Raw genomic sequence first — 57,671 nt, 5'->3', positions numbered from 1 at the left:
CGGAGGACCAGAGCTTCCAGACCCACCTCGGCATCAACCCCCTGGGCATCGCCCGGGCGGCGCTCAACAACCTGACCGGTGGCGACCGGCAGGGTGCGTCGACGCTGACGCAGCAGTACGTCGAGAACTACTACGTGGGTGTGGAGTACGCGACGTACTCGTCCAAGCTCAAGGAAGCGATCATCGCCCTCAAGGTGACCCAGCAGCAGTCCAAGAACCAGGTGCTGGAGGGGTACGTCAACACCATCTACCTGGGTCGTGGTGCGTACGGTGTCGAGGCCGCGTCCAAGGCGTACTTCGGGCACTCGGCCAAGGAGATGACCATCTCCGAGTCCGCGTTCCTCGCGGGCATTATCCCGAACCCGACCTACTGGGACCCGCGGCAGGGCGAGGGCGCCGAGGCGCAGGCGAAGGCGCGCTGGGAGCGCACGCTGAACCTGATGGTGGAGCAGGGCTACATCAGCCAGGCGGACCAGAAGGCTGCCGAGTACCCCAAGCTCATCAAGTACACCCAGGGTTCCGGCGACAACCGCACCGCCTACCTGCTGGAGCAGGTGGCCAACGAGCTCGACCGGCAGGGCATCACGGCCGACCAGCTCACCAAGATGGGCTACGAGATCCACACCTCGATCGACCGCAAGATGCAGGCCGCCGCCGCCGAGACCATGAAGCTGCCCGAGGACGCGAGCAAGTTCGCGCGCGCGTCGCTGACGTCGATCGACCCGGCGACGGGCGAGATCAAGGCGATGTACGGCGGCCCGGACTACTCGGTCTACCCGACCAACGCCGCGACGTTCGAGGCGCAGGGCGCGTCGACGTTCAAGCCGTTCACCCTGATCGGCGCGCTGAAGGAGGGCTTCCAGCTCAACAAGCGGTACAGCGCGGTCGACGGGACGGTGATCGAGGGCTGGAAGCAGACGCCGGACGGTCCCGACGTGCCGCTGTACAACTTCAACAACGACTCGTGGAACAGCCTCGACCTGGTCGACGCCACCGCGAACTCGGTGAACGTGGTCTACGGCCAGCTCAACAAGGACATCGGCCCGGAGACGACGGCGCAGGTCGGCTACGACCTCGGCATCCCGCAGGCCGACGACGACCCGGACACCCGTGACTGCTGCGCCATCGGCGGCAACCTGGCCAACGTGCTCGGCACTGCCTACGTGACCAACGTGGACCTGGCGCACGCCTACTCCACCATCGCCGCCCAGGGCTACCGCACCACTCCGCACATGGTGGTCGAGGTGAAGAACGGCGACGAGCTGATCTACGAGGGGTCGAGCGCCGGCGAGGACATGTTCGAACCCGATGTCATGGCCGCGGCGACGTACGCGATGAGCAAGGTCGTCGAGGAGGGGTCCGGCATGCCCGCGCTGGAGCTCGAACGGCCGGCCGCGGGAAAGACCGGCTCCTCGAACGACAACATGTCGGCGTGGTTCGCCGGCTTCGTGCCGCAGCTCACCACCGTCGTCGGCCTCTACGAGTACAACACCGACGCGAACCGGTACGAGCAGATCAAGCCGTTCGGCGGCTACGAGCAGATCACCGGTGGAACCTGGCCGGTCAAGGCGTGGACCGCCTACATGCTCAAGGCCACCGAGGGCATGGACGTCGTGGGCCTTCCCGAGTACACGCCGCCGGCGCCGGAGCCGTCCGCGACGCCGTCACCGACCACGAGCCCCTCCGAGGAGCCCGAGGAGACGGTCGTGGTGCCCGACAACCTGGTCGGCCAGCAGTTCGTGGCCGCGGCGGCGGCGCTCGGCGGTCTGCAGCTCGTGCCCGTGCAGGTGCCCGTGGACAGCGCGGAACCCGTGGGCACCGTGCTCGACGTCGAGCACGCGGGTGAGGAGGTCGACCGGAACTCGGAGATCGAGGTCCAGGTCTCCAACGGGTCCCAGGCCGAGGTGGAGACCACCACGGTGCCGTGGGGCCTGACCAACCGGGAGCAGGGCGACGCCGAGCAGCAGCTTCAGGACGCGGAGCTCACCCCGGTGACCCAGGAGGCACCGTCGGACACCGTGCCCGAGGGCTCGGTGATCTCGGTGGACCCGGGCGAGGGCTCGGAGGTGCCGAAGGGCAGCGAGGTGACCCTCGTGATCTCCACCGGACCTGGTGACGACCCGACCGACGACCCGTCCGGGGACGGTGGAGGCATCTTCGGGTAGACGGGTGGACGGGCTCTGCCGGCGTCGGGTGAAGTACCGGGTGAAAAAGCCCGAAAGGCGCTGGCAGAGCCCGTTGAGACCTGCGTCTCGGACACGGGGCGTACACAGAGAAACCGCGTTTGTGCTACTTGCCGCGAACATCGATCCTCTATCGTTTCGACGGTTCAGTGCCCTCACTGGACCTTGTCCGGTGCTCTCGCTGGACCGATTCGAGGAACGAGGAAGACGTGGCGAACTGGAGTCCCACTCCGATCTGGCCGCAGACGCCCCGACGTAGGCGTGGCATCTGGAACTACCCCCGGCCGCACCGCACGGGGCTGCGCGCATGGATCCCGTCCTGGCGTGTTGTCGTCGGCACCGGGCTGACCATGGTCTCGCTCGTGGTCGGCGTGTTCACCGCCGGCTGGATCGGCTGGCCGGTACCTGACGCGCGCAAGTCGATCGGCTCGGAGACCACCACCGTGTACTACGAGGACGGCAAGGTCCTCGGTAGGTTCGCGGCGGTCGACCGGACGATCCGGACGCTCGACGAGCTGCCCCCGTATGTCGGCCAGGCCGTGATCGCGTCCGAGGACCAGGGCTTCGAGGACCACATGGGCGTCGACCCCTTGGGCATCGTCCGTGCGTTCATCAGCAACGTGACCGGCGGCGGCCGGCAGGGCGCGTCGACGCTGACGCAGCAGTACGTCGAGAACACGTACTTCGAGCCCGGGCAGTCGTCCTACGCGGACAAGTTCCGCGAGATCATCCTCGCCCTCAAGGTGGACAACGAGAAGACGAAGGACGAGATCCTCGAGGGCTACGTCAACAGCATCTACCTGGGCCGTGGCGCCTACGGGTTCGAGGCCGCGGCGAAGGCCTACTTCAACAAGCCCGCGGCCGAGCTCACCGTCTCGGAGACCGCGATGCTTGTGGGCATCATCCCGTCTCCGTCGTACTGGGACCCTCGCTTCGGCGAGGAGTCGAAGGCCGTCGCGGAGCAGAAGTGGTCCCGCGTGCTGCGCAACATGGCCGACATGGGCTACATCACCCAGGAGGAGCGGAAGTCCGCCACCTTCCCCGAGCCCATCGAGTACAAGCCGGTCTCGCGGGCCGGCCAGGTCGGCTACCTGCTGGAGGAGGTCCGCAAGGAGCTCGCCGACCAGGGCATCGCCGAGGAGGACCTCATGAACAACGGTTATGAGATCCGCACGACGATCAACTCGAAGTTCCAGAAGGCGGCGGTCGAGGCGGCGAAGACGATTCCGTACGAGGGGGAGGGCGCAGCGTCCAAGCGGCTCGGCGTCTCGATCGTGTCGATCGATCCCAAGGACGGCGCCATCCGCGCCCTCTACGGCGGCAAGAACTACGAGGAGAACCAGTACAACTCCGCCACGATCGGCAAGGCACAGCCCGGATCGACGGCCAAGCCGTTCACCCTCATCGGCGCGCTCGAGGAGGGTCACGAGCTCAACGAGTACTACAACGGCAACAGCCCGATGCAGATCCCGGGCTGGACCAAGGAGGCGGGTGGCCCCGAGGTGGAGCTCACCAACTTCGGCCCCGAGGGGTCGGGCGGTGAGTCGTACGGCGACATCGACCTGATCGACGCCACGGCGAACTCCGTGAACACGGTGTACGCGCAGCTCAACGTCAAGATCGGGGCGAAGAAGTCGCAGGACGTCGCGATCCGGGCGGGCATCCCCGAGGGGGACACCAACGCCACGCTGTCCAACGTGCTCGGTACGGAACCCGTGCGTGCGGTCGACCTGGCGGGCGCGTACGCCACGTTCGCCGCGCAGGGCACGCGGCACGAGACGCACATGGTCACGTCGGTGAAGAACGGCGACCAGGACATCTACGAGTTCAGCGGCGAGTCGACGCAAGCCATCAAACCCGAGGTGATGGCCAAGGCCACGTACGCGATGGAGCAGGTCGTCAACGAGGGTTCCGGTACGCCCGCGAAGGAGCTCGTGGGCCCCGACGGCACGCAGCGTCCGGTCGCGGGCAAGACGGGGTCGACCAACGAGAACAAGTCGGCGTGGTTCGCCGGCTACATCCCGCAGCTCGCGACGGTCGTCGGGCTCTACCAGACCACGGAGGACGGCGGGCAGGACACCATCACGCCCTTCGGCGAGTGGGCCGGCGGCAGCATCACCGGTGGTACGTGGCCCGTCACGGCCTGGACCCAGTACATGCAGGCCGTGACCGAGGGTATGGAGGTCGAGAAGTTCCCGGAGTACACGCCGCCGGCCCCGCCGCCCTCGCCCACCCCGACGCCGTCCCCGACGCCCACGGTGTCCGACGACCCGAACGAGAAGGTGATGGTCCCGACCAACCTCGTCGGCCAGCAGTTCCCGGCTGCCGCCGCGGTGCTCTCCGGCGCGGGCCTGAACCCGGAGCTCATCGAGGTCCCGAGCGACCAGCCCCCGGGCACCGTCCTCTCCGTGGAGAAGGAGGGCCAGGAGGTCAAGCGGGGCTCGAACATCCGGGTCGAGGTCTCGACCGGACCCGACGAGAACACCGCCACCGTGCCGGGCGGCCTGGTCGGCGGTGACGAGAACAACGCGCGCGGGCAGCTCCGGGCCGCAGGGCTCGACCCGCAGATCGAGTACCAGGCGTCCGAGGACGTGGCCCAGGGCACCGTCATCTCCGTGAACCCCAACGAGGGCGCGCAGGTGCCCGTGGGGACGCGGGTGCAGGTGATCGTCTCGTCGGGTCCGGGCGACATCGGGCTCCCGACCGACGAGCCGACCGGCCCTGGGGGCGGTAACGGCAACGGGAACGGGAACGGCAGCCCGTAACCGTCGTCCTGACGCACACGGCCGAGGGGCCGCCTCCTGCCTGCGGGAGGCGGCCCCTCGGCCGTTCGGCTGCCCGGCGCTGCCCTGTTCGGTGCTGCGGTCGTCGGTGCTGTGGACGGTGTGAGGGGGGTCTCGCGCGCTCGATTCCGCCGTCGTCCACAGGGCGGGTAGGCTTGGCCCTTGCTGTGAACCCTCCTGTCACGGAACGACCGTGACCGCTGAGACCAGAGGAGGTGGGTATACACATGCGTCAGTACGAACTGATGGTGATCCTGGACCCGGAGGTCGAGGAGCGCACCGTTGCCCCGTCGCTCGACAAGTACCTGTCGGTCATCACGACCGAGGGTGGCTCCGTCGACAAGGTGGACATCTGGGGCCGCCGCCGCCTGGCGTTCGACATCTCGAAGAAGTCCGAGGGCATCTACGCCGTCGTCGACTTCACCGCGACGTCGGACACCGCCAAGGAGCTGGACCGCCAGCTCGGCCTCAACGAGGTCGTGCTCCGGACCAAGATCCTGCGCACCGGCGACAAGTAAGTCGTCGGAACTGAACCTCCTACGCCCGCGCGAGTGTCAGTGGTTCGTGGTTGCATTCACCGCGAGCACGGACAACGCGTACGGAACGTCGACTGAATCGAGGAATTGGCATGGCTGGTGAAACTGTCATCACAGTGATCGGGAACCTGACCGGGGACCCTGAGCTGCGCTTCACCCCTTCAGGTGCGGCGGTCGCCAACTTCACGGTGGCGTCGACCCCGCGGACCTTCGACCGCCAGAGCAACGAGTGGAAGGACGGGGAGACCCTGTTCATGCGCTGCTCGATCTGGCGCGAGGCCGCGGAGAGCGTGGCGGAGTCGCTGACCAAGGGCACGCGCGTCATCGCGCAGGGTCGCCTGGTCCAGCGCTCCTACGAGACCCGTGAGGGCGAGAAGCGCACCGTCGTCGAGCTGCAGGTGGACGAGATCGGTCCGTCCCTGCGCTACGCCACGGCCAAGGTCACCCGGGCCCAGCGGTCCGGTGGCGGCGGCTTCGGTGGCGGCGGCGGTGGTGGCTACAACGGAGGCGGCGGCCAGCAGGGCGGCGGCTCCGGTGGAGGATTCAGCTCTTCCGGTGGCGGTCAGAGCAATGACGACCCGTGGGCCACGGCAGGCCCGGCGTCGTCGGGCGGCTCGTTCTCGGACGACCCGCCGTTCTAACCGCTACCCCCAGTTCACCTTTTTTGCTCGCGCGGCCTGCCAGGCCCCGTGAGCAGCACCTGACGAAGGAGCAACACCATGGCGAAGCCTGTGGTGCGCAAGCCCAAGAAGAAGATCAACCCGCTGAAGTCCGCGAAGATCGCCAACATCGACTACAAGGACACGGCGCTGCTGCGCAAGTTCATCTCCGACCGCGGAAAGATCCGCGCCCGTCGCGTCACCGGCGTCTCCGTGCAGGAGCAGCGCCAGATCGCGAAGGCCGTGAAGAACGCCCGCGAGATGGCCCTGCTGCCGTACACGTCGACGGCTCGCTGAGGAAGGGATCGAGAACAATGGCAAAGCTGATCCTGACTCACGAGGTGACCGGCCTGGGCGAGCCCGGCGACGTGGTCGAGGTGAAGGACGGGTACGCCCGTAACTTCCTCATCCCGCGTTCGCTGGCGACCCCGTGGACCAAGGGCGCCGAGTCCGACATCAACGCGATCCGCAAGGCTCGCAAGACCCGCGAGATCGCCTCGCTGGACGACGCGAAGGCCCTGGCCTCCTCGCTGTCCGCGAAGCCGGTCGTCGTCACGGCGAACGCCGGCCCCGGTGGCCGTCTGTTCGGCGCGGTGACCACGGCGGACATCGCCGGTGCGGTCTCCGCTGCCGGTGGCCCGTCGGTCGACAAGCGCAAGATCGAGATCGGTCAGTCCATCAAGACGACCGGTGACTACACCGTGTCGATCCGCCTGCACCCCGAGGTGTCGGCCAAGATCGGCGTCCAGGTCGTTGCCGGCTGAGCTTCGGCCCAGCTGATCGCCTGATCGCGAGAAGGCCCCGGTTCCCCCTGTGGGAGCCGGGGCCTTCTGCTGTGCGGACGGGGCCGCGCTGCGCGCGGCCGCCCGATGTGCGCTTCTACCCCGTCATTACGCCCGGAACGCGGCTGTTTTCGGGCGCAATGACGGGGTAGATGTCACCCCACCGGCGGGGGCGACGGCGGGGTCGGGTTCGGCAGTGCCACCGTCTCGTTCGAGAGCAGCACGTCCAGGGTCAGGGCTGCCGTCCAGGAGAACTGGCGCGTGCCCCGTCCGGCGGCTGTGTCAGGGTCGGTGTACTCGGGGAAACCTTCCGGCGGGGCGACGGCGAAGTGCTCCCGCAGCCGGGCGGCCAGGTCGTCGCGGCCCAGGGGCACGACGGCGCGCAGCAGCAGCCACGACATGTTGAACCATGCCGGCCCCCGCCAGTACAGGGCAGGGTCGAACGCCGGGTCGTCACGCGAGGTGCTCGGCAGGTACCGGCCGCCGCCGAGGAATCCTGGGCCGGCGAGCGTCGCGAGCAGTCGTTCGGCGCGGCCTGCCGCCAGAAGCGAGCCCACGCCGGCGGCCGTTCCCGCCGTCCTGCCCGACGTCGCTGCGCCGGTCCCGGCCCGCGCCTGACCATCGGCGAGGAGCAACGGGACCAGGCCGTTCACCGTCGCCCGGCGCACGGGTTCCCCCGTCGCGTCGTCGAGCGCTACGTAGAGCCCCAGCTCCTCGTCCCACAGGTGCTCGTCCAGCGCGGCGACCACACGGGCCGCGGCCGCCTCGTGCGCCCGGGCCGCCTGTGCACAGGCCGCCTCGTGCGCGCCCGCCCGCGCGTCGCCCCCGCCGTCGGGCGACAGCAGCCCGCCCCCGCCGTCGGGCAATGCCTCCGTCATCCTCGCCAGGGCGAGCTCCGAGACCGCCAGCAGCGTGCTGAACAGGGGACACACCATCGCGAACCCGATCGGCACGTCGTCGGCGCAGCCGGCGTCGCGATAAGCCTCGGCGAGCCGGTAGTAGCGCCGGTAGTCGCGGCTGCCGGGGCGTTCGCCGGTGCCGGCGTGCTGCAGGTCCGGCCGCCGGATGGGCGTGCGCGCCTCCGGTGGCACCCGGGCGAGGGCGGTGTCCCACAGGGGCGAGTTGTCCGTGCCGGTCTCCCACGGATGCTTGGTCACGGGTAGGCCGACGCCGCCCGCTCGGGGCCCGTGCAGGTACCCGTGCCAGCGGACGAGGCGGGGGTACACCCGCGCGAGAAAGCCCTCCCGGGCGGACCCGACCGGGTCGGCGCAGTGCACCAGCCACGCGGCCCAGGCGTGCACCGGCGGCTGCACGAGCCCGGAGGTCGGCGCACCCCAGAACCCGGCGCCGGGGGCGTAGTCGTCGTCACGTTCGACGTCGTAGACGATCTGCGGCACCCGGCCGTCGGGCCACTGGGCGTCGAGGAGGGTGACCAGCTCCGCCCGGGCGCGCGCCGGTGCGCTGTGCCGGGTGCCGATCGCGACGAACGCCGAGTCCCAGCTCCACTGGTGGGGGTACAGGCCCGTGGCCGGGACGGTGTGCCGCCCGGTCCAGTTGGTGTCGAGGACGCGAGCCGCGGCGTCGGCCGCATCTTCCACAAAGTCCTTGTGCATCTTTCGACAGTAGGTTAGACATAAGTGCCAGATCTACTCACTCGATGACGAGGAGAAGTCATGCTCCGGCACCACCGCGCGGCCACTGCCCGCCTGACGATCGCGGCCACGACGGTCGCGGCGGCGGTCCTCACGCTCACCGCCTGCGGCAGCGGCGGCCCCGAGTCCGACGGGATGATCACCGTCTGGACCGTCGAGACGCAGCCCGAGCGCCTCGCGATCCAGCAGGCCGCGATGGACGCCTGGGCCGAGGAGTCCGGCCTGGAGACGGACCTGGTGCCGGTCGAGGAGGACCAGGTCTCCCAGCTCCTGTCCGCCGCGGCGCTCTCCGGCGAGGACATGCCGGACGTGGTCAACGCGATCAGCCCCGGGCTGGTCCGGTCCTTCGACCGGGACGGCTACCTCGACCGGGACGCCGCCGCCGAGGTGGTCGACGCGCTCGGCGCCGACACGTTCACGCCGCAGGCCCTGGAGCTGACCAGCGACGGCGACGAGCTGCTCGCCGTCCCCTCGGACGCCTGGCCGATGATGGTCTACTACCGCACCGACCTGTTCGAGGAGGCGGCCCTGGAGCCGCCCACCACCTACGACGACCTGCGCGCGGCCGCCGAGGAGCTGACGGCCGACGGGCGGTACGGGATCACGCTGTCCACCGACGCGGCCGACCCGTTCACGCAGCAGACGCTGGAGTTCCTGGCCCAGGGCAACGGCTGCGAGCTCGTGGACGACGCCGGGGAGGCGACCCTCGACAGCCCCGCCTGCACCGAGACCATCGGGCTGTACGGCGACCTGGCGGGCGAGTTCTCGCCCGAGGGCTCGCAGGGCGTCGAGTCCACGCGCGCGTCGTACTTCGCCGGGCAGGCAGCGATGGCGGTCTGGTCGTCGTTCCTGCTGGACGAGATGGCCGGGCTGCGGGAGGAGTTCACGCCGTCGTGCGACGAGTGCGCCGACGACCCGGGCTGGCTCGCCGACCACACTGGCGTCGTGCCCGTGGTGGAGGGGCCGTCCGCGGGCGGCGACGGCGGGGACGCCGCCGGCTACGTCGAGTTCGTGTCCTGGGGCCTCACCGACGGCGCGGACCCCGAGACGGCCGACTTCGTGGAGTACATGATGTCCGACGCGTACGAGGACTGGCTGGCCATGGCGCCCGAGGGCAAGGTGCCTGTGCGCACCGGCACGGCGGACAACCCCAGCGAGTACACCGACGCGTGGTCCGGGCTGGAGATCGGCATCGACTCGCGGCAGACGTTCTCCGACGTCTGGCCCGCCGAGGTGACCGACACCCTGGCCGCCGCCCCCGAGTCCGCGGACCGCTGGGCGCTGCCGCAGGGCCAGGGCGCCATCCTGGGCCCGATCACGAGCGAGCTGCCGCTCGCCAAGGCGGCGGCCGACCTCGGTTCGGGCAGCGTCGACGCCGCCGAGGCCCAGGCGACCATGCAGGAGGCGGTCGCCGAGATCGCCGGCCGCGACTGACTATGAGGCGGGTCAAGGAGGGGCGCCTGCGCAGCGGGAGGGGCGTGCCGTCGTCGAAGCTGCGCGGCCGCGAGAGCCGCGACGGGATCACGCTCGTCGCGCCGGTGGTGCTGGTGACGGCCGCGATCATCGTGGTCCCCATCGTGTGGACGGTGGTGCTGTCGTTCCAGGACGCGCGCTACGTGGACGTGGCTCGCAACGGCCTGTTCAACGAGCTCACGCTCGACAACTACGCCGACGTGCTCACGTCGCCGGCCTTCTGGCAGGCGTTGGTGACCACCGTCCAGTACTCGGTGGCGACCACGGTGGGCTCCATCACCGTGGGCCTCGTGGCGGCGCTCGCGTTCCGGGACCGGTTCCGGTTTCGCGCGCCGCTGCGCGCCGTCATGCTCCTGCCGTACGTGGCGCCGGTCGTGGCCACCACGTTCGTGTGGCAGGTCGCGCTGAACCCGCAGTACGGCGTGGTGAACGCGTTCGGCACACAGGTGCTCGGCTGGGAGCACCCGGTCAACTTCCTCTCGGCCGCGCCCACGGCGCTCGGCACCGTGATCGTCTACGACATCTGGCGCTACTTCCCGTTCGCGTTCCTTTTCCTGGGGGCGGCCCTGACGGGCCTCAGCAAGGAGATCGAGGAGGCCGCGGTGGTCGACGGCGCCACACCGCTGCAGCGGTTCTGGTTCGTGGTGCTGCCGCAGCTCCTGCCCACGGTGGCCCTGCTCGTGCTGTTCCGCATGGTCATGGCCTTCAACGAGTTCGACGACGTCTACCTGCTCACCGGCGGCGCCGCGGGCACGCAGGTGGCCTCGGTGCGGGTGTTCGAGCAGCTCACCGGGTCGAGCGACATCGGCGGCGCCAGTGCGACGGCTGCGGTGATGGCTGTGTTCCTGGGGGTCGCGCTGGCGATCTACCTGCGGCTCACGGCCCGGCAGCGGGAGGAGACGCGATGAGCGCGGTGTCCGTCCAGAGCAGCGTGCTGCGGGTGCTGCGCGTCGTCGTCATCGTGGCCCTCGTCGCGGCGACCGTGCTGCCGTTCGTCTACATGCTCAGCCTCAGCTTCGTGCGCATCGACGACCTGCTGCGTGACCCGCTGCGGGTGCTGCCGCAGCTCGACCGCATCACCACCGAGACCTATCGCGCCGTGCTGGCCTCCGAGGAGGACGGCGGCTACGGGTTCGGGCGGTTCATGCGCAACTCCGCGGTCGTCGCCGTCGCGGCGTCCGCGCTGACCGTGGCGCTGGTGGTGCCGGCGTCGTACGCGCTGACGCGGCTGCGGTTCGCCGGGCGCTCCCAGGTCTCGTGGCTGTTCCTGGCCGTGTACCTGTTCCCGACGATCATCATCGCGGTGCCGGTCTTCGTGGGCTTCCAGGTGCTGGGGCTCGGGTCGTCGCTGGTGGGACTGGTGATCGCGTACGTGGCGCTGACCGTGCCCGTCTCGGTGCACATGCTGCGCAACTACCTCGCGGGCATCCCCGAGTCGATCGACGAGGCGGCGGTGATCGACGGCGCCTCCCGGTTCCAGATCATGACCCGCATCACCGTGCCGCTCGCGATGCCGACCATCATGTCGACGGCGCTGTACTCGTTCATGATCGCGTGGAACGAGTTCCTGTTCGCGCTCCTGTTCCTGTCCGCCAAGCAGGACCTGTGGACCGTGTCGCTCGGGCTCACCCGGCTCGCCGACGGGCAGGAAGTCTCGAAGACGGTTCTCATGGCGGGCAGCGTTCTCCTTACCGTGCCGATCGTGATTCTGTATGGAGTGGCCGAGCGTGCCCTCACCGAGGGACTGACCGCGGGGGCAGACAAGGGCTGATCGGCCCGGGAGCGACAAGGGCCGGCCGGCCGACAAGGGCCGGTCGGCCCGAGAGAACTGAGGAACGACGTGGCAGCAGGCGCGGGCGAGATCCTGCAGCTCATCCGAAGCGGACGGGCGACGACGCGGAGCCAGGTGCTGGAGGCGACGGGGCTCTCCCGCGTCACCGTGGCGCAGCGGATGGACGCGCTCGTGGCGGCGGGGATCGTCCGCGCGGCCGGTGATGCGGGTGCGACGGGCGGACGGCGCTCGGAGCGGTTCGTGTTCGACCCGACGGACTCGCTGGTGCTGGTGGCGGCGCTGGAGCTGGACTCGGCTGTGCTCGCGGTCGTCGATCCACACGGGGCGCTCCTGGCCCGCGCGTCGCTGACCGTGGACCTCTCGGCGGGACCGGAGGCGGTGCTGCCGCAGCTCCTGGACGGCTTCGACGACCTGCTGGCCGACGCCGGGATCAAGCCCGCCGCCGTCGGCGGGGTCGCGCTGTCGGTGCCCGGCCCCGTGGACCCGCACGACCACCGCCTGTCCGATCCGCCGGTGATGCCGGGCTGGGGCGCGTGGCCCGTCGTCGAGGCCGTGCGCGCCCGGTTCGACGTGCCGGTGCACCTCGAGAACGACGCCGACGCGATGGCGTACGGGGAGTTCACCGAGCTCGGCGCCGGGCGGGACGGCAGACCCGAGCCGTTCGTGCTGGTCAAGGTGTCCCGGTTCCTCGGAGCAGGCCTCGTCATCGACGGACGCACCTATCGCGGGACCGACGGCGGGGCGGGCGACATCGGGCACGTCGACGTCGGTGGTGACGCCGTCTGCCGCTGCGGCCGGCGGGGCTGCCTCGCCGCGGAGGCGGGCGGGACGGCGCTGCTGCGCCGCCTCGGCGAGGCGGGGTCCGACGTCGGCTCGCTGGCCGAGCTCCGTGCGCTGGCCGAGCGCGGGGACGCCCTCGTGACGGCGGAGCTGGAGCGGGCTGCGGGGCTGATCGGGCGGGTGTTGGCCGTCGTCGTCGGGGTGCTCAACCCGGCCGACCTCGTCGTGGCCGGCGAGCTTGCGGTGCCTGCCATGATCGCGGGGATCCGCGCGGGCGTGTACGCGGGGGCGCAGCCTCGGGCGACCGCCCGCCTACGGATCCGGGCTGCCGCGCTCGGGCCCGAGGCGGTGCTGGTCGGGCTGGCCCGGGTGGCGATCGACGACCGCTTCTCGGCCGAGGCCGTGGACGCCCGGCTCGGCTGAGTTCGGGTCAGTAGAACCGTTTCGCGCGAGCGGGTGATCTTCGCTCCTTTACTGAGTTGTGATCAGTAAAAGCGTTCCGCGGGGCCATACCCCCGGGTAACTTCTGCGCAGACGCCCACCACCACGGGCTTCGTGCTCGCCAACGACGGCGAGCCCGGCGGGCAGGGGCGCCGGTCCGACAACTTCCGCGGGGCGACGAAGCCCGCAGAACGAGAGGCGAACCGATGACGCAGCTTCATGCATCACCGAGACCACGATCAGGCTTAGGTCCAACGATCTTGACCGCGCTGGGCGTCGCACTGCTGCTCGCCGGTGCGATCGTCGTCACGGCCTTCATGCTCCTCTTCCAGGGGCAGGTCGCGGACGGCGCGACCCGGTTGGCCGACGGCGCGGGAGAGCTGAACGACGGCGTCCAGGCCGACCTGGTCTCCGGCGTCGGCGACCTGGGCGCCGGGGCGACGGACCTCAACGCTGCCGTCCAGGACGAGGTGGTGCCGGGCGTCGAGGCGCTCGCAGACGGGGCGGGCCAGCTCGACTCCGGAGCGGGCGAGCTGCGCGCGGGCGTGATCAAGCTGCACGACGGGTCCAAGAAGATTGCGGACGGCACGGCCGAGACGGCGGAGGACGTCGCCGACCTGGCCGACGCGTCGCTGCAGCTCACCGCCGGTTCCACGAAGCTGAACGCGGGTCTCGGGACGCTGAACACCAAGGCTCCGGAGCTGGCCGACGGCGCGGAGCAGCTCGCTGATGGGTCTGCGCTGGTCCAGGCGGGTGTCGTGAAGGTCAGCGACGGAGTGTCCCCGCTGAACGCGGGTGCGCAGAAGCTGGCTTCCGGGGCCGGTCAGGTGCAGGCCGGCGTGGCGAAGGTCAGCGACGGGGTGACCCCGCTGGATGCGGGTGCGCGTCAGCTCGCGACGGGGTCGCAGAACTTGGCAGCAGGAGTCGGACAGGTCGACGCCGCAGCCAACCAGCTTGCTGACGGGTCCAGCAAGGTGTTCGCCGGAAGCCAGGCGCTGAACGGCGGGCTGTCCCAGCTGGCCGCCAACAACGGGACGATCCTCGGCGGGACCGCCGCGGTTCAGGCCGGGGCGAACGAGCTCGCGGAGGGTGCGGTGTCGCTGGATGCCGGCGTCGACCAGGTCGCAGCCGGGCTCACCCAGCTGCGCTCGGCCACGCCGACGCTGGTCGATGGCGCGGCATCCACGGCGGCAGGCGCCAAGCAGGTCGCTGATGGAGCTGCCCCGGTGGCGGCGGGCGCTGGTGCGGCCGAGACGGGCGCGAAGACGCTGGCCTCAAGCATCGGCGGGCTCGTCACCGGTGCCAACCAGGTCAAGGACGGCAACCTGGGCCTCCAGGAGCAGCTCGCCCAGCTCGCTGGTGCAACGGACGACCCGACGCTGAAGGCTCAGCTCCAGGGACTTGCCGCGGCCTCGGGCGACCTCGCTGTCGGCGCGGGCCAGGTCAGTGCGGGGGCTTCGCAGGCGCAGGACGGTGCGTCCGACCTGGGCACCTCGCTCGGCACTCTGACGGCGGGCGCGAAAGCCGTCTCGGCCGGCGCGCAGCAGGTCGCCGGCGGTTCCGCTCAGGTCTCCGGCGGGGTGCAGCAGGTCGCAGGTGGGCTCACGGCGCTCGAGACCGGCGCGACGAAGCTCGCTGAGGGATCGGAGAAGGCGAAGATCGGTAGCGCGGCGCTGCAGGCCGGCGTCGGGCGGCTTGCGCCCGGGATCCAGACATACGTGGCGGGTGTCGGCTCGGTTCATGCGGGCAGTGCCGGGCTCGTCGCCGGCTCGCAGCAGCTCGCCGGAGGCAACGCCCAGCTGGCCCAGAGCACCCCGCTCCTCTTCTCGGGTGCCACGCAGGTGGCCAACGGGAACACCGAGCTCGCTGCGGGAACGGGTCAGCTCAAGGGCAAGCTGCCTGAGCTGCTGTCGGGTGCCACGCGGGTCGCTGACGGGAACAGCGAGCTCGCTGCCGGCACCGGTCAGCTCAAGGGCAAGCTGCCTGAGCTGCTCTCGGGTGCCACCCGGGTCGCCGACGGCAACGCCGAGCTCGCGGGCCAGACGCCTGCCCTTGTCTCCGGGGTCGGACAGCTCTACGACGGTTCCGGCCGCCTGGTCGACGGCATCATCCAGGTGCGCGACCGCGTCGTCCCCAAGGTCGAGAAGTCGCAGAGGCTGGCCGACGGGTCGGTCAAGGTCCGCGACGGGCTCAAGGAGGCCCGGGTGGGCACCCGCACGCTCGTCCAGGGCACGGGTGCGCTGGACGAGGGCACCCAGAAGCTGGCCGGCGGCGCCGTGACACTGGCCGACGGCACGCAGCAGCTTGCCGACGGTTCCACGAAGCTCGTCGCGGGCACCACGGAGGTGGCGTCCGGTACGGCGCTCCTGTCCGACGGCACGGGCGAGCTCCGCACCAGGGTGGATGGTTCGGGGGCTGGCGCCGTCGGCATCGGCGTCGTCATCTTCGCGGCGCTCGGCCTGCTGGCGGCCGTCGCAGGCCTGATCCTGCTGGGTCGGCGCCGCGTCTGACGTGATCGGCGGCGGCCTGGTGGGGCCGCCGCCGGTCACCCTTGATCGCCGGGAACGGAGCACCCGCTCCGTTTCCGGCGATCGTCATGTCAGCGCCGAGCTGTCACAGCTCCGCTGTCACAGCTCCGCGAGCATCTCGTCCAGGCGGTCGATCTCCGCCATCTGGTCCGCGGCGATGTTGTTCGCCAGCTCCAGCACCCGCTCCTCGCTGCCCGACCCGGCGACGTCCTTGCACATGGCGAGGGCACCCTCGTGGTGCTTGATCATGCCCTCCAGGTACAGCCGGTCGAACTCCGCCCCGGACGCGTCCTCGATCTCCGCCATCTCGGCGTCGGTCAGCATGCCGGGCATGTCGGCGTCGTGCCCGTGCTCCGGCGCTCGCGGACCCTCGCCGTCCCCGCCCTCCGCGGTCACGGGCACGGGGTAGTCGTTGTCCTCCAGCCAGCCGGACATGAGGTCGATCTCGCTGGCCTGCACCACGTCGATCCGGCTCGCGAACTTCTTGAGCTGCTCGGACTCGGTGCGCTCCGGTGCGAGCACCGACATCTCGATCGCCTGCCCGTGGTGCCAGATCATGTCGGTCAGGAACTCGGCGTCCGCCTTCGAGAACGGCGCCTCCGCGTTCGGCGCCCCCTCGTAGTCCTCGGGCGCGATGGTCTGTGCGGGCTCCCCCGGCTTGCCCGGCTGCACGACCACCGAGCTCGGCGTCGAGACCGCCTCCGGTACCTCGTCCGGGCTGCAGGCCGAGAGCACGAGGGTCGGCGCGATCACGGCCAGGCCGATCACGGCCGTCCGGGCGCGGGCTCGTCGTCCGGCACCTGTCAGCGTCTTCACGGGCGATCCTCTCGTACGGGCTGAAGTCCGCGTCATCGACCGGTCATCGGCTCCCCTGCTCCGGGGTCGCGACAAACCATGGACGACGCTGACGCCGGAATCTATCAAGGTGCTGTGACGTGGGAACACCACCGCCGGATGTCGCTTCCGCAGCACTAGGTGATGGTTTGTCACCACCATGTTAAAGATCCCGAAACTCCTGGTCCTGAGAGGTCCCTGTGAGCAACACTGCCCACAACCGACCTAGGAGGTGTGACGCCCGTGCGTCGTCCAACCTTTACCCGACCTCGTGTGCGGGGCGCCGCCGGCGCCGCCCTGGCAGCGATGATCGCGGCCACGGCCTTCGCGGCGCCCGTCGCCGCGGACGTCGCAGCTCCGGACGTACCCCCGGGCGAGTCTGCGTCCGAGAACATGACCCACCTGAGCAACCAGCCCAAGAACGGCGCCCTCCAGGGCACCGGCTCGGACATCGCGTTCCAGGGCAAGTACGCGTTCGCCGGCAACTACGACGGCTTCACCGTGTACGACCTCTCCGACAAGGAGAACCCGGAGCAGGTCGTGCAGGTCTACTGCCCGGGCTCGCAGAACGACATCTCGGTCTACAAGGACATCCTGGTGCTGTCCACGGACTCGTCCCGCAGCGACGACTCGTGTGCCTCGACGTCCCTCCCCGCCACCGAGAAGGCGGCCTGGGAGGGCATCAAGATCTGGGACATCTCGAACCCGCTCGCCCCGGAGTACATCAAGTCGGTCGAGACCGAGTGCGGTTCGCACACCCACTCGCTCGCGCCGTCCAAGAACGGCAAGGACCTCTACGCCTACGTGTCGTCCTACTCGCCCAACGCGACGTTCCCGGACTGCCAGCCGCCGCACGACTTCATCTCGATCGTGAAGATCCCGGTGAAGAAGCCGACGTCGGCCGAGCTGGTCGCCACGCCCGTGCTGTTCCCGGACGGCGGCTACGAGGGTGACCCGGACCGTCGTGCCTCCACGACCAGCGGCTGCCACGACATCACCACCTACGCCAAGTACGACCTGGCCGCCGGTGCGTGCATGGGTGACGGCATCCTGCTGGACATCAAGGACCGTGAGCGTCCCCGCGTGATCAGCCAGGTGCGCGACACCGAGAACTTCGCGTTCTGGCACTCGGCCACGTTCAACAACGACGCGACCAAGGTCGTCTTCACCGACGAGCTCGGCGGCGGCGGTCTCGCGACCTGCACCGGCGAGTATGCGCCGGAGCTGGGCGCCAACGGCATCTACGACATCGAGCGCGGGCGCCACGGCAAGACGGAGCTCGAGTTCGCGTCGTACTACAAGATCCCCCGGATCAACACCGCCAATGAGAACTGCGTGGCGCACAACGGCTCGCTCATCCCGGTCAAGGGCAAGGACCTGATGGTCCAGTCCTGGTACCAGGGCGGCGTCTCGGTGTACGACTTCACGGACTCGCACAACCCGCGTGAGGTCGCCTGGTTCGACCGCGGCGAGGGCGTGAGCAGCGGCGGTACGTGGTCCACGTACTACTACAACGGCTACGCCTACTCGAACGACCTCGGCATCGGTTTCGACACGTTCGACATCGACGACTCGATCGACGGCAAGGCCGAGCGGGTCAAGCAGAAGTCGCTCAACCCGCAGATGCAGGAGCCGTTCGGGCACTGACCCGAACGTCTGACGACGTCTGACACCCGAGGCCCATCGGCAGTTCGCTGCCGGTGGGCCTCGGCATCTCCTTTGAGACTGGGGTTTCTCCCTTTTGAGCGGCCGTAAGGCGGAGAAACCCCAGCCTCAAAGGGGAGGGCCTGGTCAGCCCGTTGCGCGAAGCACACCGCATCAGGGTTTTCCGTGATGGCGCGGACGGTGCTTTGTGTGGGAACCTCCCGGACATGACGCCCCAGGACTCGACGACCGAGGAGACCACCCCGCCGTCGGGCGAGGTGCAGGAGCCCACGCCGTCCGCCTACGGGCTCGGACGGCGGCTGCGGATCATGGGCGCCGTCCTCGCCGGCGGTCTCGCCGTGGTGCTGGCGCTGCTGCTCTGGCTCGGCGTGCTGGTCCCGGCCAAGCAGGAGGCGGCCGGGTACTCGGCCGCCGACTCGGGCTACGCCGCCGTGGCGATCGAGCACAACGCGCAGGCCGTGCAACTCGCCGCTCTCGCGCCGGGACGTTCCACGGACGACGACGTGCTCGCGCTGGCCGTCGAGGTCGGCGAGGCGTCGGCGGGCCGGGTCGACGAGCTCGCCGGCTGGCTGGAGGCGCGGGACATCCCGGTCCCGGCCGCGGGCCGGGAGGCGCTCGCGCTCGCCGAGGGCGGGCTCACGACCGAGGTGCCCGACGACGGCAGCGGGCCCCGGGCGGGCACGACGGCGCACTCCCACGAGGGCGGGAACCACGGCATGCTCACCGACGAGCAGATCGACGCCATGGCCGGCCTGAAGGGCTCGGAGTTCGACATCGCGCTGCTGGCGGCGCTGGTCGAGCACCACTACGGCGGGCTGCAGCCGGCCGACAAGGAGATCGAGGGCGGCACGGACGCCGAGGCCAAGGCGCTGGCGCAGTCCGAGGCGGACGCGATCCGGGTCGAGGTCGAGGACGTCCGCGACCTGCTCGCCGCCGTCGGCGGGCCGGGCTCCACGAACGACCAGACGAACTAGGGCGCCGTGACGAAGATGTCGAACAGCTCCGGGTGGTGGCCGTGCACCAGCACGGCGAACACCACGGCGTCGAACAGCAGGTGCACCGCCACCACGTAGCTGAGCGACTTGAACTTCGCGAAGATCCAGCCCTGGACCAGTGCGAACGGGACGGTCAGGAGCGGGCCCCACTCGCGGTAGCCGAGCTCCCACAGGAACGACACGAAGATCATCGACTGCAGCACGTTGGCCACCCACATGGGGAAGTGCTTGCAGTACAGGGCGAACACGACGCAGATGAAGAACAGCTCGTCCCAGATGCCGACGGCGTTCACGCCGACGAACAGCCGCCAGATGTCCTGGGTGCCGTTCAGGTCGGGCCAGTTCAGGTACGCGCCCGAGCCCAGGAAGTAGAACGGCAGCAGGAAGTATCCGATGATCACCACCAGGGCGAGGTAGATCCACTGCCCGGGGCTCCAGCGCTGTCCGGTCGCCACGGGGAACCGGATCGTGTCCTGCTTGAACACGAACCGGGACAGCGCCCAGGGCACCAGCACCGACCCGCCGAGCGCGAGCGTGAAGCGCAGCATCCCGGCGTCGGACAGGTCGGCCTTCAGCGAGATCAGCGAGATGATCCCCATGCCCACGCCGATCAGCGCCAGGTCGCGGCCCAGCGCGCGGTCGGCCCACAGGCCGAGCGCGATGCCGAGCACCAGCGGCAGGTACGCGACCGGCCGGATGTGGATCGCGAACAGCAGGATCGCGGACGCCGAGACGAGAAAGGCGGCCGTGAGGCGTGCCGGGCCGACCAGCGGCGCGGGCAGGGTGAAGGTCACGGGGACGAGACTCCCATACCGGGCGGGTGCTCCGCTGACCCACGGGCCTGGTTCTTGGTGTTCCGGGACAACTAGAGTCTGTCCGTAGTCAGGATTCACCCAGCATCCGGCCCGCTGTGGGCCGGCCACCCGGCAAGGAGGCCGTCGTGCGCTCACCCGAGCACGTTGAGCTCGTTCGGAACAACCCGGACCTTCCCCCGGTCGCGGTCATCGACCGCAGACCCATGACCAACGGCAAGAAGCTCGTCTTCGCCGCGATCGGACTCGTCACGGCGATCGCGTGGGCCCTGGTCGCGTTCGTCCGCGGCGAGTCGGTCAACGGCGCGTACTTCGTGGTCGCCGCCGTCGGCACCTACGTCATCGCCTACCGCTTCTACGCCCGCCTCATCGAGTACAAGGTCGTGCGCCCGCGGGACGACCGGGCGACGCCGGGCGAGGAGCACGAGAACGGCAGCGACTACGCCCCGACCGACCGCCGCGTGCTGTTCGGCCACCACTTCGCGGCCATCGCGGGCGCCGGCCCGCTGGTCGGCCCCGTGCTCGCGGCCCAGATGGGCTACCTGCCCGGCACCCTGTGGATCATCATCGGCGCCGTGCTGGCCGGCTGTGTCCAGGACTACCTCGTCCTGTGGCTGTCCACCCGCCGCCGCGGCCGCTCGCTCGGCCAGATGATCCGCGACGAGATGGGCTCGGTCGGCGGCGCCGCCGGCCTGATCGGCGTGTTCGTCATCATGATCATCATCCTGGCGGTCCTCGCCCTCGTGGTGGTCAACGCCCTGGCGGAGTCGCCGTGGGGTGTGTTCTCGGTGGGCATGACCATCCCGATCGCCCTCTTCATGGGCGTCTACCTGCGGTACATCCGGCCGGGACGGGTGTCCGAGGTGTCACTCATCGGCGTGGTGCTGCTGGTGCTCGCGATCGTCGCGGGCGGCTGGGTGGCCGACACCACCTGGGGCGCCGAGATGTTCACGCTCGACAAGGTGACCGTCGCCTGGCTCATCGTCGGCTACGGGTTCCTCGCCTCCGTGCTGCCCGTCTGGCTGCTGCTCGCCCCGCGCGACTACCTGTCCACGTTCATGAAGGTGGGCACGATCATCCTGCTGGCCGTGGGCGTCATCATCGCCCAGCCCGCCGTGCAGGCCCCCGCCGTGTCGAGCTTCGCCATCGAGGGCAACGGCCCGGCGTTCGCCGGGTCGCTGTTCCCGTTCCTGTTCATCACCATCGCGTGCGGTGCGCTGTCCGGGTTCCACGCGCTGATCTCGTCCGGCACCAGCCCCAAGCTGGTCGAGAAGGAGAGCCAGCTGCGGCTCATCGGCTACGGCGGCATGCTCACCGAGTCGTTCGTGGCCATCATGGCGCTGGTCACGGCCATCTCGATCGACCAGCACCTGTACTTCACGATGAACGCCCCGGCCACGCTCACGGGCGGCGAGCCCGGCACGGCCGCGGACTACGTGAACGGGCTCGGCCTCGCCGGCCCGCCCGCCACGGCGGCCGACATCCAGGGCGCCGCGGACTCGGTGGGCGAGGAGTCGATCGTCTCGCGCACCGGCGGCGCGCCCACCCTCGCCTTCGGCATGTCCCAGATCCTGGGCTCGTTCCTCGGCGGCTCCGCGATGACGGCGTTCTGGTACCACTTCGCGATCATGTTCGAGGCGCTGTTCATCCTCACCACGGTCGACGCCGGCACGCGCGTCGCCCGCTTCATGCTGTCCGACACGCTCGGCAACCTCGGCGGCCCGCTCAAGAAGTTCCGCGACCCGTCCTGGCGCGTGGGCGCGTGGATCTGCTCGATCGTCGTGTGCGGTCTGTGGGGCGCCATCCTGCTGATGGGCGTCACCGACCCGCTGGGCGGCATCAACACGCTGTTCCCGCTGTTCGGCATCGCCAACCAGCTCCTCGCCGCGATGGCGCTCGCCCTGGTCACGGTGGTCGTGGTCAAGAAGGGCTACCTCAAGTGGGCGTGGATCCCCGCGGTCCCGCTGGTCTGGGACCTCGCGGTGACCATGACGGCGTCGTTCCAGAAGATCTTCTCGCCCGAGCCGAGCCTGGGGTACTGGGCGCAGCACAACGCGTTCCGCGGGGCGCGAGAGGCGGGCGAGACGTCGTTCGGCACGGCCGCCGACCCCGCGGCGATGGACGCGGTCATCCGCAACACGTTCCTGCAGGGCACCCTGTCGATCGTGTTCGCGGTGCTCGTGCTGGTCGTGGCCCTGGTGGCGCTGTGGGTGTGCGTCAAGGCGATCCGGGCGGGCGGCCTGCCGACGACGGAGGAGCCGGACGCCGAGTCCGCCACCTTCGCGCCGTCGGGCCTCATCCCGACCGACGTCGAGAAGGAGGTGGCGGCCGAGTGGACCGCCTACTACGAGGCCAACCCGGACAAGATCCGGACGGGGACGCACGCATGAGTGCGCTCGCGGCACGGACCCCCGGGCCGTTCGACGTCGTCCGCCGGGGTTGGCGCGCCCTGACCTGGTACGTCACCGGGGTGCTGGGCGAGAGCGACTACCAGCGGTACGTGGCGCACCTGCGCCGCGCCCACCCGGACGCCGCGGTGCCGACCGTCGGCGAGTTCTGGCGGGACCGCTACGCGGCGCAGGACGCGAACCCGGGCGCCCGCTGCTGCTGACCGGACGCCTCCGTGTCAGGCGTACAGGTCACTCCGGTGACGTGTACGCCTGACACGCGCAGGGCTATGTCAGGTGGTCGAAGTCGCCGTTGGTCCAGGCCGCGTGGCGGTCCGCCGAACGCAGCACGATGTCGCGGGCGTCGACCGGGATGACGCCCCGGAAGTTGTTGTAGAGCCGGTCGAACTCGAAGCGCGCCACGTGGTGCGCCACGCGCCGCACCACCGGGCCCGACAGCGGGATCCGGTTCGGGTAGCTGCGCATGAAGGACACCGACGTGCGGTCGGGGTTGGCGAAGATGGTGTCGCCGCTCAGCAGCACGCCCTTGCCCGCCGCGCCCGACGCCCAGTGCGCCACCGCTGATCCCGGGAAGTGCCCGCCCGGCTGGCTGAGCGTCACGCCGGGCAGGATCTCGCGGTCGCCCTTCCACAGCTCGACGGCGTCGTCGGTCCGGGCGAGCCAGCCGGCGTCGGCCTCGCTGACCAGGATCGGCACCCCGCCGAGGCGACGGCTCCACTCGACCTGCACCCCGTACATGTGCGGGTGGCTCGCCACGATGAACGCCAGCCCGCCGAGCTCGCGCACGGCGTCCACCGCGGCGTCGTCCACGTAGCCGGGGACGTCGAACATGAGGTTGCCCGCCGCGGTCCGGACGATCTTCGCGGTGGGGCCGATGCCGACGTCGGGCACCGTGTTCAGGCCGTACAGGTCCGGCTCCAGCTCCTCGACCGCGATGCTCTCCCCCGCGGCCGAGAGCTCCTCCAGCGTGGTCCAGCGCTGGCCGTCGGCGGGCACCCACTGGCGTTCGTCGGCGCAGACGGCGCACACCTCGGGCCGCGACTCGTGCTCCACACCGCAGGTGCTGCAGATCCAGAACGTCATGCGAGGACTTCCCTTCGTCGGGCCGGCGCTCCGCCACGTCGCGTCAGCCGGTGCTCCGCCACCTTGCGTCACCGTGCCGGCCGTGTCCAGCAATCATCGTCCGGGATGCCCGTCTCCGCCTTCAGGTGGAAGCGGTCGTGCCCCCGGTTTCCTACGCTGGGGGCATGGCCGTAGCCCCACCTCAGCCGGACTCCCGGCGCTCCGACGCCGACGCGCGGCGCCCCGACGCCGACGCCGATGCCCGTCGCGCCGATGCCCGGCGGCCCGACGCACCGTCCGGCCGCGCCCGGAGCGCCGCCGGCCGCCTGGCCGACTGGTTCGGCGTCGACTCCGACTGGGAGCGGGTGCCCGCCGGGCGCGACGCCTACCGCCGGGACCTGCTGCTGGGCGCCGGTTTCGCGATCTTCGCGGCGCTCTCGATCGAGCTCGGCCACAGCATGGGCCTCTTCGAGGGCGTCGACGTGCCGCTGTGGCTGGTCTTCGTGCTCGGGGTGGCCAGCACGGTGCCGCTGGCGTGGCGGCGCCGCTATCCGCTGGTGTCGCTGGTGCTGGTGTACGCGGCGTGGCTCGCGCTCGGGCTGACCATCCCGCCCATCACGATGCTCATGCCGATGCAGATCATGTACTTCGTCGCGATGTTCACCGCGGTGGCCTGGGCGCGCGACCGGCGGGCGATGCTCATCGTGGTCAGCGCGTGCACCATGGTCATGTTCGGCTGGATCGCCTGGATGTTCGCGGTGCAGCAGGGTATCGAGACGCTCCTGGAGGAGTTTCCGACGCCGGCCGACTGGCCCGGCCAGGTGGACCCGTACCTCGCCAGTGCGGTGTACCAGGTGATCATGAACATCGCGTTCTTCGGCGGCGCGGTGCTGGCGGGGCAGATGCAGTGGAACGCTGCGCGCCGCCGGGAGCTCCTCGCCGAACAGGCGGTCACGATCGAGCGGCAGGCGGCCGCCCTCACCGACCAGGCCGTGGTCACCGAGCGGGTGCGGATCGCGCGCGAGCTGCACGACGTCGTCGCGCACCACGTGTCGGTGATCGGCATCCAGGCGGCCGCCGCGCGCCGGGTGCTGGACCGGGATCCCGCCCGGGCGGCCGAGGCCCTGGCCACGATCGAGCGCGAGTCACGCGAGGGCGTCACGCAGATGCGGAACCTGGTGGGCACCCTGCGCACCGTGCCCGACGGCGCGCCCGCCGGGTCGGACGGCGCCTCCCGTGCGCCCGAACCCGGGCTGGCCGACCTCCCGGCGCTGGCCGCCGCCGAGGACGACGGGCTGGACACCACGTACCGGCAGGTCGAGGAGCCGCCCGGTGCGGCCCGCGACGTGCCTGATCCCATGGGGCTGAGCCTCTACCGCACCGCCCAGGAGGCGATGGCGAACGTGCGGAAGCACTCGACGGCCCGGTCCGCGACGGTCACGCTCCGCGTGGTCCGCGGCCCGGAGGCGTTGGCGGACGAGCGCTTCGCGCACGGCTACGCGGAGGTGGAGGTGCTCGACGACGGTAGGCCCCGCCACGGGACATCCGGCTCGGGGCTCGGCCAGCTCGGGATCCGGGAGCGCGTCTCCACGCACCGCGGCGTGGTCGAGATCGGGCCACGGGCGATCGGTGGGTACCGCGTGCGCGTGCGGCTGCCGCTGCCCGCTCCGGAGGCCCCGCCGGCCGTGCAGCCCGCGGCCCGGCCCGCCGCGCGGCCCACCGCCCGACCCGTCGCCCGGACCGAGGTCGCCGGATGACGCGCGTGCTGCTGGTCGACGACCAGGCGCTGGTGCGCTCCGGCTTCTCCCTCATCCTCTCGGTGGAGGACGACCTCGAGGTGGTCGGCGAGGCCGGCGACGGTGCGACGGCGATCGAGCTGACGCGTGAGCTGCGCCCCGACATCGTGCTCATGGACGTGCAGATGCCCGTCATGGACGGCATCGAGGCCACCCGTCGCATCGTCACCGAGGACCTGGCCAAGGTGCTGGTGCTGACCACCTTCGACCACGACGAGTACGTGTTCGACGGCCTCGCGGCCGGCGCCTCCGGCTTCCTGCTGAAGAACTCGGACGCGGAGCACCTCGTGGAGGCCGTGCGGACCGTGGCGGCCGGGCACGCGCTCCTGGCCCCGCAGATCACGCGGCGGGTGATCGAGCAGATGGTGGCGGGGGAGCGGCCGTCGTCGGGCACCGTGGGTGCCCCGCGCCAGACGACGAAGCCGGCGCCCGCCGGGCTCGCGCTCCTCACCCCGCGCGAGCGGGAGGTGCTGGAGCTCGTCGGCACCGGGCTGTCGAACGCGGAGATCGCCTCGACGCTGTTCCTCGGCGAGGCGACGGTCAAGACGCACGTCTCGAACGTGCTGTCCAAGCTGCACCTGCGCGACCGCGTCCAGGCCGTGGTCCTGACCCACCGCCTGGGCCTGGTCTGAGCCGGCCTGGTCTGCCCGAGTGAAGTGCGCTTCTACCCAGTCATCTGGCCCGAAACAGGGCGGGTTTCGGGCCAGATGGCGGGGTAGGCGAAGAAAGCGCGTCGCGCGCATTCTTCGGTCCGGCATAAACGCCGGAAATGGACTATTCAGCCTATTCCGCGGAAGGGCTCGCCGAAGGTTCCGGTGACGGGCTGGTCGACGGCTCCGGGGTCGGTTCCGCCGAGGGCTCCGGGGTCGGCTCGGGCGTCGGCTCCGGCGTCGGAGTGGGCGACGGCTCCGGCGTCGGCCGCGACGTCGGCTCGACTGAGGGCTCCGGCGTGGGCTCCTCCGACGGCGGCGGTTCGGACGGCTCGGGCGTCGGCTCCGGGGTGGGCGTCGGCGTCGGTGTCGGCGTGGGGGTCGGCGTGGGCGTGGGCCGCGGCGTCGGCTTCTGCGTCGGCGGGTCGGTCGGCTTCGGCGTGGGCCTCGTGGTCGGCGGGGCCGGCGGCACGGGGTTGCCCGCGCCGGGGTTGACGTCCGGGCCCGGGGCGACCGGACGGTCGCTCGCCGGCGGCTCGTAGGTCTTCCCCGTGCTGCCGGGCGTGCTCTCCTGCGCCGGCGGCGGCGGCGTGTACGTGAACGGGTTCTTCTGCGGCGCGGGCTTGCCGTGCACGTCGACCGTCCCGTTCTCGCCGGACCCGGCCACGGGCTCACGCTTCAGCATCATGGGCGGCAGCCCCTGGAGGGTGTCGGCCGACGTGGGCCCCGCCGACGTCAGCCGGTTCTGGTCCTTGCCGGCCGGCTGCACGGCGACGGCACCCATGATCCCGGCCGTCAGCACCAAGGCCGCGGCCGTTCCTGTGACGAACAAACGCTTGCGCACGCTTCGCTCCCCCTGCGGTTCAGATGTTGCCCGGTGCCCCTCTGCCACGACGCTCCGCCCCGAGGGGCCGGACGGCCGTTCGTCCGGCGGAGTGCCTTGCACATCTCTCCGCGGACGGGCATTCGAACAGTTCAGGGCCGCCCTTGTTACGAGCGGCGTTCCGGACGGGACAATACGTGGCAGAACGACGACGGCAACCGGAACGTGTAATACCAGATCAAAGCCCGCGCGCCGGGGTGTGTGGTCGGCAGAATGTCGCAAGATCGGCAACTCGGAATACCGACTTCCTGACATTTCGCCGATCACCGACCAGGCCCGCCCCGCCGCCCCGCCCAGCGGGGGAGTGCGGGTCCGACTTCCGGTGGATCCCGCGGGCTGCGCCGGGCCTCTAGCGTGAGGGCCATGAGCGATCTGGAGGTGCGGGAGCTGACCCGCGTGTTCGCCTCGGGCGACACACCCCGGCGGGCGGTGGACGGCGTGAGCTTCACCGCGGCGTCGGGCCTGCTCACCGGGTTCGTCGGTGGCAACGGTGCCGGCAAGACCACCACCATGCGGATGATCATGGGTGTCCTGGCGATCACGAGCGGCGAGGTCCTTTTCGACGGCGCCCCCGTCACCCGCCACGACCGCCGCGAGTTCGGCTACATGCCCGAGGAGCGCGGCCTCTACCCCAAGCAGCCCGTGCTCGACCAGCTCGTCTACCTGGCGCGGCTGCGCGGCATCGACGCCCCCGCCGCCCGCCGCGAGGTGCTGGAGCACCTCGACCGGCTGGGGCTCGCGGGCCGGGCGAAGGACCACGTGGAGAAGCTGTCGCTCGGCAACCAGCAGCGGGTGCAGATCGTCGCGGCAGTCATGGGGCAGCCCAAGGCGCTCGTGCTCGACGAGCCGTTCAGCGGGCTCGACCCCGCCGCCGTCGACGCCATGGCCGACCTGCTGCGCGAGCACACCCGGCGCGGCGTCCCCGTGCTGTTCAGCTCGCACCAGCTCGACCTCGTGGAGCGGCTGTGCGAGCGGCTCGTCATCCTGGGCGGGGGTCGCCTCCTCGCGGACGGCACCCCCGACGGCCTGCGCGCCCAGGGCGTGACCCGGCACCGGCTGGTCCTGTCCGGCGACGCCGGCTTCGTGCGCGGCGTGCCCGGCGTGCTCGCCGTCGACGTGGACGGCTCGTCCGCCCTGGTCGAGGTGCTCGACGACGCCGCGGCGACCCGCCTCCTGACGGCGGCCCTGGACCGGGGCGCCGTCCAGGAGTTCTCCCCGGTGCGGCCGACGCTGGCCCAGATCTACCGCGAGGTGACCTCATGAGCAGCGCATGGATGCTGGTGGCGACCCGCGAGATCGTGGTGCGGGCGCTCAACAAGGGGTTCCTGCTCGGCCTCGCGATCACCGTCGCGATGATCGGCGGGCTGGTCGGCTTCAGCGCGTACATGGACGGGCGCACCGAGTCGTTCGACGTCGCCGTCGTGGCCGGGGACGACGCCGCGCTCGCGGCCGTCGAGTCGGCCCGCGACGAGGCGGCGGCGTCGGACCAGAACATCGAGCTCGACGTCGTCCCGGTCGCCGACACGGCCGCCGCCGAGGCAGCCCTCGAGGACGAGACCGCCGACGCCTGGCTCACCTCCGACGGCGGGTCCGGCTGGTCCCTCTCCGGGTGGCGCGAACCCGACGGCGACCTCGCCGGCCTGCTCGGCACCACCGTGCGCGACCAGGTCATGACCGACCGCGCGACCGGCGCCGGCACCACCATCGAGGCCCTCACGGCGGGCAGCGAGATCGAGACCCAGCGCCTCGACGGCAACCCCGTGGACCCGCAGGTCGTGTTCCTCGCGGGGTTCGTGCTCGCGTTCCTGTTCTTCACGGGCGCGGTCGGCTCGGGCGCGATGATCGCGGGCAGCGTCATCGAGGAGAAGCAGTCCCGGCTGGTCGAGATCATCGCGACCGCCGTCCCGCTCCGGCAGCTCCTGGCGGGCAAGATCATCGGCAGCTCCGTGATCGCGCTGGCCCAGAACCTCCTGCTGGCCGCCGTCGGGCTCGTCGGGCTCTCGTTCACCGACCTCTCGGCCGCCCTGCCCGCGATGACGGCCACGATGATCTGGTTCGTCGTGTTCTTCACCGTCGGGTTCGTCGCCGTCGCGGCCCTGTACGCGGTCGCAGGCTCGCTCGCGTCCCGCACCGAGGACCTCCAGTACACGACGACGCCGCTGATGATGCTGCTCATGGGCGTCTACATCGTGACGTTCTCGGCCGACGGCGTGCTCGAGCGGGTCCTGTCCTACATCCCGCCCGCGTCCATCGTGTCGATGCCCGTGCGGGTGCTCAACGGCGACGCGCTCTGGTGGGAGCCGCTCGTGTCGCTCCTCGTCCTCGTGGTCACCACGCTGGGCGCCGTGCTGCTCAGCGAGCGCGCCTACCGGGGCGCGCTGATGCAGACCGGCGGCCGGGTCACGTGGAGATCGGCCCTGGCCACGGACCGGGGCACTACCCTCGGGGCGTGACCGAACGCACCCAGCCCGACTCCGCCGCGCCCGGGAGCTCCGACCCCGAGAAGGTGCACACCTTCGACCTGATCGACGAGGTCCCGGGCGCGTCCGGCAGGATTGCCGGCCCCGACGGCGCCAGTCCCGACGGCGCCGACCCCGACGACGACGGCACCGCGGCCGACCCGGACGGAGAGCCGGCACCGCGGGAGCCCGGACGGGTCGCGGTGGCGCTCGCGGGTGCCCGCACCGCGGTCGGGCGGACGGCGCGGCGGGGCGGGGCGGCCGTCCGTCGTCGGCTGCCGACCACCCGCCGGGGCAAGGTGCTGCTGGCGGGCGGCACGGCGGCCGTCGTGGTGCTGGCGGTCGTGGCGGGCGTGCTGGTCGACGGCCGGCTGCGGCACCAGGCGCTGCTGGCCGCCCCGGGCGGCGTGCGGAGCCTGGCGGAGCAGCCCACCGAGCAGTGGTCCCTCGACCTGGAGAACCCGATCTCGGCGACCCTGGTCGAGATGCCGGGGCTCCTCGCGGTCGTCGAGGGCGAACAGGTCCGCGGCGTGGACCCGGCCACGGGCGAGGTGCGCTGGACCGTGCACGTGGGGCAGTACCCGGACTGCGGCCCGACGGGGCGGCTCGGCGTGGGTGGCCCGGTGTCCGCCGCACCGGCCGACCCCCTGGTCTGCGTCAGCTCCGGTGACGACCCGCAGGAGGTGACGGTCATCCAGCCGGACGGCGCGACGGCGAGCCGCGAGCTCGACGAGGGCGCCGTGGTCGCCCCGTCCGCCGACGGCACGCTGATCACGTTCGAGCTCACGGGCAAGGTGCCGGAGCCGCGCCCCGTCGTGGTCGACAAGATGGGCGCCGCCCACCTCCCGAAGGGGTTCACGGCGCCCGACCTGGTGGTGCGCGAGGTGGACGCCGCCACCGGCACGGAGCGCTGGAGCGAGACCGTCGCGTTCGGCGCCCCGCTGCCCGAGAGCTGCGTGACCTACGACGACAACGCGCCGAAGCTGGACGTCGCCGGCGCCCTCGGCTGGACCCTGCTCGACGGCGTCCTGGAGGTGCAGGGCTGCGGCGTCTCCGCCGCGCTCCTGCTCGACGGCACGCGGCTCGACGATCCCGAGGACCCCGCGGACGCCCCGGCCGGCGGCCTGGACACCGCCTCGTTCGCGGCCCTGCCCGACGGCGGCTGGGTGCAGCCGGCGCCGGAGCCCGCCGCCGACGGCACGCCCCGCGACGCGGTGCACCTCCCGGACGGCGGTGCGGTGACCCTCGACGGCCGGGCCCTCGTGCCGTGGGCCACCGACGGCCGGGACCCGGGGCTGCTGCTGACCCGCGTGGGCACGCGGACGAGCGCCGTGTCCACGGACGCGAAGGACGCCGGGGAGGTGCTCTGGACCGTGCCCGACCTCGCCGTCGTCGCGGTGCTGGCCCGGGTGTCCGGTACCGCCGTGGTCATGGACGAGAAGGGCGAGGTGCACGGGATCGACCTCGGCACCGGCGCGGAGCGCTGGACCGTCGAGCCCGACGTCCTCTCCACGCACGGCAACGCCTGGACCGTGGAGTCGATGATCTTCGGGGCCTACACGGACGGCGACACCGTGCTGTTCCCGGCGTCCGCGGACCCTGCGGGCGAGTCCTCCGGGCTGCGGCTGCTCGCGATCGACGTCCGCGACGGCTCGGTGCGCTGGGAGGTCGGGCAGGACACGCCCTACACACAGGTGATCAGCGTGGACGGGTACGTCGCACAAATCACCCAGCAGGGTGTGGTGGGTCTCGGCTGACTCGCGGGCAGCGCGAGTAGGCTCCGGCCATGTCGCGGCCTGACCAGCAGGAACCCATCGTCTTCGAGCTGCACACCGGGCCGGACGCGGGTAGCGAGGAGAGCGGCGCGGACCCGGACGGTTCCCCCGGCCGGCGCGCGCCCCGGCTGCCCCGCCTCTCACGGCGAACCTGGCTGGTCGCCGTCGCGGCCGTCGCCGTCGTGGTGGTGGGCGTCACCGCCGTCGACCTGGTGCGCGACGGCCGTCGGGCCGAGCTCATGCGCACCTCGCCCATCGGGGTGGCGTCGCTCGACGAAGCGCTCGCGAAGGCCTGGACCGTGCCGTTCGACGTCCCTGCCCCGGACGGGAGCCAGACGTTCGTGGACCTGCAGCTCGTGACCATGGACGGGCTGCTCGTGGTGCCCCCGGGCGCCGCACAGCGCTACGTCGGGACGGGCGACTCCGCCCGCGTCGGGTTCGAGGACGTCGTGGCCGTCGACCCGGGCTCGGGCGAGGTCGCCTGGCGGGTGCCCGTGGCCGCGAACCCCGTGTGCGGGCCGTCCGGCTACGACGCGTCGGTGTCGACCGACGCGCTGGTGTGCGTGCAGGGTCCGGCGGACGCGCGCGAGGTGCTGACGATCGCGCCGGACGGCGGCACGCGGAGCCGGCCGGCGGACCTGGCGGCCGGCGAGCAGATCTTCCCCGGGCCGGACGGCACGGCGGTGCGGGTGGTCCGGACCGGTGACGCCGCCGAGGAGGCGGTGTGCGATCTGGGCGCCTGCACGCCGTCCGTCCTCACCCAGGGGCGCGACGTGCTGGTCACCGCGGAGGACGCCGCGACCGGGGCCGAGCGGTGGACGAGCACCGTCGAGTTCGCGCCCGCGGACACGATCAACTGTCAGCAGGTGGGCAACGAGCTCGAGCAGGGGAGCGTCGACGCGGACCAGGTCACCGTCTACACCAGCGCCGAGAGCGTCACCGTGGACGGCTGCGGCATCTGGGGCGCGCTGTCGACGCGGGGCGTCCGGCTCGACCTCGCGACCGCCCCCGACGCCGAGGTCCAGGTCGACGTCGGCACCGGCCTGCCCACGCACGGCTGGGTGACCGAGCTCGGCCCGGACCTCTTCGGCGTCGAGTCCGACCCCATGCGGACCGTCGTCGTGGACGGCGCGGGGAAGGTCCTGCGCACCCTGGACGGCTGGCTGCGGGGCGGGAACATGTCCCCCGACGCACCCGACGACCTCTGGTTCGTGACGACCCGGTCGGGCGGCTACGGGTTCGTGGCGGTGCGCGAGGACGGTTCGGTGGCCTGGAAGGACCTGAACAGCCAGAGCATCCTGCTCCTCGGCCGCGACGTGGTGGTCGCGGACCGCGGGGCCACGGTGGTCGGGCTGGCCCGGGACACGGGCGAGGAGCTCTGGTCCTGGGAGAGCGGTGACATGGCGGGCCTGTCCCGCTACCGCGCGCTGACCGACGGCGAGACCGTGGTCCTGGAGCACCAGCGACAGGAAGGCACCGGCCCGGGCGTGCTCGTGGCGCTCGACCTCGGCACGGGCGAGCAGGTCTGGGACGCGCCGCTCGCGGGCTCCGCCGTCGCCGTGGACGGGCACGTCGTGGAGGTCGGTCCGGAGGGCCTCGCCGGCCTCGGATGACCTCCCGCGAGGGGCTGATCCGAGGCCCTGGGCGGCGTTACGCTCGCCGCATGGCGCGCGAGCCGGACGAGGGCGCCGCGTACGTCTTCGACCTGGTCGACGACGACGCGGCCGAGCCGGGCGTGCTGCCGGGGGCGACCCGGGTGGACGGTCCGGACGGTCCGGAGCGCCCCGACGGCCGGCCCGGTGGCGACGGCGCCTGGGCGGACGGGCCGGCGCCGTCGGGCGGCCAGGTCGTGACGTGGCGCCGCGCGGCGCCGCTCCTCGCGCTGCTGGCGGTGGCGCTGGGCACGGGCCTGGCGGTCGACGGCGCGCGCGATGCCGCCCGGATGGAGCGGATGCGCGACGTCCCCGGGGGCGTCGCGGACCTGTCCGCACCGCTCGACGAGACCTGGGCCTGGCAGGGCAAGGTCGACCTCGGCGAGGGCATGACCGACGTCGCGGTGCTCGGCGGCGACCTGGTGTTCGAGTCGGAGGGCGAGCTGGTCGCGCTGGACCCGGCCACGGGCGAGGAGTCCTGGACCGTCGAGCTCGGCCCGGGCCCGGAGTGCGGCCCCACGGTGTCGCCGGTGTGGGACGACCCGCGGACGCCGGCGCTCGTGTGCCTCCAGGAGCGCGGCCGCGAGACCGAGGTGGTCGTGGTGCGGGCCGGCGGCGCGACGTCGGCCCCGCGCCTGCTCCCCGACACGGACACCGCCCGGTACGGGCAGCCGCACACCGGGCCGGACGGGACGGTGCTCCGCGCGCGGCGCGTCGGGCCCGAGACGCCGCTGGCCGAGGACGTCCGGTGCGACGAGTCGGGCGACTGCACCGGGCAGATCGTCGACGGGCGAGACCTGGTGCTCCGCGCCGAGGACGCCGTCACGGGCGAGGAGCGCTGGAGCGTGACCGTGCCGTTCCGCACCACGGAGGCCGGCCAGTGCACCAGTACGTTCAGCGCGGCCTGGGGCAGCTCGGAGAACCGCATCCACCTCAGCGGGCAGCTCGCCCCCGAGGCCTTCGGCGCCCGCGTCCGGGCCGACCTCGTGAACGTGGAGGGCTGCGGCGTCCAGGCCGCCGTCACGTCGTCCGGGGCGCTGCTCGGCAGCCGCCTCGAACCGGGTGCGAGCGTGGTGGGGCGGCTCGACTCCGGCGGATACCTGGGGATGACCTGGGACGACGTGACCCGCACGCTCCTGTACGACGCCGACGGCGTGACCACGGGCGAGGTCACGGGGTACGTGATCACCGCGAAGTCCACGGACGAGACCGGCCCGGCCACCCTGCTCGCGATCGACGAGCCGCGGCGCCGCCTGTCGGCCCACGAGGCCGACGGGACGGCGCGATGGGACATCGCGCTCCAGTCCGGCGGGCAGGAGTTCCTCGCCCAGGTGGGCGAGACGGCGGTGATCACCACCGGGGCGGGGACGGTCCGGGGCCTGGACCTGGCGACCGGCGAGGAGCGGTGGACCTGGGACGGCTCGGACCCCGACGTGACGGCCGAGGGCGGCTACTTCGGCACCGCCTACGTGGTCCAGTCGTTCACCGACGGCGAGGTCGTGCTCCTGCTGGCCGAGGGGAACGGCAGCGTGGCGCGGGGCATGGTGGCGCTCGACGCGGGCACCGGCGAGGTGGTCTGGGACGAGGCCGGGGGCGGGCCGGGCACCACGCTCGACCCGCACGACGGCGACGTCGTGCGGCAGGGGGTCACCGGCGACCTGATCGCGGTGGACGGGCACCTGATGGAGGTCGGGTCGGTGGGCGTCCGCGGTCTCGGGTGAGCCGCGGGCGGCTCCGGCATACCCTCGACCTCATGGCGCGAGAACCGGGCGATGGCGGTCGGCTCGTCTTCGACCTGGTCGACGACGCCGCGGGGTCCGCGGTGCCCGTCCCCCGGTCCGGCTCCGGCGACCTGCCCCTCCCGGACGACGACGAGGGCGGCGCCGGCCCCGACGCGGGCGCCGGTCCCGACGTGGGCGGGACGTCGAACGGGCGGCTGCGCGTCCTCGTCCCGGTCGCCGCGGTGCTCGCCGTCGTGCTCGGGACGGGCCTGGCCGTCGACGGCGCGCGCGACGGCGCGCGGATGGAGCGGATGCGCGACGTCAGCGGCGGCGTCGGGGACGTGTCCGGCCCGCTGGCGGAGACGTGGCGATGGGAGGGCCTGGTCGGGTCCCGGGCGGCGATCGACGAGGGGCGCGGCAACGAGGTGGCCGTGCTCGGCGACGTCCTCGTGTTCGAGTCCGACGGGGAGCTCGTCGCGCTGCGCCCGGCGACCGGCGAGGAGGCATGGACCGTGCCGCTGGGGGAGAACCCGGACTGCGGCCCGTTCGGGGCCGCGGGCTGGGCCCGGACGACCACGCCGTCCCTGGTGTGCCTGGAGGGCTCCGGTGCGGACCGGGCGGTCACGACGGTCGGGCCCGACGGCGTCGTCTCGGCCCGGCGGGAGCTCCCGGCCGCGGAGACCGACCGGTTCGGGCTGCCCCGGCCAGGGCCCGACGGCACCGTGCTGCGCGCACGGCGGGCGGGACCCGGGTCGGCCGTGGACCTGGGCGACGCGCGGTGCACGGACACGGGCGAGTGCTCCGGCACGGTGCTGGACGGCCAGGGCCTCGCGCTCCGCGCGGAGGACGCCGTCACGGGCGCCGAGCGCTGGAGCACGGTCGTCCCCTTCCGGCCCACCCGGGCCGACCAGTGCAACAACTGGCTCGGCTCGACCTGGGACGGCGCGGGCAGCGCCGTGGACCTCGCGCAGATGATCGACCCGCGGGTCTTCGGCGCACGGATCGGCGCCGACCTCGTGCAGCTCTACGGCTGCGGCATCGAGACCGCCGTCACCCCGGGCGGGGTGCCGCTCGGCACGGACATCGAGCCGGGGACGGGCGGTGTGACCAGCCTCGTGACGGGCGGGTACACCGGGTTCACCTTCGAGGGCATGGTGCGGACCGTCCTGTACGACGGCGACGGCGCCGTCGTCGGCGAGATCGAGGGGCACGCCCTGGAGCCGGGGGTGACGGACGGCGAGGGTCCCGGCGTGCTGCTGGCCATGGACACGGCCGGCCCGCGGCTGCGGGCCTACGAGACCGACGGGACGCCCCGCTGGGACGCCACGACGGGCTCCGGCGGTCAGCTCTTCCTCGCCCAGGTGGCCGGGACGATGCTCGTCATGACCGGGGCCGGCGACGTGCGGGGCCTGGACGCCGCGACCGGCGAGACACGCTGGGTGTGGGACGGCGCGGACGGCGCCGACGGCCGGTACCCCGAGGACCTCTTCGTGTCTCGCACGTTCACGGACGGCGAGTCGGTGCTGCTGCTCACCGAGAACGGCTCCGGCGGCGGCGGCCTGGTGGCGCTCGACGCGGCCTCGGGCGAGGTCGTCTGGGAGCAGCACGGCGACGCGGCGGTCACCGGCGGCAAGTACCAGGGGTTCGACACGTCCCTCGTCGCCGTGGACGGGCACCTGCTGGAGGTCACGCCGTCGGGTGTCCGCGGCCTGGGCTGACGGGGCGGCGCGGGCGGCCCGCGCTCTGGGTGAGCGGACGGCCCGTGCGGCATACGCTCGGTGGTATGGCTCGTCACGCGGACGACGACGACGCTGTCGTCTTCGACCTGGTGGACGACGAGGGACACCGCGCCGCGTCGCCGGCCCCGCCGCCGGCCGGAGGGCCGCGCCCGGCGGACGACCCGGCACGGGCCACGGTCTGGCGACGGCGCACGCTCGTGGGCGCCGTCGTGGTCGCGGCGGTGCTGGGCACCGGGCTCGTCGTCGACGGCGTGCGCGACGCCGCGCGGGCCGAGCAGATCAGGTCCGTGCGCGGCGGCGTCGTGGACGTGTCGGCGCCGCTCCACGAGGTGTGGGCGTGGGCCGGCGCCGTCGGCTCGCGCCGGGCGTTCGTGCAGGGGGAGGGCAACCAGGTCGCCGCCCTCGGCCCCTACCTGGCGTTCGAGTCCGACGACGGGCTGCTTGCCCTGGACGCGTCCACCGGCGAGGAGGGCTGGACCGTACCGCTCGGCGAGGACCCGGACTGCGGGCCGACCGGCTATCTGGGCTGGTCGGAGGTGGCGACCGACGTCCTGGTCTGCCTCCAGGGCTCCGGGGCCGGGCGCGAGGCCTTCACCGTGGGGCCCGACGGAGTGCCCTCCGCGCCTCGCACGCTCGACGCCGGCGACGAGGAGCGGTACGGGTACGCGCGGCCCGGCCCGGACGGGACCGTGCTGCGTGCCCGGCGGATCGGGCCCGAGCCGGCGGACGGGAACGGCGCCCAGTGCCCGGACGAGGGGGAGTGCAGCGGGACGGTCGCGGCCGGCCGGGACCTGCTGCTGCGCGCCGAGGACGCCCGGACGGGTGCGGAGCGCTGGAGCGTCGTCGTCCCCTTCCGGGCGATGGCGGCCGAGGGCTGCCGCGCCGGACCACTCCTGCCCTGGGACCGCGCGGACGACATCGTGCGGTCCGGCGAGCACCTCGACCCCGAGGGGTTCGGCGCGCGGATCGAGCCGGGCCTCGTCCAGGTGTGGGGGTGCGGCTTCCGGGCCGGCGTCACCGCGGACGGCGCCGTCCTGATGATGGAGGGCGTGCCGGGCTTCGCGTCGGTGGCCGGCCTCGACACGGGCGGGTACGTCGCGCAGACGATCGCCCAGCGGTACGACGGCAGGATGGACAGCGCCCTCTACTCCCCGGACGGCGAGGCGGTCCGGAAGGTCGCCGGGACCCTGAACCGCCCGCAGACCACCGACGATCCCGGTTCGGCCACGCTCCTCTCGACGGAACCGCCCGGGGGACGGCTGCGCTCGTACGCGGCGGACGGGACGGAGCGCTGGGACGTCGCGGTGCGGGACGGCACGGCCCAGTTCCTCGCCCAGGTGGACCGGACGGTGGTGACCACCACCTGGGCCGGGGGCGTGCGCGGGCTGGACCTCGACACGGGCGCGGTCCGCTGGACGTGGCGCACGCAGGGCAGCCTGTACGACTGGTCGTACGAGAGCAGCTACGTGTCCCAGGCCTTCACCGACGGGCAGTCGGTGCTGATGCTCCTGGAGAGCGGGAGCGGCGACCAGGGGCTCGTGTCGCTCGACGTGGCCTCGGGCGAGCTGGTCTGGGACGGGACGTCGTCGCACCTCCTCACCCCGAAGCCGGACACGATGCTGCTCGCGGTGGACGGGAACCTGCTCGAGGTCTCCCAGTACGGGGTCAAGCGGCTGGGCTGACCCGCGCTGCCGCCGCCGATGTCGGTGAGCCGTCCTAGGGTGGCCCCATGGTGAGAATCGGCGCGCACGTTGACCTGGCCGACGCGATCGGGGCGGCCAAGGCGCTCGACGCGGACGCGGTGCAGGTGTTCCTCAGCGACCCGCAGGCCTGGAAGGTCCCCGACCTGCCCTACGAGGGCGGCGCGGAGGCGCTCCGGGCCGACGCCGCGGCGGCCGACGTGGACCTCTACGTGCACGCGCCGTACGTCATCAACGTGGCGTCGACCAACAACCGCATCCGGATCCCGAGCCGCAAGCTGCTGCAGCAGATCATGGACGGCGCGTCGGCGATCGGCGCCAAGGGCGTCGTGGTGCACGGCGGGCACGTCACCGCGAACGACGAGCCGGCCAAGGGTTTCGACAACTGGCGCAAGGCCATCGACGCGCTGGAGACCGACGTCCCGGTGCTCATCGAGAACACCGCGGGCGGCGACTACTCCATGGCCCGCCGGCTGGAGCGCATCGAGCAGCTCTGGGCCGCGGTGACCGCGGCGAACGGCGGCGACGCCGTCGGCTTCACGCTCGACACGTGCCACGCGTGGGCCGGGGGCATCGACCTCGCGACGGCCGCCGACCAGATCCGGGCGATCACGGGCCGCATCGACCTGGTGCACGCCAACGACTCGCGCGACGAGGTCGGCTCGGGCGCGGACCGGCACATCAACTTCGGCCGGGGCCTGATCCCCGAGGAGCTGCTGGTGGGCGTGATCGCCGCCGCGGGCGCCCCCGTCATCTGCGAGACCAAGGGCGAGATGGCCCCGGACATCGCGTGGCTGCGGGAGCGGCTGGGCTGACCCGACCGGCCCCGGTGGCCGCGCGGGCCGGGGCGACCTGGCAGGATCGGACACATGGCGACGACGCAGCGGGTAGTGGTCACGGGCGCGAGCGGCAAGCTCGGCCGGTTCGTGGTGGAGCACCTGGTGGACTCCGGGTACGACGTGGTCGCGACCGACCGCGTGGCGCCCCCGGAGGGCAGCCGCGGTCACTTCACGGTCGCTGACCTGACCGACCTGGGCCAGGTCGTCGAGCTCCTGTCCGGCGTGGACGAGGGCCGGGCGGCCGACGCCGTCGTGCACCTGTCCGCGATCCCCGCGCCCGGCCTGGCCACCAACGCCGCGACCTTCCGCAACAACGTGCCCAGCACGTACAACGTGCTGCGGGCCGCCCAGGTGCTGGGCATCCGGAACGTCGTGACGGCCTCCTCCGAGACGGTGCTCGGCCTGCCGTTCGACGTGCCGCCGCCGTACGTCCCGGTGGACGAGGAGTACGACGTGCTGCCGCAGTCCACCTACTCCCTCGGCAAGTCGCTCGAGGAGGAGACGGCCCGGCACTTCACGCGCTGGGACCCGGAGCTGAAGGTGGCCGCGCTGCGGTTCTCCAACGTGATGCGCCCGGAGGACTACGCCCGCTTCCCGTCCTGGCAGGACGACGCCGCGGCCCGGCGCTGGAACCTGTGGGGCTACATCGACGGTCGCGACGGGGCGCAGGCGGTGCGCCGCGCGCTTGAGGCGGACTTCACGGGGTTCGAGGCGTTCGTCATCGCCAACGACGACACCGTGATGGAGCGCGACTCGGCCGACCTGGTGGCCGAGCAGTTCCCCGGCGTCCCGGTCCGCCGTCCGCTGCAGGGGCGCGAGACGCTGCTGAGCATCGACAAGGCCCGCCGGGTGCTGGGCTACGCGCCGCGGCACTGCTGGCAGGACGAGGTCTGACGCCGGCGGCTACACCCCGGCCGCGCGGGGCGCGCTGCCGACGACGGCCCGGCAGCTCCGCAGGAACGAGGCGCCGACCCGGGACGGGTCACCGAGGTAGCCCGCGACCATGACGCCGTCGCGGAGGAGCATCAGATCCTCCGCGACCGCGGCCGGCTCGGCGAGCCCCAGGGGGGCGACGAGCCGCTCGAACGCGCGCACCCACCACCCGCGGTGCTCGTCGACGACCTTGCGGACGGGACTGTCGGGGTCGGGGTACTCGGCCGCGGCGTTGATGAACGGGCACCCGCGGAAGCCGGGGGTGCACGCCGCCGCCCCGGTGTGGTCGGCCATCAGGCGCAACGAGACGTCGACGTCGCCGTCGCCGTGGGCGATGGCCCCGTCCACGCCGGCGCGCTCCTGTGCCGCCCGGTGCTCCAGGTAGGCGACCACGAGGTCGTCCTTGCTCTGGAAGTGCCGGTAGAACGTCACCTTCGTGGTGCCGGCGCGCTCGATCACCTTGTCCACGCTCACGGCCCGCAGGCCGTGCGCGTAGAAGAGCTCGTTCGCCGCCTCGATCAGGCGGTCTGACATTGATCCGCGCACGGTCGTGATCATACGTGGCCCCTTTTCTCCGTCCCCTTGCGCTCGACGCCCGAGGATGTGTACTGTCCCGGTAGGTAGAGTTACTAGTCAGTCTACCTAGACACATGGCCGGGCGGATCAATTCCCGCCCGCGCCGCTACCGAGGGGAACTCACATGTCCACCACCGTGGAATCAGCGTCGGCCGTTGCCACGGCCCGAGCGCTGCGGAAGCTGTACTTCGTCCGGTTCGGCTTCGCGATCGTCTGGGCGGCACTGCTGTTCGTCGTCGGAGGCAGCCTGGGCCCGGTCGCGATCGGGCTGCTGGTGCTCTACCCGCTGTTCGACGTCGCGGCGGCCGTGACCGACCTCCGGTCCACGACGACCGCGCGTCCCACGGTGGGCCTGTACTTCAACATGGCGCTGAGCCTGGCCACGGCCATCGGCCTGGGCGTCGCCGTCACCTCCGGCATCCCCGCCGTGCTGCGGGTCTGGGGCGTCTGGGCGATCACCGCCGGCCTCGTGCAGCTCATCGTCGCGATCCGGCGCTACAAGCTCGGCGGCCAGTGGGCCATGATCCTCAGCGGCGGCATCTCGGTGTTCGCCGGTACCGGCTTCTTCATGATGGCCGGCGGTCCGAACGCGGCCCTGACCTCGCTGGCCGGGTACGCCACGCTCGGCGGAATCTTCTTCCTGGTCTCGGCGTTGCGCCTGGGCCGCGTCATCAAGAAGGAGAGCTGACATGCCCGAGAACGTCTTCGACGTCGTCGTCATCGGTGCCGGACCCGTCGGTGAGAACGTCGCCGACCGCGTGGTCCAGGGCGACCTGACCGCCGCCGTCGTGGAGCGCGAGCTCGTGGGCGGAGAGTGCTCCTACTGGGCCTGCATGCCCACCAAGGCGCTCCTGCGCGACGCCGCCGCGCTGCGCGCCGCGCGCAGCCTGCCTGGCGCCCGCGCCGCCGTGACCGGTGAGCTCGACACCGCCGCCGTCCTGGCCCGGCGCGACGCGTTCGCGGCGCACTGGCACGACGACGGCCAGGTCGACTGGCTGCAGGGCGCGGGGATCTCCCTGTTCCGCGGCGCCGGCCGGATCAGCGCCACCCGCACCGTCGAGGTGACGGACGCCGACGGCGGCACGACCGTGCTCACCGCGCGGCATGCAGTGGTCGTCGCGACCGGCAGCAGCGCCGCCGTCCCGCCGATCCCTGGCCTGGCCGACGCCGCGCCGTGGACCAGCCGTGAGGCCGCGTCGGCCCAGGCCGTCCCCGGACGGCTCGCGGTCATCGGCGGTGGCGTCGTGGGAACCGAGATGGCCACCGCGTTCTCCGCCCTCGGCGCGCAGGTCACGCTGATCGCCCGCGACGGGCTGCTGCCCAGCGTGGAGTCGTTCGCGAGCGACCTCGTGGCCGAGTCGCTCAAGGCGGAGGGCGTGGCGCTGCACCTGCGCACCCAGCCGGTGGACGTCCGGCGTGACGACGAGGGCACGGTGCACGTCGCGCTCGCGGACGGCACGAACGTCACCGCCGACGAGGTGCTCGTCGCGACGGGCCGCCGGCCCAGCACGGACTCGATCGGCCTGGAGAACGTCGGGCTCACCCCCGGCGACTGGCTGGCGGTCGACGACTCCCTGCGGGTGCTCGGCGCCGACGGCGTGCCGGTCGGCGACGGCTGGCTCTACGCCGCGGGCGACGTCAACCGCCGCGCGCTCCTGACGCACCAGGGCAAGTACCAGGCCCGAGCCGTGGGCGACGCCATCGCCGCCCGTGCCAAGGGCACGCCCGTCGACGTCGGTCCCTGGGGCCGGCACGCCGCCACGGCCGACGAGCGCGCCGTGCCGCAGGTGATCTTCACCGACCCCGAGATCGCGAGCGTCGGCCACACCGCCGCCTCCGCCGAGGCCGCGGGGCTGCGCGTGCGCTCCGTCGAGTACGACCTGGGCGCCGTAGCCGGTGCCTCGCTGCACGCCGACGGGTACACCGGCCGGGCCGCCATGGTCGTCGACGAGGACCGCAAGGTGCTCGTCGGGTTCACCGCCGTGGGCCCCGACGTGGCCGAGCTGCTCCACGCGGCGACGATCGCGGTCACCGCCGAGGTGCCGATCGACCGGCTGTGGCACGCCGTGCCCGCCTACCCCACCGTCAGCGAGGTGTGGCTCCGGCTCCTGGAGACCTACGGGCGGTCGGCGTAGGCGGTACGCGGCCGGGCAGGGCGATCTGGTCGGGGGTCCTGATCTCCGACCACGCCCGTGCCCGGGGGAGCCGGTGGATCGTGATGTCGGTGGGCCGCGTGCCCGCCGGCTCCACGGGCGGCATCGCGAGCACGTCCGCGCCGGCCAGGGGGCCGAGGCCCAGCCGGGTCAGCGCCGCGACGTCGCGCACCGGCACCTGGTAGGTGCGGAACGGGCCGAGCGGCGGGATCTCGTCCCTGGCCAGGGCCTGGGCGGTGATCTCGTACAGCCGGGCGTCGTCGAGCTGGGGCGTCTGGTCCAGCACGAACGCCGTCGCCCGCAGCGCGCCGGGTGCGACGCCGGCGGGGCCTTCGGTGGCGGGGCCGGGCGCGCCGGCCGGGTCCACCCAGGCGACGACCTTCCAGAACAGGCGCGGCAGGCGCACCCCGCGGTACGGCGGGTCGTCGGCGGCGAAGACGGGGCCGGTGTGGACGGCGAGGCGGCGGTCGTGCGCCGCGGCGTACCGCAGCACGTGGTCCTCGAGCCCGTTCCAGAGCTCCTTGGACTGGTTGAACCTGTTCACCTGCGGCGCCGCGTTGGTGTAGGTGAACGTGTCGTGGTTCGCCCGCGCGGCCGTCTCGGCGTCACCCCAGACGGGGTCGAGACGGCGCACGAGGTGGCCGCGGTCCAGCGGGTTGCCCGCGTAGAGCTCGCTGCCGGCCTGCTCGCCGCTCGGCACGCGGGAGTCCAGGCGCCAGCGGCCCGAACGGCGCAGCGCCTGGAGGGTGGCGCCGTCGATGGTGCACGCCGTGGCCGCGGCGAGCCGGCGGACCGGGTCGAGCAGCACGGAGAAGTGGGTGTAGTCGAGGACGCGCAGCTCGGCCGGGGAGACGGGGAGCGGGACGCCGAAACCGAGGAACTGTGCGTCATATCCGGTCACAGGCCGACAGCCAACCAGAGTGAGCCAGGTCATGACCAGACCAACAATCGGACGCGGTGGACGCCACAAGGCAATCTCGTCCTAGGCTCTAGCCCGTGAGTGAATCAACTCAGACCGTCCGCGGCAACGCCCGGCACGAGGTACCTGACCCGCTGCGCGAGGACGTGCGCCTGCTCGGCGGCCTTCTCGGCAGGATTCTCCGCGAGGACGGGGGGCAGGACCTGCTGGACGACGTCGAACGTCTCCGCGAGCTGACGATCCGCGCCTACGGTGACCCGTCGCCGCACGCGCTGGACGAGGCCGCCGACGTCGTGGCGTCCTTCTCCGTGGAGCGCGCCGAGCAGGTCGCCCGTGCGTTCACCTGCTACTTCCACCTCGCGAACCTCGCGGAGGAGTACCACCGGGTGCGCGTGCTGCGCGCCCGTGAGGCCGAGACGACGACCGGCCCGGCCGTCCTGGAGGACACGATCCCCGCGGCGTTCGCACGGCTCACCGAGGAGGTGGGCCGGGACGAGGCGCTGCGCCGGCTCGGCGAGCTGGAGTTCCGGCCGGTGCTCACCGCGCACCCGACCGAGGCCCGCCGTCGGGCCATCAGCGGCACCGTCCGCCGCATCTCGGACCTCCTGGCCGAGCGGGACAGCCGCCGGCTGGGCGGCGTGACCCTCGCCGAGAACGAGCGGCGCATGCTCGCCGAGATCGACACCATGTGGCGCACCGCGCCCGTGCGGACCAGCAAGCCGTCCGTGATCGACGAGGTCAAGACGGTCATGGGCGTGTTCGACGCCGTGCTCGTGGACGTGTTCGGCGACGTGTACCGCCGGCTCGACGACTGGCTCCTGGCCGAGGACGCCGGCCGCGTGGCCCCCGTGGCCAAGCCGTTCGTGAAGCTCGGGACCTGGATCGGCGGCGACCGCGACGGCAACCCGAACGTCACCGCGGAGATCACGCGGCAGGCCGCGGGCCTGGCCGCCGAGCACGCCCTCGCGGCGCTCGAGAGCCTCGCGGTCGAGACCGGGCGCAAGCTGACGCTCGACGCCGAGGGCACCACGCCGTCGTCCGACCTGAACGCGCTCTGGCGGCGCATCCGGCTCATCTCCGAGGAGGTGGCCCGGCGCTCAGAGGAGGCGTCGCCGAACGAGCCGCACCGTGCGGTCATGCTGGCGATCGCGGAGCGCATCGCCGCGACCCGGACCCGCGACGCCGACCTCGCGTACGCGAACGCGGAGCAGCTCGAGGCGGACCTGCTCGTGGTGCAGGACTCACTGGTGGCGACCGGCGCGGCGCGGGCCGCCTACGGCGACCTGCAGCGGCTGGTCTGGCAGGTGCAGACCTTCGGGTTCCACCTGGCGGAGCTCGAGGTGCGGCAGCACTCGCAGGTGCACGCCGCGGCGCTCGCCGAGATCCGCGAGCTCGGGGTGGACGGCGCGCTCGGCGACCGCACCCGCGAGGTCCTGGACACCTACCGGGCCCTCGGCGCGATCCAGGGCCGGTTCGGCGAGCGGGCCGCGCGTCGCTACATCGTCTCGTTCACGCAGGCGCCGGAGCACCTCGCAGCCGTCTACGAGCTGGCGGCGTACGCCTTCGCGGACGACCCCGACGGCGCACCCGTGATCGACGCCATCCCGCTGTTCGAGACCTTCGCGGACCTGCAGAACTCGGTGCCGATCCTGGACTCGATGCTGACGCTGCCCGCCGTGCAGAAGCGCCTGGCCGAGAACGGCCGCCGCGTCGAGGTCATGCTCGGCTACTCGGACTCGTCCAAGGACGTGGGCCCCGTCGCCGCCACGCTCGCGCTGCACGACGCGCAGTCGCGCATCGCGGAGTGGGCGCGGTCCAACGACCTGAAGCTGACCCTGTTCCACGGCCGTGGCGGTGCGCTCGGCCGCGGTGGCGGCCCCGCCAACCGCGCCGTGCTCGCGCAGCCGCCGCACTCGGTGGACGGCCGGTTCAAGCTGACCGAGCAGGGCGAGGTCATCCTGGCCCGCTACGGCGACCCGGTCATCGCGTCCCGGCACATCGAGCAGGTCGCCGCGGCGACGCTGCTGGCCTCCGCGCCGTCCGTCGAGGCGGTCAACGAGAGCGCGACGGCCAAGTTCGCCGGGCTCGCCGAGTCCCTCGACGCGACCTCGCGCGCCAGGTTCCACGAGCTGGTGAAGGCCGACGGGTTCCCGCAGTGGTTCGCGCAGGTCACGCCCCTGGAGGAGGTCGGGCTGCTGCCCATCGGGTCGCGCCCCGCCAAGCGCGGCCTCTCCGTGAACTCGCTCGACGACCTGCGGGCCATCCCCTGGGTCTTCTCCTGGTCGCAGGCCCGCATCAACCTCGCCGGCTGGTTCGGCCTGGGCACGGCGCTGGCCACGGCCGGCGACGTCGAGCTGCTGCGCGCGGCACGTGCCGAGTGGCCGCTGTTCGCGACCATGCTCGACAACGTCGAGATGTCGCTCGCCAAGACCGACGAGCGGATCGCCGCGCAGTACCTGGCGCTGGGCTCGCGCGACGACCTGGCCGAGATGGTGCTCGACGAGCTGCGCCTCACCCGGGAGTGGGTGCTGAAGATCAGCGGCAACGAGTGGCCGCTCGCCTCCAAGCGCGTGCTCGGCCGCGCCGTGCAGCTCCGGTCGCCGTACGTCGACGCCCTCTCGCTGCTGCAGGTCCGCGCGCTGCGCGGCCTGCGCACCGGGTCCGACGGCGGTTCCGCGGTGGACGGCGACTACGCCGGCCGGCTGCAGCACCTGCTGCTGCTCACGGTCAACGGCGTCTCGGCGGGCCTGCAGAACACTGGGTGAGCTGGGCTGGCCGGCGGTTCGACTTCGGTCGGTTGCCTCGAGATCGGTCGGTCGACTGACCGGTCTCAGTGCGACCGACCGAAGTCGGCACTGCTTGGGACGTCGGCACTGCTTGTGAGGTGTGAGGACCAATGGGAGAGAGCATGAGCGCGACCCTGATCGGCACGTCCCACGGGACCGACGACGCCGCCGGCCAGGCCGCCGTGCGCGCCCTGCTCGACGGCGTCCGCGTCGCCCGGCCGGACCTCGACGTGCGCGAGGCGTTCGTGGACGTGCAGCAGCCGGAGGTCGGTGACGTCCTGGCCGAGGCCGTGCGCGACGCCCGGGCCGCCGCACGTTCCGGCGGGCGTTCCGGCGGGCAGGACGACGAGGGCGGGCCCGACGCCGTCGTCGTGCCGGTGCTGCTCTCCACGGGGTACCACGTGCGGCACGACATCGCGCAGGCCGTCGCGACCGTCAACGCGACCGCCGAGGGCAGTGCGGTGGCGGCCGATCCCCTCGGCCCGCACCCGCTGCTCGTCGACATCCTGGCCGACCGCTACGCCGCCGCCGAGGCGGCGCACGGCCCGTTCCGGCCGGACGACGCGGTGGTGCTCGCCGCCGCCGGGTCCTCGGTGGCGGCCGCGGCGACGGCGGTCGAGGAGGTGGCCAGCGGGCTGGCCCAGCGCCTGGGCCGCCCCGTCACGCCGTCGTACGGTGCCGGTGCGGAGCCGCGCGTTTCGGACGCGGTGGCCGCCGCCCGCGCGGGCACGTCGGGCTCCGGCCGCGTGATCGTCGTGTCCTACCTGCTCGCCCCCGGCTACTTCCTGGACCGGGTGCTGGAGGCGGGCGCCGACGTCGTGACCGACCCGGTCGCAGGCCCGGCCGGGGCCGACAAGCCCGACCCACGACTGGTCCAGGTGGTGCTGGACCGCTACGACGCGGCCGTCAGTCCCTGAGCACGGACCCGCTCACGCCCAGCCGAACGCCGTCCGGACGCGGTCGACGCTGGAGCGCAGGCCCCACTGCGCGACGAGCGACTCCAGGGCCTCCGGGTCGGCGGGCGCCGTCGGGACCGCCGGATCGAACTCGGGCAGGGGAGCGTCCCGCGCCACCTGTACCACGACGGGCGCGACCTTCAGATACTCGTCGGCCTCCAGCAGGCGACGGCGCTGCGTGGTGGTGAGCCCCTTGTCGCCGGCGTCCCGCGCGGCGAGGATCCCGCCCAGCGTGCCGTACTGGGCGAGCAGCTTGGCCGCGGTCTTCTCGCCGACCCCCGGCACGCCCGGCAGGCCGTCGCTCGGGTCGCCGCGGAGCGTCGCCATGTCCGCGTAGGCCTGCCCCGAGGCGACGCCGTACTTCTCGGCCAGCCGCTTCTCGTCAACCACGTCGGGGTCCCGGATGCCGCGCGCCGGGTACAGCACGCGCACCCCGGCGGCGTCGTCGACGAGCTGGAACAGGTCGCGGTCGCCCGTGACGATGTCCACCGGCCCGGCGCCCTGCTCGACCGCCCGGGCGGTCAGGGTGCCGATGACGTCGTCGGCCTCGTAGCCGGGCACGCCGACGCGCGCGATGCCGAGCGCCGCCAGCACCTCCTTGATGACCGGCACCTGCGCGAGCAGCGTCTCGGGCACCTCCTCGATGCCCGTGGTGCCGGGCACCTCCTGCGCGACGCGGTGCGCCTTGTAGCTCGGGATCGCCTCGACGCGGAAGGCGGGCCGCCAGTCGTCGTCCCAGCACGCGACCATGCGGTCGGGGCCGTGCGTCGTGGCGAGCCACGCGATGGTGTCCAGCAGGCCGCGGACGGCGTTCACGGGTACGCCGCTGGGGGCGCGCAGCGAGTCGGGCACGCCGAAGAACGCGCGGAAGTACAGCGAGGCGGAGTCGAGGAGCATGAGGCTCATGCTGCGAAGCCTGCCACGCACCACCGACAAGCGGGCTGTCGAGCGAGAATGCGGGACAAATACGGCTAAATGCCCGCGGAAGGTCGGTTCTGGCCCGGTGTGCCCGTAGTGTCCGACCATGACAAGCAAAGAACAGCAGGTGACCGAGGTCATCGAGGGCCTCGGCCTCGGGATGGCGGCGGTCGGCACGACCCGCGTGACCTCCGCGAAGGCGGATCTCGAGCGTGCCCTGAGCCACGCGTGGTCGGGCTGGGAGCACAGCGGGGACTACCCGCTGATCGAGCGGGTCCAGAAGCCGGAGAACGAGCTCCGGGCCGGGATCTTCGGGTCGAACCGGCGGACGAACGCCGCGGTCGTCTGGCGGGAGCGCGGCGACTCGTACGTCGTCGACATCGCGCTGGTGAACCGGACGCCGGAGGAGGCAGCGCGGTTCGTCGGCCGGCGGCCGCTCGGGGAGTGGGTGCTGCTGGCGGAGCTCTTCCTCGGCGCGCTCAACCCTGGCGACGTACCGGTGGGCGACGTCACGGTGTGAACAGGCCGCCCACCGCCACGCCCGCGGTCGCCGCGAGCACCGTCACCAGCAGCGTGCCCAGGGTGTTCGTCAGCGCGAGCCGGAGCCGGCCGGACCGGGCCAGTCGTACTGATTCCATCGTGGCCGTGGAGAACGTGGTGTAGCCGCCGCACAGGCCCGTGGTCAGGGAGAACTGCACCAGCTGCGCGACGTCGGGGGACACCCCGTACCAGGACAGCGTGTGGGTCAGGGTCGAGAACACGCCGATCAGGAACGAGCCGGTCACGTTCACCACGAACGTGCCCCACGGGAACCCGCCGTTGTGCCGGGCCCTGACCTCGCCGTCGACCACGAACCGGGCGGCGGCGCCCAGGCCGCCGCCGACGGCCACGAGGAGCAGTGCGAGCATCCCTGTCACCTGCCCTTCCGGCGCCGGTCGGCGCGTGCCGCCAGCGCGATCCCGCCGAGGCACGTCGCCGTGCCGCCCACGAGGGTGAGCGTCACGTACAGCAGCGCGAGCCACGCCATGTCCTGGCCGATCAGCATCTGGACCTCCAGGGCGAACGCCGAATAGGTGGTAAACCCGCCGAGCACGCCCGTGCCGATCCCGAGGCGGATCTTGCGGCGCCGGACGGTCTCACGGCCCCGGCGGGCGAGGGCCTCCAGGAGGTAGCCCAGCGCGAACGCGCCGGCGAGGTTCACCAGGAGGGTCCCGATCGGGAACCAGAGAATCGTGTGGCCCGCGTCCGGGAACAGGTAGGTCAGCGGCGTCAGCAGGATTCCGGACCAGATGCCGACGAAATAGCGCGCGACCGAACCGCCCGCGCCACCCAGCGCGACCAGGCCGACGTACCGCCAGTCGCGGTGCGGTGCTCGTGTCACGCGGCGTTTTCCCTCGTGGAGGTTCGAAAGGTCTGGGACGAACCTACCGCTCACGGGGCCGACATCGTCTCGGGGAGCACCAGGACGGGGCGCGACTGGTTGTGGATGAGCCGCCCCGCGACGGTCCCGCTCACGAGGCTGGTCGTCCAGCCGCGCAGGCCCGAGCGGTGGGCGCCGACGACGATCATCGCCGCCCCCACCTCGTCGGCCACCCGCCCCAGCTCGGCCGCCGGGTCGCCGGCACCGCGCCGCGCGCACCAGGGAAGGCCGACGTCGGCCATCGCCCGGTTCAGCCCGGCCAGGACGTCGGCCCCGTAGGCGTCGGAGGGCACGGCGATGTCCGGATCCACCGACACGGTGAATCCCCGGGAGTTCGAGACGGCTGTCTCGTCGACCCACACGCACACGAGCTCGATCAGGCTTCCACCCAGCGACTGGACGAGCGACGCTGCCCGCCGAGCCAGGTCCGGGTGCTTGTGGTCCACGCCGACCACCACGGATCGCACAGTCACCCTGACGAGGGTATGGCCAAAACGTCAGTCGAGGTGGTCCGGCAGGCCGAATCGGGGGAACCACTTCTCCGTGTCGATGAAAGTGGTGATGCCGGTGATGTGCTTGCCGTCGTTCTCCAGCACCACGATCCCCCACGGGTAGTGGCCGCCCTTCGGGTCCGCCCGGTACTGGGCGAACCCCGGGGTGCCGTTGACGTGGATCGGCATGCAGCGCGAACCCTCGCACCCGTTGCCGGGCCCGGTCATCCACGCCTGGATGTTCTCGATGCCCGCCAGCCACATCGCGTACGGCGGCATGTTCATCACCGCGTCCTCGCGCAGCAGGTTGGCCAGCGCGGTCATGTCGTAGCGCTCGAACGCCGCGACGTACCGCTCCAGGAGCTCGGTCTCGTCGGCCGACGCCTGCGCCGGCGCCTCCGAGGTGCCGGACCGGTCGGGGGCCTTCTCGGCGAGCGTGGCCCGCGCCCGCTGGAGCGCGCTGTTCACCGACGCCACGGAGGTGTCGAGCAGCGTGGCCACCTCGGCGGCCGGCCAGCGCAGCACCTCGCGCAGGATCAGCACCGCCCGCTGCTTGGCCGGCAGGTGCTGCAGCGCCGCGACGAACGCGAGCCGCACCGACTCCCGCGCGACGGCGGTGTCCGCGGGGTCGCTCGCGCCGGGGAGCACGTGCTCGGTCGGGACCGGCTCCACCCACGCGTACTCGGGCAGCACCATCGTCAGGCTCTCCTCGACCGGGTCGGCTGCGGCGCCGAGGCCCATCGGGCGCTCCCGCTTGGCGCGGCTCGAGCCGAGCTGGTCGAAGCAGACGTTGGTGGCGATCCGGTACAGCCAGGTGCGGAGCGAGGACCGGCCCTCGAACCGGTCGTACGAACGCCACGCGCGCAGCAGGGTCTCCTGCACGGCGTCGTCGGCGTCGAACGTGCCGCCCAGCAGGCGGTAGCAGTATCCGGTCAGCTCGCGGCGGTACACCTCGAGCTGAGCGGAGAGCTCGGCCCCGGCCAGGTCCTCACCGGTGCTCTGCGTGGGTTGTGACGCTGTCTGTGCCATAGCTCACACCGTACGCGGAGCCACTGACACGCTCTCGTGGATTCGACCCTGACCGAAGCCCGGGGCCCAAGTTCACCCGAGGTCGAGCTCGAACCAGACGGTCTTGCCCGTCCGCCGGCCCTCACGCGGGGGTCCGTGCCGGTGGCTCGGGCGCGGCGCCCCGCCGTGCCGGTCCACGCCCCACCGCGACGCGAGCCGTTCGAGGAACTGCACGCCGCGGCCGCCGAACTCGGTGACCGCCGGGTCGCGCAGCTCGGGCTGCACGGTCGACGAGTCGCGCACCCCCACCCGCAGCCGGTCCAGGTCCACCTCGACCGTGGCGGTGAACGGCGCCTGCCCGTGGTCGACAGCGTTGGTCAGCACCTCCGACGTCAGCAGCATCACCGTGCGGCGCAGCGGCATCGGCACCCCGCAGCTCTCCAGCACGTCGTCGACCCAGATGCGGGCCGGGCCGACGTCCAGCAGCGACGGGGCCAGCTTGCGCTCCGCCGTGGCGGGGCGCCCGAGGGACGGCGGGCCCGACGGCGCCGCCGCCCGGACGCGGACCGCGAGCACGGCGACGTCGTCCCGCTGGTCGTCCGAGGCGAGGCGGCGCACGAGGGTGACCGGCAGCGCCGCGGTGGCCGTGTCGCCGAGCGCGCCGAGCGTCTTCTGCAGGCGGTTCAGCCACTGGTCGGGGGTGGTGCCGCGCTGCTCGGCGAGGCCGTCCGTGTACAGCAGGAGCGTGTCGCCGGGATGCAGCGCCGTCACGTGGTCGGTGCGCTTCGACGTGGGCCGCACGCCGAGCATCATGTCCGGGAGCACCGAGAGGCGCTCGACCGTGCCGTCCTCGCGGAGCACGAGCGGCGGCGGGTGCCCGGCGGTGGACCAGGTGAGCTGGTACGCGCCGGCGACCCGCTCCAGCCGGGCCACCACGGCGGTCCCGCTGGCGAGCAGGCCCAGCCCGGAGTTGGCCTTGTCCAGCAGCGACAGCAGGGCCGACGGCGACTCGTCGTGGCTCCACGCGAACGCCCGCAGCAACGACCTGAGCTGGCCCATCTTCGCCGCGGCGCGCATGTCGTGGCCGGTCACGTCGCCGATCATGAACATGGTCGCGTCGTCGTCCACCGCCACGGCGTCGTACCAGTCGCCGCCGATCTGGTCGGAGCGCGTGGCGGGTGAGTAGGTCGCCGCCATGTCGAGGTGCGCCACCTCGGGCAGCCGGCTGAGCATCGCCCGCTGCAGGGTCTTCGCGGACTCCCGCCGCTCCTCCAGGAGCCGGGCCCGCTCCAGCGCGTGGCCCGTGTAGTGGGCCAGCCCGGTCTGGAGCGCGTAGGAGTCCTGGTCGGGCCCGCGGTCGTGCTCCCAGGCCAGCATGATGACGGCGACCACGGCGCCGGCCGTCACCACGGGCAGGTAGGCGCGGGCGCCGACCTCCGGGTCGCAGAACTCCTCCTTCCCCGGGAAGGCCGAGAACAGCTCCTCGCCGGTGCGGAAGAAGAGGGGCCGGCCGGTGCGGGCCGCCTCGGCGAGGGGACGCTGCTCGTCGAGCTTGGTCTGGCGCAGCCGCTGGGGGAACTGCGGCTCGGCGTGGACCAGGGACCGGTAGGTGATGCCGCGGCCGTCGGCGTCCGCGAGGGCGAACGCGCAGTACCGCGCGCCGATCCCGGCGGTGCCGACCTCCACGATGACCTCTTCGACCTGGTCCATCGTGTTGGCGTTCGCGAAGGCCTCGCTCAGCGAGAGCAGGAACCGGCTGCGTCGGTTCGCCCGGACGGCGGTCTCCTGGATGCGGCGTGCGCGCTCGCGCTCGGCGCGCAGGCGCAGCTCGGCTGTGCAGGCCGCGGCGAGGTCGGCGAGGGAGTCCAGGTCGTCCTGCGACCACTCGCGGGGCTGATCGTCCACGGCGCACAGCGCGCCGACCGCGCGCCCGCGCAGGTCGAAGACGGGGTAGCCGGCGAGTGCGACCAGGCCCATCTCCCGGACCAGGTAGTTGTCGCACAGCAGCGGGTCCGCGCGGGCGTCCACCGTGACGACCGGCTCGCCGCGCGCCGTGATGACGTTGGTCAGCGTGCCCGGGTGCTGCAGCAGCCGGTTGGACTGCATCGGCTCCGGCACCCCGGACGCTCCCGCGAGGACCTGGCCCTCCCGGACCACGAAGTAGACGACGGCGGCCGGGACCCGCAGGTGCCGCCGCACCAGGCGAGCAAACCGGTCAAAGGCCTCATCCGCTGTGGGAGCAGCGAGACCGACGTGCTCGAGGTCTCGCAGCGCCTGGAGGTCCGTCGGCATCCCATCAGTATTGCGAGAGAAGGACGCGTGCGCGACAGATGTACCGGATGTGTCCCTTTTGCGCCGGGCAGGTAGCCTGCCCGTTCCCGGTCACACCTCGAGCAGACCGCGCTGGTGGGCGACGCTTACCGCCTCCGCCCGGCCCGAGGCGCCGAGCTTGGCCAGCAGGTTGGACACGTGCACGCTCACCGTCTTGGTCGAGATGAACAGCCGCTCGCCGATCTGCCGGTTGGACAGCCCCTGCGCAACCAGGCCGAGCACCTCCTCCTCGCGCTCCGTGAGGGTCGACGCCGTCGCGCGGCGGACCCCCGGCAGGTCGAGCCGCGCCCGCCGGGCGAGCGCCCGGACCGCGTCGGCCAGGGGCTGTGCGCCCATGTCCTCCGCGGCCGAGAGCGCCTCGGCGGCCTCGACCTCCGCGGCCTGCCGCTCACCGGCGCCCAGCAGGGCCTCGGCCCACCGGTAGCGCGAGCGCGCCACCTCGTAGCGGTACCCGAAGTCGAAGGCGTTCACGGTGTCCTGCCAGCTCGCGGCGGCCTCCCGCCACAGGTCTGCGGCCGCCCGCTCAGCGCTGCCGGCACCCGCGGTGCTGCCCACGACCGCGTGGAGCCGGGCGTTCTCGGCGGCGGCCCGCTGGAGCCAGGCCCGTCCCTCGGGGCCGAGCACGCCGCCGCGAGGACGCCCGCGCTGCGCCGTCTCGCGGGCGATCGCGAGGAGCGCGTCCCCGGCGTCGAGGCGTTCGGCCGCGCGTGTCTCCACGGCGGTGGCGGCGGCCGAGCCGGGGGCACCCGCGCGGCCCGCGGACCGGTCGGCCTGCGCGGCGTCGGCCAGGGCCGCGATCGCCAGTGCGGACAGCCAGATCCGGCCCAGGAACACCTCGGTCCACACCTCGCCCAGGTGGTCGGTGATCCGCACCGCCAGGGCCGCGGCGTCGTCGTACCGGCCCGCCCAGGTCAGGGCGTCGACCAGGCTGCCGCCGCCGATCAGGGCGATCTGGCCGTCGCTCTGCCAGTGGTCGAAGAGGGCTTCGCCGCGCGGGATGGCGTCGGCGTCGCCGCGCGCCACCGCCGCGTACATCTGGGTGGCCTCCAGCACGTGCTTGTGCGTGGCCGGCACCCCGCCGGCGGGTCGCGGCGACAGGTCGCCGCGGAAGTAAAGCATGACCTCCTGCAGGATCCGGAGGTTGACGGTCGGCGTGCTCCAGGCCAGCCCGAGCTCCTCGGCCCGGGCGAGCGCGTGCTCCACCCGCTGCTGGGCGGCCTCGAGCTCGCCCGCGTAGAACCGGTTGGCCGTGGCGTTGTAGAGCGTGCGCATCTCCGTGAGCACGTCCCCGGCCTCGGTCGCCGCCGTACGGGCCTCGTCGAGGAGTGCCGCCGCCCGGTCCGGGTCGGCCACGTCGAGCACGGCGAGGGTCGAGAGCGCCGCGGCGAGGGCGCCGGGCTGCCCGACGGACCGCGCCTCCTCGATGGCGCACTGCGCGTGCCCGCGGGCGTCGTCGTCCAGGTCGATGATCATCGTGACCCGCGCCAGCAGCGCGTTGGTCCAGATCCGCTCCGGGCTGCGCTCGGGCAGCATCTGGAGGGCGGCCCGGAGGTCCTCGATGGCCGCCTCGACCTGGCCGGGCACCTCGTCCCAGGTGGGCAGGTCGAGGTACCGGTGCACGAGCACGTGCCGCAGCCCGGCCCGGCGCATGGGATCGACGGCCCCGTCGACCGCGCGCTGCGTCAGCTTGACCGCCCGCATCGGGTCGCCGGCGCGTGCTGCGGCCTCGCCCGCCGCTACCGCGACGTCGACCCGGTCGCGGCCGATCCGCTCCTCTGCGTCCGGCACGGACTCCCACAGGGCGAGCACCTGCTCCCAGTGCCTGAGCTCCTCCTCGGGGGCGAGCAGCCGGCGGGCCCGCAGGGCGGCGTCGCGCGACGCGGACAGCGCCGCGGGCAGGTCGTGGCCCTCGTAGGCGTGGTGGGCGCGCTCGGCCGCGCTGCCGATCGGCATGCCGTCGGGCCCGTCCTGCTCGATGACCGCGAGGTAGGCGCGGTGCACCGACGACCGCTCGCCCGGCAGCAGGTCGGCGTACAGGGCCTCGGCGAGCAGCGCGTGCCGGAACTCCAGGTGGACGCCCGACACGACGAGCACCTGCTGGGTCACGGCCTCGCGCAGTGCGGCGTCGACGTCGTGCGCGCCCCAGCGGGCGGCCGCGGCCCGCAGCAGCTCCTCGCGCACGCGGCGTCCGGCGACCGACGCGATGCGCAGCACCTGCTGCACCTCGGGGTCCAGTCGTTCCAGCCGGGTGCGGAGCACCTCGGTGAGCGTCCAGGGCAGGCTGGCGGAGTCCGGCCCGGCGTCCAGGAGCTCTTCCGCGAAGAAGGCGTTGCCCTCGGACCGGTCCAGCACGTCGGCGAAGCCGGCGGCGGGCAGGGGCCGGCCGGCCAGGGCGGTGGTGAACTCGCGCAGCTCGTCCTCGGTGAAGGGCTGCAGGTCGATCCGCTCCACGTGCTCCAGCCGGGACAGCTCGGCGAGCAACGGGCGCAGCGGGTGCCGGCGGTCGACGTCGTCCGCCCGGTAGGTGACCACGAGCAGGACGTTCTCGGAGCGGGCGCGGGCGGCGAGGAAGCGCAGCACGTCGCGCGTCGACGCGTCGGCCCAGTGCGCGTCCTCGACGACGAGCACGAGCGGGCGCTCGGGCGCGCCGGCGACCGCCAGGCTGCGCGCGATGCCCTCGAAGAGCTGGAGCCGTTCGTCGTGGTCGGCGTCGGCGCTGCTGCCGGGCTCCAGGAGCCGCCACAGCGCCGGCCGCTCCGCGACGAGCTCGGTGACCCGCGCGGCGGCGTCGGGCCCCGCGGCCCCGGCCTGCAGCTGGGTGAGGGCCTCCGTGAAGGGGAGGTAGGGGATGCCGACCTGGCCCAGGTCGACGCAGTGCACGACGACGGCGCTGGCCCCCGCCTGCTCCGCCGCCTGCGCGACGTGGCCGATGAGGCGGGTCTTGCCCACACCGGCGTCGCCGCCCACGAGCACGAGGCCCGGGCGGCCTGCCGAGGCGCGACCCACCGCCAGCAGGAGGGAGGCAACCTGCTCCTGCCGGGAGACCAGGGGGATCGTCGTAGACCGTCGCACCTGCACATCGTGCCACCGGTCACTGACAATCCCCCTGGCCTGGCCTTTCTCTGGTTCTGCCGAGCCGGCGCCCAGGGCGCCGGCGCCCACCGTCGTCACGCGAACAGGCCGTGCCGCTTGGCGGTTGCCGGGCGCATGCCCGCGATGCCCTTCCTGATCTGCTCCGTGCGGTTCGCACGTGCGGCGCGCCGCTCCAGGCGGGCGGCACGGTCCGCCGCGGTCGGCCGCTTGCTGCGCCAGGCGTTCTTGGCCTGGCTCTGTCGGTACTCGATCTCCGCGTCGACCGCGGGTCCCCACAACGACATGATTCCTCCGATGTCCCCGGCGGGCCGTGTGCCCGTCCGGCTGATGAGGAAGACACTCGTCCTGAGTCGCGGGGGTGCGGATCGGGAGGTCGGCCAGTCCTGGCCGACGGGGTACCTCAGTGCGGCGTCTGAGGTACCCCCGCGCGGGCCTGAGGTGGCCCTGAGGTGCCTTAGTGCACCTCAGGGCCGCCGGAACGCGCCTCGGCGGACGCTCGAGATGCCCCGCGGGCCGCGCGGCGAGACACTGGGCGGGCGAGATTCAGGGAGTTCACAGCCCCACTATTGCGATCTACGTCACAGCAGACGCACACTGGAAGTAGCAGCGGACCCAATTCGGGGGTGGATCGTGACCGGAACCGAAGCTGGAACGTACGACATCTTGCCCATGCTGGGCCGTGGGAAGCACCGCAACCCCAAGAAGGGCGCGTGCTTCATGGAGCTCGCCTCCTTCCTCGCGGGGGAGAAGTGGAGCGACCATCCAGCCTGCACGCACCCGCTCATCGCGATGCTGGCGCGCGCGGTGAACGACCTGACGGCGGACCACGCCCGCCCGCAGCTCGCGCCGCTCATCCCATCGGTCATCGGCCTGACCAGCACCGACCCGCGCTGGGACGTGCGGATCGCGCTGCGCGCCGCGCAGACGGCGCTGCCGGTGTCGCCCGCGGACCGGCAGCAGACGCTCGCCGTCGCCGTCCTCGGCTCCGAGCGCATGCTCGACGTCCTGGAGGACCGTCCGGCAGGCACCCTCGCACCGGAGAGCAAGGACGCGCTGGCGGCCGTACCGAAGACGGCGGCCTGGGCCGAGAGGTTCTGCGCCGGCACCAGCGTGCGGCCCAAGAGGTTCGTCCGTGACGCCGCGCCGAGCGTGGTCTCCACCGCGGTGCAGGGCATCTCGGAGGCGTTCGTGCCGGACGTCGACGCACGCCTGAGGAACCTGCTCGCAGCAACTATTGCCGATGCGCGCCGCTGGGCCGGGGACGCGGACGACGACGCCCGCACGCTCGACCCGCTGGCGTGGGGCCCGGTGGTCAAGGCGGCTCCGACAACTGCCTGACACACCTGGCCGGACAGGGGGAACCGGGGGGGGGGGGGAGAAGGGGGGGGGGGGGGAGGGGGAGAAGCCACCCCCAAAGAGGGGAACCCACCCCCCACACCACCAAGAACACAGTCTGACGCCTGGCCCGACGCCCGGTTCCAACCCCTG

The 57,671-nt window shown here is 72.6% G+C and carries 47 protein-coding genes (1 of these 47 only partly in view); 32 read left to right on the top strand and 15 right to left on the bottom strand.

Translation table 11 applies throughout. The features are described 5' to 3' along the window. The 6 genes from ACFV9Q_RS15355 to rplI form a co-directional block, all read left to right on the top strand. Positions 1-2,165: the 3' portion of a transglycosylase domain-containing protein gene (locus ACFV9Q_RS15355; RefSeq protein WP_377235110.1), read on the top strand. Its footprint begins 217 nt before the window's first position; only the last 2,165 of its 2,382 coding nucleotides appear in the window; its start codon lies off the left edge, out of view; its stop codon occupies positions 2,163-2,165. A 227-nt stretch (positions 2,166-2,392) separates the two neighbouring features. Beyond that, positions 2,393-4,948: a transglycosylase domain-containing protein gene (locus ACFV9Q_RS15350; RefSeq protein WP_377235109.1), complete on the top strand. Its 2,556-nt coding sequence runs from the start codon at positions 2,393-2,395 to the stop codon at positions 4,946-4,948. A 245-nt stretch (positions 4,949-5,193) separates the two neighbouring features. Next, positions 5,194-5,484, top strand: a complete 291-nt coding sequence (gene rpsF, locus ACFV9Q_RS15345; RefSeq protein WP_285101724.1) for a 30S ribosomal protein S6 — start codon at positions 5,194-5,196, stop codon at positions 5,482-5,484. A 110-nt stretch (positions 5,485-5,594) separates the two neighbouring features. Further along, positions 5,595-6,143, top strand: a complete 549-nt coding sequence (locus ACFV9Q_RS15340; protein WP_020013533.1) for a single-stranded DNA-binding protein — start codon at positions 5,595-5,597, stop codon at positions 6,141-6,143. 78 nt (positions 6,144-6,221) lie between these two features. Continuing rightward, positions 6,222-6,458, top strand: a complete 237-nt coding sequence (gene rpsR, locus ACFV9Q_RS15335; protein ID WP_020013532.1) for a 30S ribosomal protein S18 — start codon at positions 6,222-6,224, stop codon at positions 6,456-6,458. A gap of 17 nt (positions 6,459-6,475) precedes the next feature. After that, a complete protein-coding gene (rplI, locus tag ACFV9Q_RS15330; RefSeq protein ID WP_377217594.1) occupies positions 6,476-6,925 on the top strand; it encodes a 50S ribosomal protein L9 in 450 nt (149 codons plus the stop codon). A gap of 173 nt (positions 6,926-7,098) precedes the next feature. Here the strand turns inward: rplI and ACFV9Q_RS15325 are convergent, their stop codons facing one another. Beyond that, positions 7,099-8,556 (bottom strand): hypothetical protein, encoded by a 1,458-nt coding sequence (locus ACFV9Q_RS15325; protein WP_377235108.1) that lies wholly within the window; start codon positions 8,554-8,556, stop codon positions 7,099-7,101. 60 nt (positions 8,557-8,616) lie between these two features. On the opposite strand from ACFV9Q_RS15325, the gene ACFV9Q_RS15320 reads away from it, so the two are divergent. The 5 genes from ACFV9Q_RS15320 to ACFV9Q_RS15300 all read left to right on the top strand — a co-directional run bounded on the left by ACFV9Q_RS15320 (position 8,617) and on the right by ACFV9Q_RS15300 (position 15,591). After that, positions 8,617-10,029, top strand: a complete 1,413-nt coding sequence (locus ACFV9Q_RS15320) for an ABC transporter substrate-binding protein (protein WP_377235107.1) — start codon at positions 8,617-8,619, stop codon at positions 10,027-10,029. Between the two features lie 44 nt (positions 10,030-10,073). Then, positions 10,074-10,976 carry a carbohydrate ABC transporter permease gene (locus tag ACFV9Q_RS15315; protein WP_377235106.1) on the top strand — a complete coding sequence of 301 codons (903 nt, stop codon included), beginning with the start codon at positions 10,074-10,076 and terminating at the stop codon, positions 10,974-10,976. Then, positions 10,973-11,839: a carbohydrate ABC transporter permease gene (locus ACFV9Q_RS15310; protein ID WP_377231421.1), complete on the top strand. Its 867-nt coding sequence runs from the start codon at positions 10,973-10,975 to the stop codon at positions 11,837-11,839. Before ACFV9Q_RS15315 ends, ACFV9Q_RS15310 begins: the two co-directional genes overlap by 4 nt. 69 nt (positions 11,840-11,908) lie before the next feature. After that, the gene (locus ACFV9Q_RS15305; protein WP_377235105.1) at positions 11,909-13,063 is read left to right on the top strand and encodes an ROK family protein; all 1,155 of its coding nucleotides are present in this window, start codon (positions 11,909-11,911) and stop codon (positions 13,061-13,063) included. A 278-nt stretch (positions 13,064-13,341) separates the two neighbouring features. Further along, a complete protein-coding gene (locus tag ACFV9Q_RS15300) occupies positions 13,342-15,591 on the top strand; it encodes a hypothetical protein (RefSeq protein ID WP_377235104.1) in 2,250 nt (749 codons plus the stop codon). A gap of 117 nt (positions 15,592-15,708) precedes the next feature. Here ACFV9Q_RS15300 and ACFV9Q_RS15295 read toward each other — a convergent pair whose 3' ends face one another. Continuing rightward, on the bottom strand, positions 15,709-16,425 hold the full coding sequence (locus ACFV9Q_RS15295; protein WP_377235103.1) for a DUF305 domain-containing protein: 717 nt from the start codon (positions 16,423-16,425) through the stop codon (positions 15,709-15,711). 291 nt (positions 16,426-16,716) lie between these two features. On the opposite strand from ACFV9Q_RS15295, the gene ACFV9Q_RS15290 reads away from it, so the two are divergent. Further along, positions 16,717-18,090 carry an LVIVD repeat-containing protein gene (locus tag ACFV9Q_RS15290; protein ID WP_377235102.1) on the top strand — a complete coding sequence of 458 codons (1,374 nt, stop codon included), beginning with the start codon at positions 16,717-16,719 and terminating at the stop codon, positions 18,088-18,090. Positions 18,091-18,314: 224 nt separating this feature from the next. Then, on the top strand, positions 18,315-19,082 hold the full coding sequence (locus ACFV9Q_RS15285; protein ID WP_377235101.1) for a DUF305 domain-containing protein: 768 nt from the start codon (positions 18,315-18,317) through the stop codon (positions 19,080-19,082). On the opposite strand, the gene ACFV9Q_RS15280 is transcribed toward ACFV9Q_RS15285, so the two are convergent. Further along, positions 19,079-19,897 (bottom strand): type II CAAX prenyl endopeptidase Rce1 family protein, encoded by an 819-nt coding sequence (locus ACFV9Q_RS15280; RefSeq protein ID WP_377231982.1) that lies wholly within the window; start codon positions 19,895-19,897, stop codon positions 19,079-19,081. The two genes, ACFV9Q_RS15285 and ACFV9Q_RS15280, sit on opposite strands and share 4 nt — an antisense overlap. A gap of 146 nt (positions 19,898-20,043) precedes the next feature. Between ACFV9Q_RS15280 and ACFV9Q_RS15275 the strand changes: the two genes are divergently transcribed. Together ACFV9Q_RS15275 and ACFV9Q_RS15270 are read left to right on the top strand one after the other, a co-directional pair. Then, the gene (locus ACFV9Q_RS15275; RefSeq protein ID WP_377235100.1) at positions 20,044-22,305 is read left to right on the top strand and encodes a carbon starvation CstA family protein; all 2,262 of its coding nucleotides are present in this window, start codon (positions 20,044-20,046) and stop codon (positions 22,303-22,305) included. Beyond that, positions 22,302-22,526, top strand: coding sequence for a YbdD/YjiX family protein (locus tag ACFV9Q_RS15270; RefSeq protein ID WP_377235099.1), 225 nt, complete (start codon positions 22,302-22,304; stop codon positions 22,524-22,526). Before ACFV9Q_RS15275 ends, ACFV9Q_RS15270 begins: the two co-directional genes overlap by 4 nt. Positions 22,527-22,590: 64 nt before the next feature. Here ACFV9Q_RS15270 and ACFV9Q_RS15265 read toward each other — a convergent pair whose 3' ends face one another. After that, entirely contained in the window at positions 22,591-23,406 is an 816-nt protein-coding gene (locus tag ACFV9Q_RS15265) for a hydrolase (protein WP_377235098.1), read from the bottom strand. A gap of 164 nt (positions 23,407-23,570) precedes the next feature. On the opposite strand from ACFV9Q_RS15265, the gene ACFV9Q_RS15260 reads away from it, so the two are divergent. Further along, positions 23,571-25,142: a sensor histidine kinase gene (locus ACFV9Q_RS15260; protein ID WP_377235097.1), complete on the top strand. Its 1,572-nt coding sequence runs from the start codon at positions 23,571-23,573 to the stop codon at positions 25,140-25,142. Further along, entirely contained in the window at positions 25,139-25,813 is a 675-nt protein-coding gene (locus ACFV9Q_RS15255) for a response regulator (RefSeq protein ID WP_377235096.1), read from the top strand. Before ACFV9Q_RS15260 ends, ACFV9Q_RS15255 begins: the two co-directional genes overlap by 4 nt. A gap of 151 nt (positions 25,814-25,964) precedes the next feature. On the opposite strand, the gene ACFV9Q_RS15250 is transcribed toward ACFV9Q_RS15255, so the two are convergent. Further along, positions 25,965-26,675, bottom strand: coding sequence for a hypothetical protein (locus tag ACFV9Q_RS15250; RefSeq protein WP_377235095.1), 711 nt, complete (start codon positions 26,673-26,675; stop codon positions 25,965-25,967). A gap of 402 nt (positions 26,676-27,077) precedes the next feature. On the opposite strand from ACFV9Q_RS15250, the gene ACFV9Q_RS15245 reads away from it, so the two are divergent. The 9 genes from ACFV9Q_RS15245 (at position 27,078) to ACFV9Q_RS15205 (ending at position 39,493) form a co-directional block, all read left to right on the top strand. Next, the gene (locus ACFV9Q_RS15245; RefSeq protein ID WP_377229560.1) at positions 27,078-27,977 is read left to right on the top strand and encodes an ABC transporter ATP-binding protein; all 900 of its coding nucleotides are present in this window, start codon (positions 27,078-27,080) and stop codon (positions 27,975-27,977) included. After that, positions 27,974-29,167 carry an ABC transporter permease gene (locus ACFV9Q_RS15240; RefSeq protein WP_377235094.1) on the top strand — a complete coding sequence of 398 codons (1,194 nt, stop codon included), beginning with the start codon at positions 27,974-27,976 and terminating at the stop codon, positions 29,165-29,167. Before ACFV9Q_RS15245 ends, ACFV9Q_RS15240 begins: the two co-directional genes overlap by 4 nt. After that, complete coding sequence (locus ACFV9Q_RS15235; protein WP_377235093.1) at positions 29,164-30,930, top strand: PQQ-binding-like beta-propeller repeat protein; 1,767 nt, start codon at positions 29,164-29,166, stop codon at positions 30,928-30,930. Before ACFV9Q_RS15240 ends, ACFV9Q_RS15235 begins: the two co-directional genes overlap by 4 nt. Before the next feature lie 29 nt (positions 30,931-30,959). Beyond that, positions 30,960-32,561, top strand: a complete 1,602-nt coding sequence (locus ACFV9Q_RS15230) for a PQQ-binding-like beta-propeller repeat protein (RefSeq protein WP_377235092.1) — start codon at positions 30,960-30,962, stop codon at positions 32,559-32,561. Positions 32,562-32,611: 50 nt separating this feature from the next. Continuing rightward, positions 32,612-34,321: a PQQ-binding-like beta-propeller repeat protein gene (locus ACFV9Q_RS15225; protein ID WP_377235091.1), complete on the top strand. Its 1,710-nt coding sequence runs from the start codon at positions 32,612-32,614 to the stop codon at positions 34,319-34,321. A gap of 32 nt (positions 34,322-34,353) precedes the next feature. Further along, entirely contained in the window at positions 34,354-36,039 is a 1,686-nt protein-coding gene (locus tag ACFV9Q_RS15220) for a PQQ-binding-like beta-propeller repeat protein (protein ID WP_377235090.1), read from the top strand. Positions 36,040-36,104: 65 nt separating this feature from the next. Next, positions 36,105-37,742, top strand: coding sequence for a PQQ-binding-like beta-propeller repeat protein (locus ACFV9Q_RS15215; protein ID WP_377235089.1), 1,638 nt, complete (start codon positions 36,105-36,107; stop codon positions 37,740-37,742). Positions 37,743-37,789: 47 nt separating this feature from the next. Next, positions 37,790-38,575, top strand: coding sequence for a deoxyribonuclease IV (locus ACFV9Q_RS15210; protein WP_377229567.1), 786 nt, complete (start codon positions 37,790-37,792; stop codon positions 38,573-38,575). Between the two features lie 54 nt (positions 38,576-38,629). After that, positions 38,630-39,493, top strand: coding sequence for an NAD-dependent epimerase/dehydratase family protein (locus ACFV9Q_RS15205; RefSeq protein WP_377235088.1), 864 nt, complete (start codon positions 38,630-38,632; stop codon positions 39,491-39,493). Between the two features lie 9 nt (positions 39,494-39,502). Here the strand turns inward: ACFV9Q_RS15205 and ACFV9Q_RS15200 are convergent, their stop codons facing one another. After that, entirely contained in the window at positions 39,503-40,090 is a 588-nt protein-coding gene (locus tag ACFV9Q_RS15200; RefSeq protein ID WP_377235087.1) for a TetR/AcrR family transcriptional regulator, read from the bottom strand. A gap of 142 nt (positions 40,091-40,232) precedes the next feature. Here ACFV9Q_RS15200 and ACFV9Q_RS15195 point away from each other — a divergent pair, with 142 nt between their 5' ends. Together ACFV9Q_RS15195 and ACFV9Q_RS15190 are read left to right on the top strand one after the other, a co-directional pair. Further along, positions 40,233-40,796 (top strand): hypothetical protein, encoded by a 564-nt coding sequence (locus ACFV9Q_RS15195; RefSeq protein WP_377229570.1) that lies wholly within the window; start codon positions 40,233-40,235, stop codon positions 40,794-40,796. A 1-nt stretch (position 40,797) separates the two neighbouring features. Then, complete coding sequence (locus ACFV9Q_RS15190; RefSeq protein WP_377235086.1) at positions 40,798-42,243, top strand: dihydrolipoyl dehydrogenase family protein; 1,446 nt, start codon at positions 40,798-40,800, stop codon at positions 42,241-42,243. On the opposite strand, the gene ACFV9Q_RS15185 is transcribed toward ACFV9Q_RS15190, so the two are convergent. Next, positions 42,194-43,162 carry a DNA/RNA non-specific endonuclease gene (locus ACFV9Q_RS15185; protein WP_377235085.1) on the bottom strand — a complete coding sequence of 323 codons (969 nt, stop codon included), beginning with the start codon at positions 43,160-43,162 and terminating at the stop codon, positions 42,194-42,196. The two genes, ACFV9Q_RS15190 and ACFV9Q_RS15185, sit on opposite strands and share 50 nt — an antisense overlap. A gap of 95 nt (positions 43,163-43,257) precedes the next feature. On the opposite strand from ACFV9Q_RS15185, the gene ACFV9Q_RS15180 reads away from it, so the two are divergent. Together ACFV9Q_RS15180 and ACFV9Q_RS15175 are read left to right on the top strand one after the other, a co-directional pair. Next, positions 43,258-45,945, top strand: coding sequence for a phosphoenolpyruvate carboxylase (locus tag ACFV9Q_RS15180; RefSeq protein WP_377235084.1), 2,688 nt, complete (start codon positions 43,258-43,260; stop codon positions 45,943-45,945). Between the two features lie 143 nt (positions 45,946-46,088). Next, positions 46,089-46,883: a sirohydrochlorin chelatase gene (locus ACFV9Q_RS15175; protein ID WP_377235083.1), complete on the top strand. Its 795-nt coding sequence runs from the start codon at positions 46,089-46,091 to the stop codon at positions 46,881-46,883. Positions 46,884-46,895: 12 nt separating this feature from the next. Here ACFV9Q_RS15175 and ACFV9Q_RS15170 read toward each other — a convergent pair whose 3' ends face one another. Beyond that, on the bottom strand, positions 46,896-47,828 hold the full coding sequence (locus ACFV9Q_RS15170; RefSeq protein WP_377235082.1) for a 5'-3' exonuclease H3TH domain-containing protein: 933 nt from the start codon (positions 47,826-47,828) through the stop codon (positions 46,896-46,898). 118 nt (positions 47,829-47,946) lie between these two features. Between ACFV9Q_RS15170 and ACFV9Q_RS15165 the strand changes: the two genes are divergently transcribed. Next, the gene (locus tag ACFV9Q_RS15165; protein WP_377235081.1) at positions 47,947-48,360 is read left to right on the top strand and encodes a hypothetical protein; all 414 of its coding nucleotides are present in this window, start codon (positions 47,947-47,949) and stop codon (positions 48,358-48,360) included. Here ACFV9Q_RS15165 and ACFV9Q_RS15160 read toward each other — a convergent pair. The 7 genes from ACFV9Q_RS15160 to ACFV9Q_RS15130 all read right to left on the bottom strand — a co-directional run bounded on the left by ACFV9Q_RS15160 (position 48,350) and on the right by ACFV9Q_RS15130 (position 56,467). Further along, entirely contained in the window at positions 48,350-48,748 is a 399-nt protein-coding gene (locus ACFV9Q_RS15160; protein WP_377235080.1) for a fluoride efflux transporter FluC, read from the bottom strand. The genes ACFV9Q_RS15165 and ACFV9Q_RS15160 overlap by 11 nt on opposite strands. Positions 48,749-48,753: 5 nt before the next feature. After that, the gene (locus tag ACFV9Q_RS15155) at positions 48,754-49,221 is read right to left on the bottom strand and encodes a fluoride efflux transporter FluC (protein ID WP_377235079.1); all 468 of its coding nucleotides are present in this window, start codon (positions 49,219-49,221) and stop codon (positions 48,754-48,756) included. A gap of 50 nt (positions 49,222-49,271) precedes the next feature. Then, entirely contained in the window at positions 49,272-49,733 is a 462-nt protein-coding gene (locus ACFV9Q_RS15150) for a universal stress protein (RefSeq protein ID WP_377231197.1), read from the bottom strand. 24 nt (positions 49,734-49,757) lie between these two features. Continuing rightward, positions 49,758-50,780: a sigma-70 family RNA polymerase sigma factor gene (locus tag ACFV9Q_RS15145; protein ID WP_377235078.1), complete on the bottom strand. Its 1,023-nt coding sequence runs from the start codon at positions 50,778-50,780 to the stop codon at positions 49,758-49,760. Between the two features lie 72 nt (positions 50,781-50,852). Then, positions 50,853-53,051, bottom strand: coding sequence for a SpoIIE family protein phosphatase (locus ACFV9Q_RS15140; RefSeq protein WP_377235077.1), 2,199 nt, complete (start codon positions 53,049-53,051; stop codon positions 50,853-50,855). 90 nt (positions 53,052-53,141) lie between these two features. Then, on the bottom strand, positions 53,142-56,162 hold the full coding sequence (locus tag ACFV9Q_RS15135; RefSeq protein ID WP_377235076.1) for an AAA family ATPase: 3,021 nt from the start codon (positions 56,160-56,162) through the stop codon (positions 53,142-53,144). A 95-nt stretch (positions 56,163-56,257) separates the two neighbouring features. Then, positions 56,258-56,467, bottom strand: a complete 210-nt coding sequence (locus ACFV9Q_RS15130; RefSeq protein ID WP_377231201.1) for a hypothetical protein — start codon at positions 56,465-56,467, stop codon at positions 56,258-56,260. 346 nt (positions 56,468-56,813) lie between these two features. Between ACFV9Q_RS15130 and ACFV9Q_RS15125 the strand changes: the two genes are divergently transcribed. Beyond that, positions 56,814-57,521: a hypothetical protein gene (locus ACFV9Q_RS15125; protein ID WP_377231202.1), complete on the top strand. Its 708-nt coding sequence runs from the start codon at positions 56,814-56,816 to the stop codon at positions 57,519-57,521. Positions 57,522-57,671 lie beyond the last annotated feature (150 nt).

Source organism: Promicromonospora sp. NPDC059942, assembly GCF_042731755.1.
Classification (GTDB): Bacteria; Actinomycetota; Actinomycetes; order Actinomycetales; family Cellulomonadaceae; genus Promicromonospora.
The sequence above is the reverse complement of the archived record's forward strand: the minus strand, read 5'-3'. Positions and strand labels throughout refer to the sequence as shown.

Coding starts and splice junctions, on each gene's coding strand:
- rpsF (WP_285101724.1), top strand. CDS start 5,194: ATGCGTCAGTACGAACTGATGGTGATCCTGGACCCGGAGGTCGAGGAG.
- ACFV9Q_RS15340 (WP_020013533.1), top strand. CDS start 5,595: ATGGCTGGTGAAACTGTCATCACAGTGATCGGGAACCTGACCGGGGAC.
- rpsR (WP_020013532.1), top strand. CDS start 6,222: ATGGCGAAGCCTGTGGTGCGCAAGCCCAAGAAGAAGATCAACCCGCTG.
- rplI (WP_377217594.1), top strand. CDS start 6,476: ATGGCAAAGCTGATCCTGACTCACGAGGTGACCGGCCTGGGCGAGCCC.
- ACFV9Q_RS15325 (WP_377235108.1), bottom strand. CDS start 8,556: ATGCACAAGGACTTTGTGGAAGATGCGGCCGACGCCGCGGCTCGCGTC.
- ACFV9Q_RS15320 (WP_377235107.1), top strand. CDS start 8,617: ATGCTCCGGCACCACCGCGCGGCCACTGCCCGCCTGACGATCGCGGCC.
- ACFV9Q_RS15310 (WP_377231421.1), top strand. CDS start 10,973: ATGAGCGCGGTGTCCGTCCAGAGCAGCGTGCTGCGGGTGCTGCGCGTC.
- ACFV9Q_RS15285 (WP_377235101.1), top strand. CDS start 18,315: ATGACGCCCCAGGACTCGACGACCGAGGAGACCACCCCGCCGTCGGGC.
- ACFV9Q_RS15270 (WP_377235099.1), top strand. CDS start 22,302: ATGAGTGCGCTCGCGGCACGGACCCCCGGGCCGTTCGACGTCGTCCGC.
- ACFV9Q_RS15265 (WP_377235098.1), bottom strand. CDS start 23,406: ATGACGTTCTGGATCTGCAGCACCTGCGGTGTGGAGCACGAGTCGCGG.
- ACFV9Q_RS15260 (WP_377235097.1), top strand. CDS start 23,571: ATGGCCGTAGCCCCACCTCAGCCGGACTCCCGGCGCTCCGACGCCGAC.
- ACFV9Q_RS15255 (WP_377235096.1), top strand. CDS start 25,139: ATGACGCGCGTGCTGCTGGTCGACGACCAGGCGCTGGTGCGCTCCGGC.
- ACFV9Q_RS15245 (WP_377229560.1), top strand. CDS start 27,078: ATGAGCGATCTGGAGGTGCGGGAGCTGACCCGCGTGTTCGCCTCGGGC.
- ACFV9Q_RS15240 (WP_377235094.1), top strand. CDS start 27,974: ATGAGCAGCGCATGGATGCTGGTGGCGACCCGCGAGATCGTGGTGCGG.
- ACFV9Q_RS15230 (WP_377235092.1), top strand. CDS start 30,960: ATGTCGCGGCCTGACCAGCAGGAACCCATCGTCTTCGAGCTGCACACC.
- ACFV9Q_RS15225 (WP_377235091.1), top strand. CDS start 32,612: ATGGCGCGCGAGCCGGACGAGGGCGCCGCGTACGTCTTCGACCTGGTC.
- ACFV9Q_RS15220 (WP_377235090.1), top strand. CDS start 34,354: ATGGCGCGAGAACCGGGCGATGGCGGTCGGCTCGTCTTCGACCTGGTC.
- ACFV9Q_RS15215 (WP_377235089.1), top strand. CDS start 36,105: ATGGCTCGTCACGCGGACGACGACGACGCTGTCGTCTTCGACCTGGTG.
- ACFV9Q_RS15210 (WP_377229567.1), top strand. CDS start 37,790: ATGGTGAGAATCGGCGCGCACGTTGACCTGGCCGACGCGATCGGGGCG.
- ACFV9Q_RS15205 (WP_377235088.1), top strand. CDS start 38,630: ATGGCGACGACGCAGCGGGTAGTGGTCACGGGCGCGAGCGGCAAGCTC.
- ACFV9Q_RS15200 (WP_377235087.1), bottom strand. CDS start 40,090: ATGATCACGACCGTGCGCGGATCAATGTCAGACCGCCTGATCGAGGCG.
- ACFV9Q_RS15195 (WP_377229570.1), top strand. CDS start 40,233: ATGTCCACCACCGTGGAATCAGCGTCGGCCGTTGCCACGGCCCGAGCG.
- ACFV9Q_RS15190 (WP_377235086.1), top strand. CDS start 40,798: ATGCCCGAGAACGTCTTCGACGTCGTCGTCATCGGTGCCGGACCCGTC.
- ACFV9Q_RS15175 (WP_377235083.1), top strand. CDS start 46,089: ATGAGCGCGACCCTGATCGGCACGTCCCACGGGACCGACGACGCCGCC.
- ACFV9Q_RS15170 (WP_377235082.1), bottom strand. CDS start 47,828: ATGAGCCTCATGCTCCTCGACTCCGCCTCGCTGTACTTCCGCGCGTTC.
- ACFV9Q_RS15165 (WP_377235081.1), top strand. CDS start 47,947: ATGACAAGCAAAGAACAGCAGGTGACCGAGGTCATCGAGGGCCTCGGC.
- ACFV9Q_RS15160 (WP_377235080.1), bottom strand. CDS start 48,748: ATGCTCGCACTGCTCCTCGTGGCCGTCGGCGGCGGCCTGGGCGCCGCC.
- ACFV9Q_RS15145 (WP_377235078.1), bottom strand. CDS start 50,780: ATGGCACAGACAGCGTCACAACCCACGCAGAGCACCGGTGAGGACCTG.
- ACFV9Q_RS15140 (WP_377235077.1), bottom strand. CDS start 53,051: ATGCCGACGGACCTCCAGGCGCTGCGAGACCTCGAGCACGTCGGTCTC.
- ACFV9Q_RS15130 (WP_377231201.1), bottom strand. CDS start 56,467: ATGTCGTTGTGGGGACCCGCGGTCGACGCGGAGATCGAGTACCGACAG.